At 62.3% G+C, this 43,638-nt stretch carries 34 protein-coding genes, 1 tRNA gene and 2 pseudogenes; 9 read left to right on the top strand and 28 right to left on the bottom strand.

All coding sequences use genetic code 11. The features are described from left to right. Positions 1–127: pseudogene (locus GR328_RS27735) on the top strand (ABC transporter substrate-binding protein); the annotation flags it as partial. 84 nt (positions 128–211) lie between these two features. On the opposite strand, the gene GR328_RS23120 reads toward GR328_RS27735, so the two are convergent. From GR328_RS23120 to GR328_RS23105, 4 genes are read right to left on the bottom strand one after another with little or no spacing between them, the layout of a single operon-like run. Next, the gene (locus tag GR328_RS23120; protein WP_160888030.1) at positions 212–1,255 is read right to left on the bottom strand and encodes a phosphotransferase family protein; all 1,044 of its coding nucleotides are present in this window, start codon (positions 1,253–1,255) and stop codon (positions 212–214) included. Positions 1,256–1,288: 33 nt separating this feature from the next. Continuing rightward, on the bottom strand, positions 1,289–2,896 hold the full coding sequence (locus GR328_RS23115; protein ID WP_160888029.1) for an AMP-binding protein: 1,608 nt from the start codon (positions 2,894–2,896) through the stop codon (positions 1,289–1,291). A 56-nt stretch (positions 2,897–2,952) separates the two neighbouring features. Beyond that, the gene (locus GR328_RS23110) at positions 2,953–4,182 is read right to left on the bottom strand and encodes an acyl-CoA dehydrogenase family protein (protein ID WP_160888028.1); all 1,230 of its coding nucleotides are present in this window, start codon (positions 4,180–4,182) and stop codon (positions 2,953–2,955) included. Between the two features lie 9 nt (positions 4,183–4,191). Beyond that, a complete protein-coding gene (locus GR328_RS23105; protein WP_160888027.1) occupies positions 4,192–4,956 on the bottom strand; it encodes a glucose 1-dehydrogenase in 765 nt (254 codons plus the stop codon). Between the two features lie 220 nt (positions 4,957–5,176). Here GR328_RS23105 and GR328_RS23100 point away from each other — a divergent pair, with 220 nt between their 5' ends. Both GR328_RS23100 and GR328_RS23095 read left to right on the top strand, forming a co-directional pair. Next, positions 5,177–5,926 carry a TetR/AcrR family transcriptional regulator gene (locus GR328_RS23100; protein WP_246216050.1) on the top strand — a complete coding sequence of 250 codons (750 nt, stop codon included), beginning with the start codon at positions 5,177–5,179 and terminating at the stop codon, positions 5,924–5,926. A gap of 218 nt (positions 5,927–6,144) precedes the next feature. Further along, positions 6,145–6,615: a MaoC family dehydratase gene (locus tag GR328_RS23095; RefSeq protein ID WP_160888025.1), complete on the top strand. Its 471-nt coding sequence runs from the start codon at positions 6,145–6,147 to the stop codon at positions 6,613–6,615. A gap of 99 nt (positions 6,616–6,714) precedes the next feature. On the opposite strand, the gene GR328_RS23090 is transcribed toward GR328_RS23095, so the two are convergent. From GR328_RS23090 to GR328_RS23040, 11 genes are all read right to left on the bottom strand, one after another. Beyond that, positions 6,715–7,980, bottom strand: coding sequence for an extracellular solute-binding protein (locus GR328_RS23090; protein ID WP_160888024.1), 1,266 nt, complete (start codon positions 7,978–7,980; stop codon positions 6,715–6,717). 51 nt (positions 7,981–8,031) lie between these two features. Next, positions 8,032–8,868: a carbohydrate ABC transporter permease gene (locus tag GR328_RS23085; protein ID WP_160888023.1), complete on the bottom strand. Its 837-nt coding sequence runs from the start codon at positions 8,866–8,868 to the stop codon at positions 8,032–8,034. Then, the gene (locus GR328_RS23080) at positions 8,865–9,788 is read right to left on the bottom strand and encodes a carbohydrate ABC transporter permease (RefSeq protein WP_160888022.1); all 924 of its coding nucleotides are present in this window, start codon (positions 9,786–9,788) and stop codon (positions 8,865–8,867) included. The genes GR328_RS23085 and GR328_RS23080 overlap by 4 nt, the downstream gene beginning before the upstream one ends. Then, positions 9,781–10,935 carry an ABC transporter ATP-binding protein gene (locus GR328_RS23075; RefSeq protein WP_160888021.1) on the bottom strand — a complete coding sequence of 385 codons (1,155 nt, stop codon included), beginning with the start codon at positions 10,933–10,935 and terminating at the stop codon, positions 9,781–9,783. Before GR328_RS23075 ends, GR328_RS23080 begins: the two co-directional genes overlap by 8 nt. Then, positions 10,932–11,759, bottom strand: coding sequence for a metallophosphoesterase (locus GR328_RS23070; protein ID WP_160888020.1), 828 nt, complete (start codon positions 11,757–11,759; stop codon positions 10,932–10,934). The genes GR328_RS23075 and GR328_RS23070 overlap by 4 nt, the downstream gene beginning before the upstream one ends. A gap of 583 nt (positions 11,760–12,342) precedes the next feature. Beyond that, the gene (locus tag GR328_RS23065) at positions 12,343–12,588 is read right to left on the bottom strand and encodes a hypothetical protein (RefSeq protein ID WP_160888019.1); all 246 of its coding nucleotides are present in this window, start codon (positions 12,586–12,588) and stop codon (positions 12,343–12,345) included. Between the two features lie 770 nt (positions 12,589–13,358). Beyond that, entirely contained in the window at positions 13,359–13,694 is a 336-nt protein-coding gene (locus tag GR328_RS23060; protein ID WP_160888018.1) for a cytochrome C oxidase subunit IV family protein, read from the bottom strand. 10 nt (positions 13,695–13,704) lie between these two features. Then, on the bottom strand, positions 13,705–14,427 hold the full coding sequence (locus tag GR328_RS23055; protein ID WP_160888017.1) for a heme-copper oxidase subunit III family protein: 723 nt from the start codon (positions 14,425–14,427) through the stop codon (positions 13,705–13,707). A gap of 14 nt (positions 14,428–14,441) precedes the next feature. Continuing rightward, positions 14,442–15,146 (bottom strand): cytochrome c oxidase subunit 3, encoded by a 705-nt coding sequence (locus GR328_RS23050; RefSeq protein ID WP_160888016.1) that lies wholly within the window; start codon positions 15,144–15,146, stop codon positions 14,442–14,444. Further along, the gene (gene ctaD, locus GR328_RS23045) at positions 15,139–16,917 is read right to left on the bottom strand and encodes a cytochrome c oxidase subunit I (protein WP_160888015.1); all 1,779 of its coding nucleotides are present in this window, start codon (positions 16,915–16,917) and stop codon (positions 15,139–15,141) included. Before ctaD ends, GR328_RS23050 begins: the two co-directional genes overlap by 8 nt. Positions 16,918–16,978: 61 nt before the next feature. Continuing rightward, a complete protein-coding gene (locus GR328_RS23040) occupies positions 16,979–17,785 on the bottom strand; it encodes a cytochrome c oxidase subunit II (protein WP_160888014.1) in 807 nt (268 codons plus the stop codon). A 625-nt stretch (positions 17,786–18,410) separates the two neighbouring features. Between GR328_RS23040 and GR328_RS23035 the strand changes: the two genes are divergently transcribed. Beyond that, a complete protein-coding gene (locus GR328_RS23035) occupies positions 18,411–20,828 on the top strand; it encodes a S8 family peptidase (protein ID WP_205790238.1) in 2,418 nt (805 codons plus the stop codon). A 1,260-nt stretch (positions 20,829–22,088) separates the two neighbouring features. Next, a complete protein-coding gene (locus tag GR328_RS23030; RefSeq protein ID WP_160888012.1) occupies positions 22,089–23,552 on the top strand; it encodes a sensor domain-containing diguanylate cyclase in 1,464 nt (487 codons plus the stop codon). A gap of 1,604 nt (positions 23,553–25,156) precedes the next feature. On the opposite strand, the gene GR328_RS23025 is transcribed toward GR328_RS23030, so the two are convergent. From GR328_RS23025 to fdhD, 3 genes are all read right to left on the bottom strand, one after another. Further along, complete coding sequence (locus GR328_RS23025) at positions 25,157–25,318, bottom strand: hypothetical protein (RefSeq protein ID WP_160888011.1); 162 nt, start codon at positions 25,316–25,318, stop codon at positions 25,157–25,159. Between the two features lie 419 nt (positions 25,319–25,737). Then, positions 25,738–28,035 carry an FdhF/YdeP family oxidoreductase gene (locus tag GR328_RS23020; RefSeq protein WP_160888010.1) on the bottom strand — a complete coding sequence of 766 codons (2,298 nt, stop codon included), beginning with the start codon at positions 28,033–28,035 and terminating at the stop codon, positions 25,738–25,740. Positions 28,036–28,185: 150 nt separating this feature from the next. Continuing rightward, positions 28,186–29,118 (bottom strand): formate dehydrogenase accessory sulfurtransferase FdhD, encoded by a 933-nt coding sequence (fdhD, locus tag GR328_RS23015; protein WP_160888009.1) that lies wholly within the window; start codon positions 29,116–29,118, stop codon positions 28,186–28,188. Positions 29,119–29,324: 206 nt separating this feature from the next. Here fdhD and selD point away from each other — a divergent pair, with 206 nt between their 5' ends. Next, positions 29,325–30,371: a selenide, water dikinase SelD gene (gene selD, locus GR328_RS23010; protein WP_160888008.1), complete on the top strand. Its 1,047-nt coding sequence runs from the start codon at positions 29,325–29,327 to the stop codon at positions 30,369–30,371. 67 nt (positions 30,372–30,438) lie between these two features. Next, positions 30,439–30,771 carry a hypothetical protein gene (locus GR328_RS23005; protein WP_160888007.1) on the top strand — a complete coding sequence of 111 codons (333 nt, stop codon included), beginning with the start codon at positions 30,439–30,441 and terminating at the stop codon, positions 30,769–30,771. Between the two features lie 3 nt (positions 30,772–30,774). Here the strand turns inward: GR328_RS23005 and GR328_RS23000 are convergent. The 10 genes and pseudogenes from GR328_RS23000 to GR328_RS22955 all read right to left on the bottom strand — a co-directional run bounded on the left by GR328_RS23000 (position 30,775) and on the right by GR328_RS22955 (position 41,706). Beyond that, positions 30,775–30,870: transfer RNA gene (locus GR328_RS23000), tRNA-Sec, on the bottom strand. Between the two features lie 114 nt (positions 30,871–30,984). Further along, positions 30,985–32,817: pseudogene (selB, locus tag GR328_RS22995) on the bottom strand (selenocysteine-specific translation elongation factor); the annotation flags it as partial. After that, positions 32,814–34,217, bottom strand: a complete 1,404-nt coding sequence (gene selA / locus GR328_RS22990) for an L-seryl-tRNA(Sec) selenium transferase (RefSeq protein ID WP_160888006.1) — start codon at positions 34,215–34,217, stop codon at positions 32,814–32,816. The gene selA and the pseudogene selB, both read right to left, overlap by 4 nt. Positions 34,218–34,219: 2 nt before the next feature. Continuing rightward, positions 34,220–35,137: a formate dehydrogenase accessory protein FdhE gene (fdhE, locus tag GR328_RS22985; RefSeq protein ID WP_160888005.1), complete on the bottom strand. Its 918-nt coding sequence runs from the start codon at positions 35,135–35,137 to the stop codon at positions 34,220–34,222. A gap of 38 nt (positions 35,138–35,175) precedes the next feature. After that, positions 35,176–35,871, bottom strand: coding sequence for a formate dehydrogenase subunit gamma (locus GR328_RS22980; RefSeq protein WP_160888004.1), 696 nt, complete (start codon positions 35,869–35,871; stop codon positions 35,176–35,178). Continuing rightward, positions 35,871–36,827 (bottom strand): formate dehydrogenase subunit beta, encoded by a 957-nt coding sequence (gene fdxH / locus GR328_RS22975; protein WP_246216049.1) that lies wholly within the window; start codon positions 36,825–36,827, stop codon positions 35,871–35,873. Before fdxH ends, GR328_RS22980 begins: the two co-directional genes overlap by 1 nt. An 11-nt stretch (positions 36,828–36,838) precedes the next feature. Next, a complete protein-coding gene (fdnG, locus tag GR328_RS22970; protein ID WP_160888003.1) occupies positions 36,839–39,922 on the bottom strand; it encodes a formate dehydrogenase-N subunit alpha in 3,084 nt (1,027 codons plus the stop codon). Positions 39,923–40,315: 393 nt separating this feature from the next. Beyond that, the gene (locus GR328_RS22965) at positions 40,316–40,861 is read right to left on the bottom strand and encodes a DUF2478 domain-containing protein (RefSeq protein ID WP_160888002.1); all 546 of its coding nucleotides are present in this window, start codon (positions 40,859–40,861) and stop codon (positions 40,316–40,318) included. 300 nt (positions 40,862–41,161) lie between these two features. Next, entirely contained in the window at positions 41,162–41,461 is a 300-nt protein-coding gene (locus tag GR328_RS22960; RefSeq protein WP_160888001.1) for a CcdB family protein, read from the bottom strand. Then, complete coding sequence (locus GR328_RS22955) at positions 41,461–41,706, bottom strand: type II toxin-antitoxin system CcdA family antitoxin (RefSeq protein ID WP_160888000.1); 246 nt, start codon at positions 41,704–41,706, stop codon at positions 41,461–41,463. Before GR328_RS22955 ends, GR328_RS22960 begins: the two co-directional genes overlap by 1 nt. Positions 41,707–42,130: 424 nt before the next feature. On the opposite strand from GR328_RS22955, the gene GR328_RS22950 reads away from it, so the two are divergent. Continuing rightward, positions 42,131–42,301 (top strand): hypothetical protein, encoded by a 171-nt coding sequence (locus tag GR328_RS22950; RefSeq protein WP_160887999.1) that lies wholly within the window; start codon positions 42,131–42,133, stop codon positions 42,299–42,301. A 317-nt stretch (positions 42,302–42,618) separates the two neighbouring features. Continuing rightward, positions 42,619–43,233, top strand: a complete 615-nt coding sequence (locus tag GR328_RS22945) for a Spy/CpxP family protein refolding chaperone (RefSeq protein WP_160887998.1) — start codon at positions 42,619–42,621, stop codon at positions 43,231–43,233. The last annotated feature ends 405 nt before the right edge of the window (positions 43,234–43,638 follow it).

Raw genomic sequence — 43,638 nt, 5'->3', positions numbered from 1 at the left:
CCGGGTCAAGGCGCCTCAGAATTCGAAAGGCGAATGGGACATGTATGAGCTTCTTGCAACCGTTCCGGGGGATCAGGCGTTCAGGCCGGAGACCGAGGGCAGCTGCCCCCTGGTGAAGAAGAGCTGACGACACCCTGTCGGGCGGGCGTCTGCCTGCCCGACCCTCTACAGGGCTCCACAGCAGACGATCATCGTTGCCGCTGCGCCGCGGCTATCGATCGCGGCTCAGAACATCGACAGCATGCTGTGCGAAGCTCGCCGCCAGAGGGCCGACGGCAGCGGCATTGGCATCGGCGGCATTTCCAGCCTTCGCCCGCGCAGCAATTCCCTCGAAGATGACGGCGAAGCGAAAGAGTGCAAAGGCCATGTGAAAGCGGGTCATCCGGAGCCCGTGATTCGCCGCCTCGTAATAGGCTTCCGTGAACTCGCCCTCACTCGGAATGCCGAGAGCGGCTAAGTCCAATCCTATCAATCCACCATATTCGTGCGGTGCAGAGTGCCATCCCATGCAGGCATGGGCCAGATCCGCCAGAGGGTGCCCGAGTGTCGAGAGCTCCCAATCGAGGATCGCGATGACACGCGGCTCCTGCGGGTGGAACATGACATTTCCGATACGGTAGTCGCCATGCGCCACGACAGTGGCATCGCCATCGGGAATGTTCTTTGGCAGCCAATCGATCAGCCGGTCGATATTGGAATCGGCGCGCGTCCGGGAGAGTTCCCACTGTCTGGTCCAACGTCCGACCTGACGGGCGAAATAGTTGCCGCTCTTTCCATAATCCGAGAGACCGACGCTTGCCGGATCGACGTTATGAAGAGCTGCCAAGGCTTGAGCATGCGAGCGGTACATAAGGCGGCGCTCGCCGCTCGACACGCCAGGGAGCGAGCCGTCATGGAAGACTCGGCCCTCGAGGCGATCCATGATGTAAAAGGGCGTTCCGATGACCTCTCTGTCATCGCAGTAGAGAACGACGGCCGGGACGGGAATACCGGCCTTCTCCAAAGCTCCCATAACGCGATACTCCCGGTCGATCGCATGAGCGGACGGGAGCAATTCACCGGGAGGCTGCTTGCGCAGGACGAGCTGCCTGGTTCCGTAGCTGACGAAGAAGGTCGGATTGGATTGCCCGCCGGCGATCCGTTCCAAGGTCATGGGCCCGCGAAGTCCCGGGATCGATGCACGCAAGAAGCGATCGAGCCTCCCCGCATCAAATTCCGGCGGATGAACGTGGGCGGTCGAAGGATTGTCGGCCATCGGCAGTCTCCGGGTCTGCACGAGAATGAGCTGTCAGGATCGATCCGCGTCTCGCAATTGCGCCCGCAGCTGGAACTTCTGAACCTTACCGGTCGCGGTCTTCGGAATTGGCTGGAACAGGAACATGCGTGGAATCTTGAATCCGGCCAATCGTGTTCGGCAGAAGGCCGTCAACTCCTCGGACGTCGCCGTCATCCCGTCCTTCAGCTCGACGACAGCACAGGGCGTCTCACCCCATTTCTCATCCGGGACGGCAATAACCGCAGCCAGCAGAACGGCCGGGTGCTGGTGCAAGACACTCTCGATCTCCAGGCTTGAGATGTTCTCACCGCCGGAGATGATAATGTCCTTCGCCCGGTCCTTGATCTCGATGTACCCGTCCGGGTGGCGAACCGCGAGATCCCCTGTATGGAACCCCCCTCCGGCGAAAGCGGATTTGGTGGCGCGTTCGTCACCGTAATAGCCCGCCATCAGGGTATTGCCGTTCAGAACGATCTCGCCAATAGCGTCCCCGTCACTCGGAACGTCGTTCCCCTGCTGGTCCACGATCCGGACGCGATTGGCCGTGAGATGACGGACGCCCTGACGCGCCAGCGCGCGAGCCTTGTCCTCGTCGCTCGTGAGATCCCAGTCGTCGCGCAACATGCAGAGCGTCGCAGGACCATAAGACTCCGTCAGACCATAGAGGTGGACGAGATCGAACCCGAGGGAGTCCAGTTGTCGGATCAATGCGCTCGTCGGGGATGCGCCGCCCGTTGCCAGGAGGACCCGCCGCGACGTGTTCCTCAGGTTCCTGTCCGGATGGTTCAAGAGCATGTAGAGCACAACCGGTGCGCAGCTGAGATGAGTGACCCCATGAGTCTCGATTGCCCGGAAGATCTGGGAGGGCTCGACCTCGTCGAGGCAGACATGCGTACCGCCCGCGGCCGTCACCGCCCATGTATGGCACCACCCGTTGCAGTGAAACATCGGCAAGGTCCAAAGATAGACTGAGCTCGTAGTCAGACCCAAGGAAAGAACGTTGCCCAACGCGTTCAGGTAGGCGCCGCGATGGTGATAAACGACGCCTTTGGGGCGCCCCGTCGTTCCCGAGGTGTAGTTGAGACAGATCGGTTGCCACTCATCCATCACGCCGGAGGTGCTGATGGGGTCTGCGTTCTCGCGCTCGACAAGATCATCAAAGCTTCCCTCGGCTTCCGAGCCGTTCCCGTCATCGAGAGGGACGAGAACGACGTCGAGACCGGCCGTCGCCCGCCTTGCCACGTCGACGCAGCTCGGGTCGACGAGGAAGACTTTGCTCTCCGAGCGCCCAAGAATGTAGCCGACGGTTTCGGCATCGAGTCGGGTATTGATCGTGCTGAGCACCGCTCCGAGCATGGGGACCGCATAATGCGCGGCCAGCATTTCCGGGCGGTTCGGCGCCATGATGGCGACGGCGTCTCCCGCCTCGATACCCTTCCGGCGAAGCATGGCTGCGAACCGCCCGACGAGGTTGCCGAACTCCCGGTAACTGTAGCGTCGGTCATGCCAGATCACGGCGGTTCTGTCGGGGTAGACGGATACCGTCCGCTCGAGGAAATCCAGCGGCGTCAGAGGGCGGAAATTGGCCTCGCGCGGGGCGAGGTGCTCTTCTTGTCTCATGTCGGCGGCTCCCGAGATCCAGGCACGTCCTAGGGTGAACCGAACGGACCCGGACCTCAAGCGGGGGTCGTATGCCCTCCGCCGTCGGCAACCGGCCAGGTCCAGAAATTCGAGCCGTCCGCAGTGAGGAAGCGGTTGAGCACCATGCGGTGCACCTCGTCGGCCCCATCCACCAGCCGGGCTTGGCGTGCATAGCGGTAGATCCATTCCAGGACGGTATCCTTGGAATAGCCGCGTGCTCCGTTGATCTGGATGCCGGTATCGGCCGCCTGATGCAGCAGATTGGCGACGTGGATCTTCGCCATGGACACTTCCTTGCGCGCGAAGCTGCCCTGGTCGAGCGCCCAGGCGGCCTTCATGACGAGCAGGCGGCCGATCTCGATCTTGAGGGCGAGATCGCCCAGCATCAGCTGGATGCTCTCCCGGTCGGCAAGGCGCTGGCCGAAACCGGTTCGTTCCGCCGCGTATGCCTGGGCGATCTCGACACAACGTTTGGAAAGGCCGAGCCAGCGCATGCAATGCGTCAGCCGTGCCGGGCCCAGACGGATCTGTGTGACCTTCAATCCCCGCCCCTCCCCGAGAAGCACGTTCTCTTCCGGGATCTCCAAGCCGTCGAACTCGATCTCACAATGACCGCCATGCTCCTCCGGCCCCATGATCGGGATCCGGCGCAGGATGCGCCAGCCGGGCTGGTCCTTATGGAACAGGAAGGCCGTAAGGCCATGACGGGGATCGTCCGAGGTGCGGGCGATGAGGATGAAGTGGCTAGCCTCTTCCGCGCCTGTAATGAACCACTTGCGCCCATGCACGACATAGGTGTCCCCGCGCTTCTCCGCACGGGTCTGGATCATGCTGGGATCGGATCCTCCGCCAGGATGCGGCTCGGTCATGGCGAAGGCGGAGCGCACATCGCCGCTGACGATCGGCTGGAGCCAGCGCTCCTTCTGCTCTGGGGTGCCGGCGGTTTCGAGGAGCATCATGTTGCCGTCGTCGGGGGCGGCGGAATTGAAGACGACCGGTCCGAAGATCGAGCGGTTCATGGCCTCGTAGCATACAGCCATGCCGACCTTTCCAAGACCGCCGCCGCCCGTCTCCGGCTTCAATTGCAGGCACCAGAGGCCCTCGGCCTTCGCCTTGGCCCTCGCTGTCTGGAGCGCACCGTGAGCGATGTTCTCGTGCTCGTCATAGGAGGAGGGGTCAGCCTCGAGGGGAAGGAGCTCGCGTTCGACGAACGTGGCGATGCGCGAGCGGTAATCTTCGATCTGCGGCGAGATATGGAAATCCATGGGAATGTCCTAGAGGCTGGAGACGAGATGTCCGCCATCGACGGCAAGGACAGAGCCCGTGATGTACGAGCCCGCATCGGAGCAGAGAAGCAGGAGGGCACCGTCGAGATCGGACGGTTGGCCGAGCCGGCGTTGCGGAATGCGTCGGATGAGCGCCTGGCCGGCCTCGCTCCCGAAGAAGTCCTGGTTCAGCTCCGTTTCGATATAGCCTGGGCAGAGCGCATTGACGCGAATGTTGTAGCGGGCGAGTTCGAGCGCCATGGCCTTCGTCAGATGAACGACACCGGCCTTGGAGGCCACGTAAGGAGAAACCTGACCGGCAACCCTCAAGCCGAGAATCGACGCGATATTGACGATCACACCGCCGCGTTCCCCGGCCTTCATAGTACGGGCGGACGCTTGTGCGACCAGAAAGTTTCCTTTCAGGTTGGTGTCGACGACGCGGTCCCACTCTTCCTCCGAAACGTCGAGGACCGGTTTCGCCACGGTCACGCCGGCATTGTTGATCAGGATATCGAGCCCGCCGGATGAAGCCGCAGCCTCGATCGCTTTCGCTATGGAGGCATGATCGTTCACGTCGAGCGACACGGCACGGGCGACGCCCCCCTGGCCGGAGATCTCAGTGCAGAGGTCCTGCAAGGCATCCATCCGCCGGGCGGCGACGACGACCTCCGCACCCGCCCGGGCGAGGACCCTCGCAAAGTGCCGACCGAGCCCACTGGATGCCCCCGTAACCAGTGCGGAGCGTCCGCTCAGATCGACGCCAAAGACCATTGCATTCTCTCCACAGGCAAAAACTGAGCGAGCGTTCGCTTTTTTAATGCGAAACATCCCACTGCGCAACAACGGTCTGCCGTTGATTCGAGGACCACCGTCGATTAATCCTGCAACCATGAAACGGACCCAATCTCACCAGAAGGCGGATACTCCGTCCGTCGGAACTGTGTCGGGCAGCGATCAATCCAGGCCCCAATGGCGGCCTCAGCGGCGCAGCTTGAAGTCTTTTCAGGCCGAATTCGACTTTTCCCTCGAAGCAATCTGCACGCGCATGCTGGAGCGGCACCGCGACACCATTCGCACACAAAAGCCGCAGGTGGCTGTAGCCAAACTGATGCGGATCATTCAAACGACCTTGACCCTGGCGAACCGAAAGGGGTTCCACTCGATGAGTCTGCGAGATCTGGCGGCCGAGTCGGGTCTGAGCATGGGAGCGCTCTACACCTACTTCGACACCAAGGATACGCTCCTGATGATGATCCTTGGCGAGGTCTCCTCGGCTGTGTCGGAAGCCCTCGGGTCGCCGCCCGGACACCTGGCGGATGATCCGGCCAAACGTCTGCATTGGCTGCTGGAGACGCATGTCTACCTCACGGAGGTCATGCAGCCGTGGTTCGTCTTCGCCTATATGGAAGCAAAGGCTTTCCCCAAGGAAGGACGCGAGAAGGCCACGAGGAGCGAGCTTTCGACGGAGAAGATGATTGCGGATGCTCTGGCCGACGGCACGGACAGGGGACTCTTTTCTATCGCGAACGTGGAACTGACGGCGTCTTTGATCAAGCCGCTTCTGCAGGATTGGTACGTGAAGCGCAGCAAGTACCGCCGACGCGGCATCTCACCGGAGCAGTATGTACAAGCGGTTAGCGAATTCGTCGGAACCGCCATTCAATCCCGATCCGTGCCCAAGGCTCCAAGACGCCGCAGGTCCGATCAGAGGAGCGAAATTGCCGCAGCAGAGCCTTTCTGATCCCATGGCTACACACTCGAACTGCGAAGTGGGGTCGGACAGGGTTGCGAGAATCCCTGGATGTCTCCGGCTCTGCCCTCGGTACGGAAGTCGCCTGGCATGCCGGCTTCCATTCCAGATCGCGTGCCGCATGTCTCCACCATGGCGTTTTCCCATCCTGTCCGAATGACGGCCACGAAGAAGGCGGGGTGCGCCGCAACCGCGAAGAGAGCCACCGAATGAGCGTGATCCAAGTACAAGTACTCCATCCTGACAGACTCCCGGCATTGATCGGTCAGGAAATCGGAGTATCTCCCTGGCGCAGCATAAGCCAAGAGCAGATCGACCGTTTCGCGGAGGCGACGGATGACCACCAGTTCATCCATGTCGATCCTGAGAGAGCGAGAAACACCATATTCGGCGGCACGATCGCCCATGGGTTCCTTACCCTGTCGCTCCTGCCATCCCTCGCCGAGGACGCCCTGCCGGATCTCGAAGGCAAGACAATCGGTGTGAATTACGGCCTAGACAAGGTGCGTTTCATCTCCCCGGTCCACAATGGCGCCCGCATCCGCGGCCGTTTCGTTCTCGATGAAGTCTCCCGGCGCGCCGGTAACGAGATCCGCCTGCGCCATACGGTGACTGTCGATATCGAAGACAATGACAAACCTGCCCTGGTTGCCCAATGGATTACATTGTCCATCTTCTGACCGGGTCGCGAACGTGTCACGCTGCGGCCAGCATCACGAATGTTTCGCGCGCCTGACCCGCACAGGATCAGGCGCGCAATCGCGGAGATCCGGATCGCTCTACTTGCGAGGCAGAAGACGCTGGACTTCCCGTGCTGCGTCGGCCAGCGTTTCCTCCGGAGTCGCTTTCTGCTCAACCACGCGCGAGAGGTTGTCCACGATCGTCTGGGTGACCTTCACACCGTTGGAGCCCGGGAAGGCATACCAAGGAATCATCTTCGGCATCTGCTCAAGGCCGGCCTTGAAGAGAGGGTTCTTCTGGTAGAATTCACCGAGATACTCGGAGGACTTTGCAGCAAGCTCGTTATTGGGCACATAGCCGGTCCCGGGCACGACGACGGATGCGCCATAAGGGCCGGCGGCGAACTTGATGAACGTCCAGGCCGCTTCCTGCTTTGCGGGATCCTTGGTCAGCATGACGGCGGCATTCCCACCCGTGGGCAAGCGACCCTTCTCGGGCGAGAGCAGCGGTATCGGGGCCGTGCGCAGGTCGAACTTCTCGCCTACGTTGTTGATCACGTTGCGCAGCGCGCCGGTGGTCTGGAAGGCAAAGCCAATCTTGCCCGCGACGAAGGCCTGCTCGCCGTTGCTCTTGGTGAGGACGGGCATCCCGCCCTCCTTGACCATGCGATCGAGGAGCCGGATGGCTGCGAGGCCTTCGGGGCCATCGAAGGCGACCTTCTTCTCGTCGGGAGTGAGCATGGTCCCCCCTGCCCCGAAAAGAAGCGCGCTGAACATCCAGTCGTCACCCTGCCAGCGGAAGTCGATGCTCTGGATGCCGTCCCCGAGATCTTTGATCTTCGAGGCAATGGCGATCACCTCGTCCCAGGTCTTCGGTGGTGCGTCGGGATCGGCGCCGACGCGGCGGAACAGATCCGCGTTGTAGTACATGATCGGGTTAGAGGTCGCGAAGGCCAGCCCGGCCTGCTGGTCGCCGAACTGTGCGAGCTTCAGGATGTTTTCGCTGAAGCCCTGCTCGACCATGTCCCCGTCCTTCGCGATGAACGGGTTCAGGTCGACCGAAATCTTACGTTCCGCCACGACCCGGAGGCGGTTGAGGCCGATGAAGGTTACGTCGGGCATCTCGACGGTTCCCGCCTGTCGGAGGATCAGTTGCAGACCCTCCTCATAGGTGGGCGACGGGCTGACGAAGTTGATCTTGATCTCGGGATGCTCCTCCATGAACTTCTTCGAGATCCTGTCCATCACATCCTTGAAGAAGCCCGGCATCGGGTAATGGACGTTGAGGGTCGTCTCGGCCAGAGCGCCGCTGGCGAGCGAGGCGGCCAAAGCCAGCCCGGCGAGGATCGTCTTTGTCCTGGTCACGTCTTGTCTCCTTGTGCGTGGTCGTAAGTTGCCTGGTCGGAACTCGAGGCGTCAGCCCTTCAGCCCGGTAAGGGTTATGCCCTCGATGAAGCGCCGCTGAGCGAGCAGGAAGGCCGCGAGCAGTGGCATCGTGACGACCACAGTGGCGGCCATCAGCGCGCCGTAGTCGTCACCGGCCTCGGCGGCACGGAAGAAGATCAGGCCGAGCGGTGGGGGTGCCATCGCAGTCTCGGTCACCACGATCTGCGGCCAGAAGAGGTCGTTCCAATGCGCCACGACGGAGAAGATCGAGAAGGCGGTGATGGCTGGCCATGCATTCGGGACGATGACGCGTAGCACGATTCCGAATTCCGACATGCCGTCGAGGCGCGCCGCGTTGATCAGATCGTCCGGCATCGCGCGGAAGAATTGCAAGAACAGGAAGATCGCGAAGACGGAGATCAGGAATGGTGCCGCCAGCGCGAAATAAGTGTTCAGAACCCCTGCCCCACTCAGCGCCACATAGATCGGCAACGCGGTCGCATGGATCGGCACGAGCAGTCCGAGCATGATCCCTGAGATCATCAGGCGGGCACCCGGGAAGCGCAGCTTCGCGAGCGCATAGGCGCATGGCAGCGCGACCAGGACCTGCACGACGAGGATGACAGCGCAGACAATTGCGCCGTTCATCAGGAGCTGCAGCATCGGTACCCGGGTGAAAACCTTCGAGAAATTCTCCACGGCAGCCCAGCGGTCCGGAATCAGGGCCAGGGACGAGGAGAAGATCTCCTCGCGGGGCTTCATCGCGGTCGACACCATCCAGACATAGGGTCCGAGGAAAATCAGGGCGCCGGACGACAGGGTCGCCAGGCGAAGGACGCGGGCGAGGTTCCAGGATCGTGTGGTCATGTGTAGTGAATCCGCCGATCGAGTGCGCGGTACTGAAGCACCATGAGGACCATGAGTATTGCCAGGAAGACGACAGTCATCGCGGACGCATAGCCGACGCGGAGGTACACGAAACCTTCCTGGTAGATCGTCCAGAGGAGCACTTCCGACGCGCGGTTAGGACCGCCCTGCGTCATCGTCGAGACGGTTTCGAATACTTTCACGGCATTGATCACGCTGATGGTCACCACGAAGAGAGTTGTGGGGCCGAGCATCGGCCACGTGACGAGCCAGAACCTGTCCCAGGCCGTAGCCGCGCGATCGACCTCCGCTGCCGCATAGAGCTCCCGCGGGATCGCGGTGAGCCCCGCCAGGAACAGCACCATGTTGAAGCCGACTGCTTGCCAGACGCCGATGAGCGCGAGACTCATAAGAACGGTGTCGCTGCCTCCGAGCCAGTTGGGCCCGTCGATCCCGACGAGGCGCAGGAGTGCGTTCACCGGTCCGATGGTGGGATGGAGCAGGTACTGCCAGACGGTCGCCATCGCCACGAGCAGTGACACTACGGGCAAGAAATAGATCGCGCGGAACAGCGCGCGCCCGCGGACTTCCGCTTCGATGAGAAGCGCCGCGCCCAAGCCAAGAAACACCGACAGCGGCGTCACGATAAGTGTGTATGTCAGCGTGTTGGCGAGCGAGATCAGGAACGTGCGGTCCTCCAGCAGCTCGAGATAGTTGTCGAGGCCGACGAATCGGACGCCGTCGTATCCCAGCTCGAAATCCGTCAGACTCAACGCGACCACGCCGAGAGTGGGCAGAAGGATGAGCATGGACAGGAGGGCGACGGCGGGTCCAGCCAACCGCCACCCGGCCAAGGCTTCCGAGCGGCGGGCGAGCGCTCCGGCGCTGGATGTCCCTGCGGGAAGCGCAATGCTATCCATTGGCGGCCATCCTCATGGCGGGAGCAACCGGCAGGCGCGAGCCGTCTGAGCCGAAGACGAGCACTTCTCCGGAAGCAACCGCGATCGTGACTGCTTGACCCGGGTTGAGAACGGTTGCTTCGGCGGGCGCGAGCTTCGCGACCAACGATCCCCCTCCTCCAGCGAGTTCGAGGAAGACGAGAGTCTCGGAGCCGAGAAACTCGATGCGCTTCACGGAGGCGCCGAGACCCGCCTGGCTGGAGCCGCCCAGCTTGATCGCCTCGGGGCGGAAGCCGATCGTCACGCGTGTGCCAGGCGTCGCGCCGACCCCTTCGACGAAGAGCCTGCCCCCGATGCGAATACCGTGGGCCGCATCCACCTCTCCCGCGAGGAGGTTGATCTGCGGGCTGCCGATGAACCGGGCCACCTCGATATGGGCCGGGTTGCCATAGATCGCCTCGGGAGTGTCGAACTGGAGCAGGCGGCCCCCCATCATGACTGCTACGCGATCGGCCATGCTCAGGGCCTCCGCCTGATCATGAGTGACATAAAGTGTCGTGACCCCCGCCCGGCGGTGCAGTTCGACGATCTCCGAGCGGGTGTGAACCCGCAGGCTGGCGTCGAGATTCGAGAGCGGCTCGTCCATGAGGAATGCGGCCGGGCTCCGGACGAGAGCCCGCCCGAGCGCGACGCGCTGCCGTTGCCCGCCCGACATCTGCGCGGGCTTGCGATCCAGCAGGTGATCGATCTTGAGGCTGCGGGCTGTCTCGAACACGCACCTCTGGATTTCGGCGCGAGTTTCACGCTGGCCCGGCAGGAGACTTCCGATCCAGGGAAGACGTTGCCAAACCGTGAGGTTGCGCATTGCGAGCGGAACGGCGATGTTCTGTCCGGCCGTCAGGTGCGGGTACAGTGCATAGGATTGAAACACCATGGCGATGTCCCGCCCGGACGGTCGCATGGCCGTCATGTCGCGCTCGCCCAGCCAGACGCTTCCCCGGTCGGGATGATCCAGTCCGGCGGCGATCCGCAGGAGGGTCGTCTTCCCGCAGCCCGAGGGACCGACAAGGGCGACGAACTCCCCTGGCTTCGCCTCGATGGTCACGTCGCGCAGAATGTGGTTGCCACCGTAGGCCTTGGAGATTCCGCGCAAAGCCAGCCCGCTCATGACAGCGTCTCCTCCGCGGGAGACGGCGGGTAGACTTCGTGGATCACGTCGTCGAGGACGATGGGGCTCAGCACGTCCAAGGGAACGATGCGGCTCTCGATACCGGAGCCGAGAATGTGCACGGCGGCTCCCACGATGGCATCACCATAAGGCATGTGCACCATCGGGCCGACGACGAAGCCTGAGGATGGTCCCCAGACGCGGCGGAAGGGAGCGCCGTCAACGATCCGGGCACGGTGGAGATGGCCGCTCGCAACGAGCTCGACCCCATTCTCCGTAAGCAACTCGAGCAGAATGCGGCGCGGCTCAGGACGCATCCCCCAGTATCCGGTTTCGCCCTCTTCCGGGTCTTCGACGAAGAGCGGCTTGTGCTTGAAGACGAGGACCCGCCGTCCTTCGCGTGTGTGGAGAGTGTCGGTGAGCCACGCGAGCTGTTCGTCTGCCTCGGAGGACCCCGATCCGATGATCATGCTGTTCAGGCCGATCAACCGCCATTCACCAAGATCATGCGTCCAGCGATCCGGGCCGATGATCCGACGCCAGCGGGACAGGCGCTCCCCGTCGACGGGCTGACGTGTACCCGGCAAGTCTCCGATGTCGTGGTTGCCCGGCACGCACAGTGTCGGGTACCGGAGATCACGCAGCATCTCGCGACCGTGAACGAGATCCTCCTCGAAATCGGCGCCGTCAACGGTGAGATCGCCCGTGTGGACGACCAGGTCCGGCTCCATCGAGTTGATCCACTCCACCAAGGGCTTCCAGTTCGCCTGGAACTGGGGCTTCAAGAAACTCAGATGTGTGTCGGTGATCTGGATGATCTTCACGTTCGCCTGCCTCCGGGCACCATGCTTCGCGCTTGGATGAAGGTGGCTTAGGAGGCCTTCGTGACGCTCACTCTACGGTTCTATGACGTTTGCATGTCGCTTGATGGTCGCGACAATGGCCTCGAAGAAAGCCATCGGGTCGGTCACGTCCTTCCCGTAGGCCCTGGATCCGCCGCCGCTTGTGCGATTATGACGTTCTGCGCCGGATCGATGGAGACATACGGCCCGTGAATGCCGACCGCGGAGAACGCATTGTCCTTCTTAGAGGCATCGGCCCGGCCCTCCGGCAGCACCTGCGTCTCACTGATCCTTCCTCCATCGAGGAAGAACAGGCCGAACCGCGCATCGTCCCTTAAGGTCGCGCTGACGCCGCTTCCGCCGGCTGTTCCAGGATGCTCCCGCTCACGAGAGCATTGAGGGCGCCATGAAGCAGATCGACAAGGTGCTGCTTCCGAAGATCGGCGGAACGGGACCACAACGACCACAGATCAATCCGGGGCGAGCGGGCGGGAGAGACGCAACTCGCTCCCCGAGGACATGCCGGCGATGACCCGTGGCGACCTTCCGCCTCCGGAAGCCAGGGTTAGAATGCCGTCTCCGTCAAGATGAGGATACCGCCGACGAGGATGAGGACGAAGGCCGGCCAATGAGTCCTGAAGCTGAAGGATCTGGGACTCTGCTGTGGCTCCAGAGTCGTCTTCCGGCCGGTTGATCGGCTCAGCCTCGCGTCGCTGAGCCGCCCTCTCCAGAGGACCTGGCCTGCGCCGTAGAGCACGCCGCCGATGATGAGCAAGGCGCCGATCCAAATGAGGACAAGACCCGAATCCATGGGGCACTCCCTGCGTGCAAGAAAGCCCATCATATCATGAATGCCGTTTTCTTGGGATGGGACGAGGCAGGGCACGAGGGGTCCCGGCACCACGGCCGGATTCCTCATTTCCACGCGACCCAGGTCGTGTTTGGGAATATGAACAAACCTTGGGTCGTGGTTGCGCGTGGCCAACGAACATGACGCGCTCCGCAACCGCGCCCTGGCTGCCAAGGTTCCTCCCGGGAGGCGCCGATATGGCCCATTCTCATATCGTCGCTGGTGCAAACGATATCCCGGCTCGTCCGGTTGTCCGGAAAATCCAACCTGCAGATCTGAGAGAGGCACTGGCAAGAGGCTTCGATGATTTCTGGACCGCGCCGTTCCATCTGATGTTTCTCGGATTGATCTGCCTCGTTGTCGGCGTCTGCCTGGCAGCGCGCACGTTCACGAACATCGCTCTGCCGCTGATGATCTTGGCAACGTTCTCGGCTTCGTCTTCGCTCTCGTGGTGCTGAGCATCAGCATCATCTCATGGCCACTCCTCCTGGACCGCGAGGCCGGCGTGACCATGGCAATCTGGGGCTTGATCGTAGCGGCCGCCCTTCTCGTCGAATCCATCCCGCTCTTCGCTGGGCTTGCGGTCATCGTGCCGGTCCTCCGGCACGCGACATGTCATCCCTACCGCCCGTCATGGAGCCGCCGGCCGTCGAGAAAGCACGGATGCCGCCGGATCCTCCCTGCGCGGCGGCGACATGACTTGGCCGTGCCGGCCCGGTGCAAGCGACGGCTCAGAGCTCCGGCGCGAAGAACGTGAGGCGGGACAACAGTGTATAGTCGGATTCGAGCGCCATGATCGCGACGAAAACCAGAATGGCGCTCATGGGGACCAGGATCGCGTAGACGAGGGAAAGACGCTCCCAGGCCATGTGCATGAACACGGCGATGATGAGACCGGCCTTCAGCATCATGAACAGGAGGATGAGGGCATACCTGAGGATGCCTTCGATCTGGTAGTAATCGACGAGGTAGGAGCAGGCGCTCAGAATGAAGAGCCAAGTCCAGACCACGAGGTAGAGCCTGATGGGATGCTGCTGTCCCTGCGGATGCGACGCGGCCTGTGCCATGATCGGTCTCCTACCAAAGATAGAAGAAGGCGAAGATGAAGACCCACACCAGGTCGACGAAGTGCCAGTACAGGCCCATGATCTCCACAGCCTCGTAACTCCCCTTCCGGCTGGTGAAGAAGCCTCTTCGCTCCTGATCGAAATCGCCACGCCAGACCTTTCTGGCAACGATCAGAAGGAAGATCACGCCGAAGGTCACATGCGTGCCGTGGAAGCCGGTGATCATGAAGAATGTCGAGCCGAACTGAGCCGCCCCCCAGGGGTTGCCCCAGGGCCTCACGCCTTCATGAATCAGCTTGGTCCATTCGAAAGCCTGCATCCCGACGAAGGTGGCACCAAGGAGCGCCGTCAAGAGCATCAGGGCAGCCGTCTTCCTGCGATCGCGGCGGTAGGCGAAATTGACGGCCATGGCCATGGTGCCGCTGCTGCTGATCAGGACGAAGGTCATGATGGCGATCAGGATGAGGGGCAGCGTGACCCCTCCGATGGTCAGCGCAAAAACCTCGCTCGCATTGGGCCACGGCACCGTCGTCGACATTCTGGCGGTCATGTAGGCGATCAGGAAGCTGCTGAAGACGAAGGTGTCGCTGAGCAGAAAGATCCACATCATCGCCTTGCCCCAGGACACGTTCCTGAAGGCGGTCCTGTCGGAGGAGAAGTCGGCGGCGACGCTGCGCAGCCCCGAAGGATCGGCCGGGGTCGTCTCGATCGGGGAGAAGGCTTGCTCTGCCATGGCCCGGGATCCTCTTAGCTCAGCGCTTGCCGGCAGATGTCGATGAAAGTGCCGGCCCACCCGGTCAGGATGCTCAGGAGGAGGAGCCAGACAAACAGCAGGAAGTGCCAATATGTGGCGCACAGCCCCACGCTCACCCGCAGCCGTTCGGGCGGAACGCCGCGCCACGTCCTGGCGATGGTTCTGCCCAGGGCCACCAGGCCGCCGATCACATGCAGGCCGTGGGCTCCCGTCAGCACGTAGAAGAAGGCATTGGCCGAATTCGAGGTCAGGAGATAACCGTCCGCCGTCAACTGCCGCCAGGCGAGGATCTGTCCGGACAGAAAGGCCAGAGCCGTCGCACCTGCTGCGAGGAGGCCGAGCTTCAATACCTCCTCCTCTCCCCGGCGAGCCGATTTTCCTGCCTCGTGCAGCGCAATGCTGCTCAGAACGAGCATTCCCGTATTCAGCCACAGGACGTTGGGAAGCGGAACATCACGCCAGTCCGGCATTTGCATCCGGATCGCGTAGGCACTGATGAAAAGCGCGAAAAGGGAGCCTACCACGGCGAGGAACACTCTGAGCCCTGTCCTCGCCACCGCTGGAGGATTGCTCCTCGTCGGAACATAAGTTGCTGCAATACCCTGTTCCAGCCAAGGCTTCGTCATTATTCCCTGGCGCGCGAGCCACCACATCCCGATGGCCAAGAGAGCGCCCATGAAAATGAGGATGCTACCCATGAGATGTTCCTGGGGCGGGATGAGCGCTCGGCTGATTCTGAGGCAGAAAGTCTTCGGCTGCACCAGGAACGCTGTAGTCATAGGCCCAACGGTAGACGACTGGCATCTGCTTGCCCCAGTTGCCGTGCGGTGGTGGCGTTTCAGGCGTCTGCCATTCCAATGTGGTCGCCCGCCAGGGATTGCCGCCCGCAGGCCTTCCGGAGCGCAGGCTCCAAACGAGATTGAACACGAAGATCAGCTGGGCCGCGCCGACGATCAGCGCGACGACGCTGATGAAGGCGTTGAGGGTGTGGGCCGATGCGGGAACGAAGGCCATATCGCCGATCTCGTGGTACCGGCGCGGAACTCCCATGAGGCCGAGATAGTGCATGGGAAAGAAGATCGCGTAGGATCCAAGAAACGTCACCCAGAAGTGGAGTTTTCCGAGCGCATCGTTCAACATGCGTCCTGTCATCTTTGGGTACCAATGGTAGATGGCGCCGAAGATAACCAGGATCGGGGCCACGCCCATGACCATGTGGAAATGAGCCACCACGAACATCGTGTCGGAAAGCGGAACATCCACGACCACATTGCCGAGAAACAGGCCGGTAAGACCTCCGTTCACGAAGGTGACGATGAACGCGAGCGCGAACAGCATCGGCACGTTCAGGTGAATGTCCCCACGCCACAAGGTCAAAATCCAGTTGTACACCTTGATTGCCGTTGGAATGGCGATGATAAGCGTGGTGGTGGCAAAGAAGAACCCGAAATAAGGATTCATTCCGCTCACATACATATGGTGTGCCCAGACGACGAAGCTGAGAGCGCCGATCGCCAGAAGCGCCCAGACCATCATGCGGTAGCCGAAAATGTTGCGTCGGGCGTGAGTGCTGATCAGGTCGGAGACGATTCCGAACGCCGGCAAGGCGACGATGTAGACCTCAGGATGGCCGAAGAACCAAAACAGGTGCTGAAAGAGGAGCGGGCTCCCGCCGCTGCGTTCGAGAACCTGGCCCATCTCGACGATGGACGGCATGAAGAAGCTGGTGCCTAGCGCTCTGTCGAACAGCATCATCACGGCCCCTACGAACAGAGCAGGGAATGCCAGAAGGGCCATGAAGCTAGCGGTGAAGATCCCCCACACCGTGAGCGGCATGCGCATCAGGGTCATCCCGCGCGCCCGCGCCTGCAGCACGGTGACCACGTAGTTCAATCCTCCCATGGTAAAACCGATGATGAAGACCATCAGCGAGACGAGCATGAGGATGATTCCCCAATCCTGCCCTCCCGGCGTACCGGATAGGATGGCTTGCGGGGGATATAGCGTCCAGCCGGCGCCACTCGGACCGCCCGGTGCGAAGAAGCTTGCGACGAGAATGAGCACGGCGAGCAGATATGTCCAGAAGCTCAGCATGTTGACATAGGGGAACACCATGTCGCGCGCCCCGATCATGAGGGGAATAAGGTAGTTGCCAAAACCTCCGAGGAAGAGCGCCGTCAGCACGTAGACCACCATCATCATCCCATGCATGGTGATGAGCTGGTAATAGGCGTTCGCATCGATGAACGAGAACACGCCGGGAAAGCCGAGCTGCAGGCGCATCAGCCACGAGAGAATGAGGGCAATCAACCCGACCGCCAGCGCGGTGATGGAATACTGGATGGCAATGATCTTCGCGTCCTGGCTGAAGACGTACTTCGTCACCCAGCTGTGCGGGTGATAGAGCTCGACGTCGCCGACATCGGATTCCGGTGCCGTTCCGACGTGACCGAATGGGACATCAACCATCAGGAGTGCTCCCTGATCGCCTTTCTTGCCCCTCTCTTGCCAGCCTTTGTGGATGGCGTGCCTATTGGGCTGCTGGGGCCAGACGCGCGAAGCTACGCGCCTGCTGATCCTGCAACCATGCCTGGTAGTCGCTCTGCTCCTGCACAACCACCGTTCCCCGCATATGCGAGTGACCGACACCGCAGAGTTCGGCGCACAGGATCTCGAAGGTTCCGGTTCGCGTCGGCGTGAACCAGATGTAGGACACCTGGCCTGGCACCAGGTCCATCTTCGCGCGCATCTCCGGAACGTAGAAATTATGGATGACGTCGACGGAGCGCAGCAGCGCCTTGATTGGCTTTCCTACGGGCAGGCGCAGTTCGCCGCCCTCGACGATCACGTCGTCTTGAGCCTTCGGATCCTCGCGGCTCAGCCCCAGGGGGTTATCGGGGCTGACGAGCCGGGTGTCAGTGAGGCCGAGCTGACCGTCCGGGCCCGGCAGCCTGAAGCTCCATTGCCATTGCTGACCGAGGATCTCGATGTCGGTGGCATCCTCGGGAACGGTGATGAACTGCCCCCAGACGAACAGACCCGGGGTCAGCATGGCCGCGACGCCAACGCCCGTGACGATGGTGAGCCACATTTCCAGGCGTTTGCTTTCAGGTTCGTAATGGGCTTGCCGACCCGGCTGATGGCGGAAGCGGTAGACACAATAGGCGGTGAAGAGCACGATGGCGACGAAGACCGCTCCCGTGATCCAGAACGTGATGATGATCGTCGAATCGATGTAGCCCCAGTTCGAGGCAATGGGCGTCCACCACCAGGGGCTCACCAGATGAAAGGCCACAGAGCCGGCGGCGATCAGAACCAGTATGAGCGCTACAGCCATCCCGTTCATCCTTGCCGCAGAGGTCTTCGGCACGAAACAGAAGGCAACACCTTCTCATCTAAAGCGTATGACTGCTTTAGATAACAAAAGCCGCGGTATCAGGACGATCCTCGCGTCTTCATTGGCTGCAAAGATCACCTGCCAAGCACGAAAAAAGTATACCTAAAAGCTGAGCTGGTCAACGATCCTCAGGATGGGTGTTCAAGGCGTCAGGAGTCTGCCCTGCTCCGGTCCCGCTCATCCTCATCCGTACCCGCTTCGCGGCGAGCGCGGGCTGTTCATGAGCCAGGATCTCCTGGCAGCGCGCTCCATTTAGCCTCTCGCAGATGTGCTGCGGATCGTTTCATGATGCAAAGCTCCGACGCCATCGGAGCCATTTCGGAGGATTTCTCGCAGCCAAGGTTGGTGATACTCTTCGTCGATATTCGAAGCCGGTTCCTCCCGGGCAGCCATGCGAGTTGCGCGGATTCAGCAATCGGAACGACCACGACTCCATCCACTGGTCCTGCCCCTGCAATCAGCCGGGAGCCGCAAGGAGAGTGAAATGGCCAAGCGCTCTGCTCCGGCGAAGAGCAAAACCCGCTCCCAAACTCCGCGAGCATCGTCGGGCCCAAGAACCAAGCCGATGCCCCTGCCTGCAGCTGCGCCCCCAGCCGCTTTCCGCGTGCCCGATCTCGGAGCGAAGGCTGCAGCACCAAGGGCGCCCGGCGCAAAGGGGGCCAACACCATCGTCTACGTTCACGGAATCAACAACAAGCCGCCGGCATCCGTCCTCAAGTGCCAGTGGGATACAGCCCTGTTCGGAACCCAGCTCGGCGACCGCAGCCGAATGGCCTATTGGGTCAATCGGGAGTACTACCCGAAGCCGCTCAATGAGAGCTGCGCCTCCGGCGATCTGATCAGCATCGACGACGACGAGGCCACCACGCGCGCCATCATGGCCCTCGCACGTGGAGAACGGGGCAACGAGGAGCAGGCGATCGCAAGTGAAATCGCCGCCCTGAGCGACGATCCCGTTCGTCAGGCGTTTCTGGTCAAGGTAGCGGGCAAGATGCTTGCGGGAAGCCGTGTCAGCGAGGCCGAGCTTTCTGTGAGCTCCGTACGGTCCAAGCTTCTGCCCCTGCCCGAGTTCCTGCGTCGGCTGATCGTCCAGAAGATCACGCGCGCGTTCCTGCGGGACGTGAACGACTTTCTCTTCGTCAAGGAACGTCGCGATGCGATGGAGCAGAGTTTCCTGGATCGGCTGGCTGCCGGCGGCGGGCCCTTCGTGGTCATTGCTCACAGCCAGGGCTCGATGGTCGCCTATGACGTTCTGAGGCGGCTCGATCGCTCCCGGTTCCATGTGCCGCTGTTCGTCACAATAGGGTCTCCGCTCGGCATGCAGGAGGTGCAGGACATGCTCCGCCAATGGACGGGCGGCACCCTCCCCTTTCCATCCTGTGTGGATCGGTGGCTGAATGTAGCCGACCGGCTGGATCCGGTGGCCTTCGATGTGGATCTGTCCGACGACTTCGAAGGCCGGATCGAGAATATCCCGCGACCCGGAGAGTTGGGTATCGGCATCAATCCCGACTCGCCTCAGCATCCCCATTCCGGAACCGGCTATCTCAGGACCCGATACGTGCGTGAGGCCGTACGCGAGACGGTGGGTACTGCTTTCCAGCAGGCCATTGCCCCCTTTGCCATCGCCAAGGATCTTGCGGCCGATCTGGAAAATGCGCACCGCAGCGAGCGCCACGAGGTTCTGATCCAGCTCGCAGAGGACCAGCCCGGGCATCCGGCGCAACGCAAGCGCCTCGACGAACTGGCAGGCGCGGTCGAAACCAGGATCCGGCAGATGGTGGAAGCCGGAGACAGTCAGGCAGCTGACCCCGAGGTGGAGCGGCTCAGGCACTTCGTGAGTGCGAAGCTCACACGACTTGAGATCGAGACCCTGCGCTCGCTGTTTGCCGATCTGCGCATTGACGGGATCTGGCGCAATTATGCCAAGCGGGCTCTGGTGACCTCGTCGACCCATACGGTGCAGGCTCGTCCAGCCAACCTCGGCTACGGCGCGGATGGAAAGAACATCTGCTGGGCTGTTCTCGACACCGGCATCCGGGCGGATCACCCTCATTTCCGGAAGCACGGGAACGTGCTCGAGCAATGGGACTGCACCCGCCGGGGGGAGCCACGGCAGCTGAGCCGCGGCACTCCCGATTTCGACACGCTGGACGGCCACGGCCACGGCACCCATGTTGCGGGCATCATCGCCGGTGAGCATACCGTGCCGGCTGAGGCGGGGATGGATGTCACCTTCGCCGGCATGGCACCGCGCTGCTCCCTTTTTGGTTTCAAGGTTCTGGACGATCAGGGCGGCGGCCGGGACAGCTGGATCATCAAGGCCCTCGACAAGATCGCTGAAATCAACGACAGCGCCGGACAGCTAGTCATCCACGGGGTGAACCTGAGTCTGGGCGGGAACTTCGACCCGAGTGTCTTCGGCACCGGGCACACTCCTTTGTGTCAGGAACTGAGGCGGCTCTGGCGACAGGGGGCTCTTGTCTGTTTGGCGGCGGGGAACGAAGGGTACGTCGTTCTGTCCGGTTCGGAGGGCGAAATTCAGGCCAACCTCGACCTGTCGATAGGTGATCCGGCAAACTTGGAGGAGGCCATCGCTGTGGGATCGGTTCACAAGACCAATCCGCACACCTATGGCGTATCGTACTTCTCATCCCGGGGACCCACGGCAGACGGACGGCGAAAGCCGGACGTGGTTGCGCCCGGCGAGAAGATCCTGTCGGCCCGCCACGACTGGACAGCGCCGCCTGCTGGCGGAGCATCGACTCTTGAGGACCTTTATGTGCAGATGAGCGGAACCAGCATGGCAACGCCGCATGTCTCGGGCATCCTTGCAGCGTTTCTATCGCTGCGGCGGGAATTCATAGGCTATCCGGACCGGGCGAAGGAAATCCTGCTGAGTAGCTGTGTCGACCTGCGCCGGGATTTGTACGCACAAGGAGCAGGGTTGCCAAACCTGATCAAGATGCTGGCCCTGAATTGAGAGGCTCGCGATCGATGATCGCGATGAAGGGACGGATCGCACGCATGGCGGATTTAGCGAACGATCGAAATGGCGGACACAGTGGAGGCGAGTATGGCGCCGATGATAGCTGCCGCACTGGTGCTGCTCCCCTCCAGCGCGAGCCTGCAACCGATGCCGGTTGCGACAACCAGGAACTGCCACGAAGTCAGGGACCTGGTTCAGTCTCAGGGAGGAGTGATCCAGAGAACTGGAACATACTCCCTTGATCGATTTGTCAGCCATGGCGGCTTCTGTGCCCTGGGTCAGACGACAGAGTCGGCATGGCTGCGAACTCTTGATGCCGCACAATGCCTCGTCGGTGATCGATGCGTAGACGCGGATCGGTGGCGGGAGCGGTGGGCCCCTCGCACGGCCGCTCATCACGATGCGGAGAACGAGCAGCGGGGGCCGGGCCGAACGAGAACAGCCCGCCGCAGGATTCTGCCAACGGCTCTTGATTGTGCATGTTCCGATCCTGGTTCTTCACGGGCCCGCGCAAAGGAGTGAAGTGCCAAGCGCATCAGGGCAAAGAGGCCGCCCGGCAGATGCTTTTCGCTACACGGTGGCCGGCACACCCTGTCGGATGTCGAGTCCGCCGGGTGAGTGCAACTGGACCGGTTCCATCGCAATTGAAAGCTCAGGCTGCGCCATGTTGGTGAAAGCAACTCGCCTTTCGATCTCTCATGGATGGTATCGTCCACATGGATACTCAGCCCTGCTCCAGCGTACCGTCAGTGGGAGCAATCCTGATGGGAGAAGGACCTTCCCGATCGCGTCCTGTTTCAAGCTGGTACGAGGAGCTTGACTCCGTGGGGCAGATCATGTCGGGACAGTTCTTCGGATCGGTGCTGCCCCTTCTCCACGGCGGCGATATGCGGGATCGCGCATCGCCGTTGCAATTGAAAGTCTCGACGCTCTCCGCCTGTAATCGCGATCGGCAATACTGTTGATTCAGAGATTATCGGCTGTCTGCTCATCGTAGAACTTTAGGCACTGTTGACATCCGTTTGCGCGGGTACCAAGAATCCAAAATTCATCCAGAGTGCACAACATTCGCTGAGTTGGCGACGCCTTATACTAACGATACGCATCTTCCCGATATGCTGACGGCTTGCGCCAACTCTACGGCCCATGTAGACTAAATTCGATTGTTGCCGTGACCTGCGCACCCGATTTTATACCCTGAAGGCTTGTCACTATTTCAAAGCGAACAGAACTTAAAAGCAATAAGCGCTGCGGATGAGAAGCCTGATTTCAAAAATTCATCTACACATTGCCGCGAGCATAGTTACTCTCGGCATCATTGGAGTCTCAGGCCACATTTTGTGGACGGATTATCTCGATACATGGCAAGACGCTGAAAACGCCTCTCGAAATGTACTCACGGTCATCGCGCGCAATCTCAGCAATAACGTTGAACTTTTGGACCTGTCACTGCGGGGAGCGGCGGAGGGATTACGCCAGGTGGGGTTTCACCAACTTCCGGCCGACTTCCAGTATCGAATGCTGTTTGATCGCTCAACCGTCGCACCATTCATGGGTTCGCTGATCGTGGTGGCTGAGAACGGCAACCTTATTGCGGATGCAGGCCCGGTCATTCTGCCTCGCGACATCAGTGTTGCCGATGCTCCTTATTTTACTGTCCATAAACAGAATCCGAACCTCGGACTGTATGTCAGCCGCCCCTATCGGAGCAAAGTAAGACCTGGAGATTTCAGTATCGCCTTCAGTCGAGGCCTTTCTCATCCAGACGGACGCTTTGCAGGCGTTGTCATGGGATCAATGCCTCTTTCGAGCATTGACAGCCTCCTGAAGGAACTCATCCTCGGCCAACGTAGTGCGATCAATCTCTTCCGCGGCGACGGCATTCTGCTCACCCGCTACCCATTTGACGAAAGTCAGATCAATCAGGATTTTCGAGAGTCTTCCCACGTCCAGCGCCTGCTGCAACATAAATCCGGCACCTTCGCTTCCATATCCCCTATCGATGGCGTTCACCGCATTCTGTCATTCCAAAGGCTGGAAAAATACCCTCTGGTCGTCACTGTCGCTCTTGCGACGGATGAGGTGCTTGCCAGCTGGGAGAAAAAGGCTTTCGTCCTGAGCACCATGACCGGAGCCCTCTGCTTCGCAGTGATCGGCCTCGCAACGATGTTCCAGCGGGAGTTGAAGCGCCGCACCAGAGCCGAGACGAAGCTCCGACGGATTGCCAGAACCGATGACCTCACAGGATTGCCGAACCGCCGGGGATTCCGGGAAACCTTCGAACGCGAATGGCGGCAAGCGATCCGCTCGGGATCGCCGCTCTCCCTGCTCTACATCGACGTCGATTACTTCAAGAACTTCAATGATCGGTATGGGCATGGGGACGGCGATGAGGTGCTTCGATCCATTGCCCGTGCGCTGGAAAGCAACATCCGGCGCCCGCGCGACATTGCTGCACGCCACGGGGGGGAAGAGTTCGCCGTTGTGCTGCCGGAGACTGACGCGGGTGGTGCTCAGATCATTGCCGAAAACATCCGCCAGGCGATCGCGGCAATCGGAATTGTTCATGGCGGCAGCCCTTACCAGATCCTGACGGTCAGCATTGGCGCTGCCACGGCCCAGCCACTCCGTGGAACGGAAAGCACAATCCTCTTAGAAGCAGCCGACGCAGCGCTCTACAGAGCTAAAAGAGCGGGCCGGAATGCCATCCATCAATGAGGAGCCGGCGCACTTGCGGCCCGTCACATACCAACGGAGCACATGAGGATCCTGGGTCGATCCAAAGAGCGGCGCTACCGTTGCAGCTGTTGTCAATCCTGGCGGACGGGAGGCGCTGCGCCTGCCGAATCGATGCGAGATCTGTCACATAGCTCTTGGATTGCCGTGCCACGCGATGTCCAGTGCTGTTTCCACCTGCGTGGAAGCACCTCATTTCCTTGTTTCGCCGAAGGCTCTAGCCTGCGGCCCATGATTCCTGTGTCCAATCAGCTTGATGGATGCGCATCTCGGAATATGCCTTGAGCCGTTCCATGACTGCACGCGCGAGGTCTGACAGGCCGCGCGCCTCGAGAGGCCGTACAAGCTCTCGGTAATGGGCCGCCTGCAACGCGTTTGAGATCTCAATCGTCGCCGCCTGTTCCGGAGCAACTGAGGTCGAGCCGAAGGCCGGTGCCTCCGTGCAGCCTACGGCCGACAGCGCGATCTTCGTTCGGAGGCACTTCTCGCAGACTCCGCAGTTGAGCACGGGCCCATGAGCGTCAGCGCAAACGCGCAGGTTCTCAAGAGCCTCTGGCCACTCGATCAGGTCTCGAATCTTCTGCAGCCTCGTGAAGCGCGCGCCCTCATGGACAATCCTCAGTCTTTGACTTGAATACAGCGGATCAGTCATCGGATGCGAGCCGAGCGGGGTCAGATGCGCAATGTCACTTGTTGCGGCGATGAAAAGCATACCGCTGTGAGGAAGAGCCGCATGCGCCGCTGCGGCGAGAGCGGCTCCATTGTAGCGGTGAAGCCAGAATCCTGCTGGGAGTGGCCGATGCCGCAAGTTCGTGTAGCAGATCACAAGCTCCAGCCGGACGGATTCCGCCAACGCACGTAAGCGTGCTTCAGCGACGGCAAACCTGTCCTCTTGCAGATCACGCGGTCTTCGGCCGATGTCGAAGCCATGGATGAAGATTGCCTGCCGTATATAGGCGGCGTCCCCGGGACGATACACGCGGCGATTATGCAACAGCATGTGAAGGCTATCCACGCCTCCGGACAAACAGGCCATGCCGCGTTCCGGGGCAGAAGTCTGCTGGCGATCAGGCGTCCGTCTCTCGGTCGCAACCTCCGGAAGGGACAGCGGCCGGTCCGCCCATGAGCTCCACCAGGCGTGCACAGTCGCCAATCCTTCCATCAACATTGGGCAGCCTGCAGCCTCAAGCACAAGGCGTCGTTCTTGACCGAAGACTGCAAGAGGAAAGCATGCGGCGAGAAAGGCGTTACCCCAGTCTCGCTCTGGAAGCCTTTGATCGGCCGCCGATGCGCGAAACTCGATATGGTCTGATGTTCTCTCTGTATCCTCCCAGGCGACGGCGCCTGACAAGACGCTGAAGTCTCCGCGCTTCCTCACATCGATATCCCGTACCCGCATGATCGGCTCCGCATCACATCACGAGGAAGTCCGTGTGCTCGATGATCGCTCCTGCGTTCAGCTGCCCGAATGTGGTTGCAGCGGTAGTTGCTATCCCGTCACGTCATAGGAGAAGCGGCCCCGTGTCTTGCTGCAGACAATCCGGTGGCCCGTACCGTCGATTGTTATGGATCATCACCGCTTCCACTCAACCGTATCTGGTGCCGAAAATGAATGCCGCGACAGTATCGTCACCCGCACCTGCGCAGACCTCAAAATCGGGGCCTTCAGGCGAACTCAGGAGATCGTCGCTATCGAAGAGACTGTGCTGCGCTTCAATAGCAACGGTGCCAATGTCATTGCCGTTCATCCATGCCCTCATGCAAGCTCTCCATGATGAGATGAGTGGCGGACCTGCCTCGAGCTGGTAGACGGCGATCTGTCCCCGCTTTCGAGAGCCCCTTTTCCGCAAACGCTAGGTGAGGCATTGACGATTCCCAGGAGTCCCGCCCCAGGGCTGAAGCACCAAGCCTTCACGGCCGCAGATGCCTTCGGGGGTTCACGCCTCGCCGAAGCTCTCGAACCCCCAGGGCATTTGCACACGACCTGCGAGCAGCAGGGAACCGTCGCGTTGCGCAACGGGCGGGCTCCGCGGCGGCTTCCTGCTCGTGTCGCGTCACGCAGTGCCTCACCTGCCGCGCCCCGAAACGCCAATGGATAGAACTTCAGCGGCATGTCGACCTCCGCCGGGAGTCGGTCGGTTTCGATAGGCCTCCTCCAGCGCCTCCGTCATGCGCCTGCCTCGTCGGTGCGGATGCGGACGGGCACGCCCTTGTAGGCAGGGGTCTTGGACAGTTCGTCGCGATAACTCACGGGGATCAGGGGATTGGCCTCGGGGTAGTAGGCCGCGACGCAGGCGTCCGGCAGATCGTACGGCACGACTCTCAATCCCCGCACCACCCGCTCGGCGCCGTCGTCCACCGCGCATTCGAGCGTCACCACCTGCCCCTCCGAGAGGCCCCGCCGCTCCATCTCCTCCGGGTTGATGAGGAGGATGTCACGCGGCCCCGACAACCCCCGCAGCCGGTCGGAGAAGCTGTAGATCGTGGTGTTGAACTGATCGTTCGAGCGCAACGTAATGAGCGTGATCTCCTGTCCCTCGGGCGGGGCACCCAGGGCGGTCAGCGCCTCGGGCGCGGTGAACTGGGCCCTCCCGCTCTCGGTCTTCCACTCGCGCTCGCGCGCCGCATTGCCCCGGTGGAACCCGCCCGGCGTGAACAGCCGCCCGTTGAAGTCCTTGAACTTGTCGGGATAGGTGGCCTCGATCAGGTCGCGGATCAGTCCGTAATCGCCTGTCCACTCATCCCACTTCACCCTAGGGTTGGGCGGCAGCGTCGCCTTGGCGATCCCCGCCACGATGGCGACCTCGGACCTCAGATGCGGCGAGGCGGGCTGGCGCCGGCCCAGCGAGCCGTGGATCATGCTCAGGCTGTCCTCCATCGTCACCGCCTGCGGACCGGTCGCCTGCATGTCCTCCTCGGCCCGGACGAGGCAGGGCAGCAGCCAGGTGGCCCGTCCGGGCAGCAGGTGTGAGCGGTTGAGCTTGGTCGCGATCTGCACGTTGAGTTCGAGACCTCGCCAGGCCCCCTCGGCGCGGGCCCGGTCGGGGATGGCGCGGGCGAGATTGCCGCCCATGGAGACGAGCCCTCGTACGGAGCCGTCGAGCAGCCCCTCGACGAGATCGACGGTGGAGCGCCCCTCCTCCTGCGGGGGCTCGAAGCCGAAAAGCTCCCTGAGCTTGTCATTGGGCACGTTCTCGGGCTTCTCGGTGATCCCCACGGTGCGCTGGCCCTGCACGTTGGAATGCCCGCGCACGGGCGAGATGCCGGCTCCCTCCCGCCCGATGTTGCCGCGCAGCAGCAGCAGGTTCACGAGCATGGCGAGATTGAGCCAGCCCCTGACGTGCTGGGTCAGGCCCATCCCATAGATGCCGATGACATTTTTCGAGGTGGCATAGATCCCCGCCACTTCGTTGAGCTCGTCGCGGCGCAGGCCGGATTCCCTCTCGATCTCCTCCCAGGATACCTCGCGCAGCCGCGCCTCCAGTTCATCGAGCCCCGTCGTGTGTTCCGCGATGAAGGCCCGGTCGAGGATCGTACTTCCCCTCTCGGCGTCGAGCTCCAGCACGCGCTTGCACAGCCCGGCCAGTACCGCGATGTCGCCCCCGGGGCGGACCTGGAGGTAGATGTCCGAAATCCGGGTAGCGGGCCTCACCGTCATCTGGGCGGGGTTCTGGGGATCGGCAAACTCGACGAGGCCTCTCTCGCGGATCGGGTTGAAGGTGACGATCTTGCAGCCACGCTCCTTGGCGGCCTTGAGCGTGTGGAGGAAGCGTGGCGAGTTGGTCCCGGTATTCTGCCCGAAGAAGAGGATCAGGTCGCAATGATCGAAATCCGACAGCACGCAGGTGCCCACGCTGACCCCGATCACCCTTTTAAGCCCCACGCTCGTGGTCTCGTGGCACATATTGGAGCTGTCGGGCAGATTGTTGTGTCCGTAAAGCCGCGCGAAGAGCGCATAGAGATAGGCGGTCTCCAGGCTGGCCTTGCCCGACATGTAGAAGACGGTCGCTCCGGGATCGAGCTCTTTGAGCTTCGCCCCGATCCCCTCGAAGGCCTCTTCCCAGGTCGTCTCGACATAGCGATCCGAAGTCGCGTCGTAGCGCATCGGATGAGTGAGCCGCCCCGTCTTCTCCAACTCGTGGTCCGACAGGCCGCGCAGCTCGGTCAGGCTATGCTCGGCGAAGAAGTCGGGCGTGCAGCGCTCGCGCGTGAGGTCCCAGATCGTCGCCTTGGCGCCGTTCTCGCAGAACTCGAACAGGTGCGGCTGCGCGGGCTTGGTCCAGGCGCAGGAGGTGCACATGTGTCCGCCCGGCTTGTTCTGCCGCATCAGCGTGCGGAAAGCACCGAAGGTCGGCTTCTGGTCGGCAAGGATGCGGCTGACCCCCTTGAGCGACCCCCATCCGCCGGTGGCGTTCTCATAATGAGGCGTATCGGGGCGCTGACTGGCCTCCTCGGACTTGCTCATCTCGTCCTCCCTGTCCGGCGGCGGTCATGCCAATGAACCGGCGCGGCTTGTCTCGGAACAAGCCTGAGAGTCGGAAGTTCCATCCGTCTGGAGCGCCCGTTCCTGCCAGCGGAGCAGCCGCACTCGCCTCTCCAGTGAAGGCGGTCCGGGTCACGGACCCCTCTTGCCGCTGATCCGGTCGAGGCCGTGAAAGACCGAAATCGAGTCCCGGCGAGCAATACCGATGAGCGTGATGTCGTGGAGCCGGGCGCGCTCGAGGGCTAGTGAGGTCGGAGCCGAGATCGCGACGAGAGTCCTTGCGCCGAAGACCGCGACCTTCTCCACCAGCTCGAAGGAACACCGGCTCGTGACGACGACGAAGCCGCTGTCCGGCCTCGTGCCTGCGCGCGCAATCGATCCGATGAGCTTGTCGAGTGCATTGTGACGGCCGACGTCCTCGCGGACGCAGCCGATCGTACCATCGAGATCGGACCAGGCAGCCGCATGGACAGCATGCGTCAGCCTGTTGAGAGCCTGCTGCCGGTCCAGGCCGAGCAGAGCCGATTGAATGGCGGACAAGGCAAGGTTCGGTGCATTCCCTTGCGGCTGACGCGCCTGGGGCAAAGCCTTGAGGTCATCGATGCCGCACAGGCCGCAGCCTGTCCGACCCGAAAGGGCGCGCTTTCGCGCCAGATGCTCGTGCAGTCTGTTGGGCGTCAGCTCGATGGCGAGCCTGAGGCCCCTCTCGTCAGGCTCGATACACATGCCGCGGATGTCGTCCGGATGCTGGATTACGCCCTCGGTCAGGCTGAAGCCGACGGCGAAATCTTCAAGATCCGAAGGCGTCGTCATCATGACGGCAAAGGGAATGCCGCCATAGATCACATTCACCGGCACCTCGGAGGGAAGCGCTCTTGCTCCTGGAAGAACGTCGGAATCGTCGAAGGGGATCACCGCAAGCGGTGCCTCCACTGCCGTACGGGGGACCCGCAAGCCGTCACCCGCTTCGCCCGGAAGGAACGGGCTTCCGTCGCGAGATGTCTGCGCCGTACCGTGGCACGACGTGCCGGTGACGTCCTTCAGCCCAGTGTCGGCACCCGGCATGACAGACTCCTCTTCGACCGCTCTCGACGAATGCGCTCATGGAAATGCGCCTCGCGCCCCCTGCATTAGGGCCATTTCGAGCATCGGAATGCAAGGTCCTCGCCACAGCGCCCGACGAACCTGGCCGAGCGCGGTCGACGGAGTGGCCGTTGGTTTGCATTCTCCGCCAGGGTCTGGAACCATGGATACCGAACGGAGGATTATTCATGGACACGCAGAATATTCGGCTCAGCCATCTGTCCCATGGCGGCGGCTGCGGCTGCAAACTGGCGCCGGCCGTGCTCCAGCAACTCCTTTCCGAGCAGCCGGCCGCGGGGCCGTTCCACAACCTCCTCGTCGGCACCGAAACGGCCGACGATGCTGCCGTCTGGCAGCTGAATGACGAAACCTGCATCATTGCGACCACGGACTTCTTCATGCCCATGGTCGACGATCCGTTCGATTTCGGGCGCATTGCCGCCACCAATGCTATCTCCGATGTCTATGCGATGGGGGGCCGGCCGATCATGGCGCTCGCGATTCTCGGCATGCCATTGGGCAAGATTGCACCTGCGACCGTTCGCGAGATCCTCGGGGGCGGCGCATCGATCTGCGCCGAGGCCGGCATCCCGGTGGCGGGCGGACACTCCATCGACTGCCCCGAACCGGTCTATGGCCTCGCGGTGATCGGGACGGCGAAGCCGAACGAGATCCGCCGCAACAGCGGTGCCAAGGCAGGGGATGCGCTGATCCTGACGAAGGCCCTCGGCGTTGGCATCTATTCGGCGGCGTTCAGAAAGGATGCGCTCTCTGCCGATGCCTATGCGGAGATGATGGGCTCGGCCACCCTCCTGAACAGGATCGGCGCCGAGCTCGCCCAGGATCCTGATGTCCATGCCATCACCGACGTGACCGGCTTCGGCATTCTCGGACACGCCCTCGAAATGGCGCGCGGGTCCAAACTGACCCTGACCATCGATCGCGCCCGCCTGCCCCTGTTCCGGGAAGCGGCGCCGCTGGCCCAGAAAGGCTACGTGACGGGCGCCTCCACCCGGAACTGGGACAGCTACGGGGACAGCATCGTGCTGCCGGAGGGGCTCGAACTCTGGCAGAGACAGCTTCTCACGGATCCGCAGACATCGGGCGGCCTCCTCGTCGCCTGTGCGCCGGAGCGGGCAGAACAGGTTCTCGGGCACCTCATCGAGGCGGGCTATCCGCTCGCCCGGATCGTGGGCCATGCCGAGGCGGGTCCTTCGCAGATCAGAGTGACCTGACGGCCTTCGGAACCCGCCGCGCTTCGCAACGTTGCTCCGAGAGCTTAGCCTAGAGGAGCCGGACGCTATGCGTGCCCCCATGATTCTTGCCGTGGCAGCCATCGGCCTGTCGGTGCCCTGCTGGGCGCAAACGGCAGCACGGAGCCCTTGCCCGGAGGAGCCTGGGACGACGGCCGCCACGGCGCCCGATCCGAACAGTCAGGCCTCCGGCACCTCGCCGGGAACCGCAGGATCGTCCGGCTGGACGGGAGGGCTTGGCGGCTCCTATATCGGCACGGCTCCGAAAGGGCCGACCCCGCAATCGCCATCCGAGCATCCTGCCACGGCGAGCGGTGTTGATCCGATGAAAAGCACTGCCGCTCCATCCGCTTCATCCCGTGACTGCGGGCCGTCCCGGTGACAATGGCGGAAGAGAGTGGGAGTCGAACCCACCTAGGACCGGCTCGCGGCCCCACCCGGATTTGAAGTCCGGACGCCCCACCGGGGACGCTTCTCCTCCATGGTCCCTGTCGAGCGGCTGAGATGCGCGGAAGAGATCCAGCCGATGCGGATTGATGCGACGAAGATCGCCGCGACGCAAGGTTACGCCGTGCCGGTCGAAGAACTCGAGGATCTGAATCGCCACCTTCCGCCCGTTCAGGACGTGATCGCGGAACTGCGCCGCCGTGAATTGCCTGTGGGGGGCTTGCCGGCACAGATCCTGGACGATGCCCACCATCTCGGCGACGGTGTCGCGCAGGAAGAAGTGATCGTGGGCGACCTCGTCCAGCTGCCCGAGACGGCTCAGAAGCTTGCAGAGACGACGGATCTCGTCCTCATCCGCACCGAGCAGACCGGCGATGTCGCGCACGCGTGGAGGACGGAATCGCTCCTCGCCTCCCAGAAGTGGTCTGATCGCCTGCCATAGGAGATCCTCACCCTCGTCCAGGCGTACCTCATGCTCCGGGAGCCGAACCCACGCCCCGTCGATCTTCACCCGACCCGCATCGACAAGCGACTGCAGCGCGGCCCGGAAGGCGGGTGCGGGCAGGCGCGGTTCGCATTGGAGCCGCAGGCGCTCGAAGCCCATGCCCTGGAGATCCGGATTGTTCTTGTGGAACGCGTCGAGAAGGCCGATCAGGCCGGCTTCGAAGGTCTGCCAATGCTCCTTCGCCAGCGCAAGAGGTGTCCGGCCGGCGGAAAGACGCACCAAACCAAGGCCGTCGGCAATATCCACCGCGCCGGCAAGCGGCATGGCCCTGTCGCGGGCAAAGGCGGCCAGATCGAAGGAAAACGGCCGCACCGCGGCGAGGTCCCTCATGGCATCGGCCGGATCGGCCTGCGCCAGAGCCGAGATCTGCGCCCGGCGCTCCTTCCCGCGCCTGTGGCGCGCCGGGGCGCGCAGATCGATGAAGAATCCGCCTCCGATCGTCCGCTGGGCGGACGTATCCCGCACAACAAAGGTATCGTGGGCTGCGGCGGCGATGGGACGGTCGAGGACGATTTGAACCACCTTTCTCTCCCCCGGCTGAAGCGGATCGTCTTCCAGCAGAACGATCCGCGCCCCAACCTCCGCGGCTGCATGATGCAGCCGGACGGGAAACCACTGGCCCACGGGCTTCTTCTCGCTCGAAAGAATGCGCAGGCTCGCGTCGATCCGGTCGGTCGGTGCGTGAAGCTCGGGAGCGAGCACCATGTCGCCGCGGACGACACTGTCCTTCGAGATCCCCTCGCCTGCCAGATTGAGGGCGCAGCGTTGCCCCGAGACGCCACGCTCCGCGGCGCGGTTCTGAGCGTGGATCGAGCGCACCCGGGCCGTGCGTCCGGAGGGGCTGACGACGACCTGATCGCCAATGGCGACCGTTCCGGACAACACGGTGCCCGTCACCACGGTGCCTGCACCGGGAAGAACGAAACTGCGGTCGACCGACAGGCGGAACAATCCGGTGGCGTTCCGCTCCCGCTGGGCGGCGGCCGCCGTCCGCAAGAGCTGCTTCAGCGCCTCGATCCCCTCGCCTGTGATGGAGGAAACGGGAATGATCGGGCACTCCGCCAATGTCGTATCGGCCAGAACATCGCGGATCTGCGCCGATGCCGCAGCGCGGCCCTCCTCATCCGCGAGATCGGCCTTGCTGAGCACGACCACGCCTCGATCGATTCCGAGGATGTCGATGATCGCGAGATGTTCGAGGGTTTGCGGCTTCACCGCATCGTCGACCGCCACCACGAGCATGACGAAGTCGACGCCGCTTGCGCCCGCGACCATGGTGTGGACGAAACGCTCATGACCGGGCACGTCCACGAACCCGATCACGTCGCCATCGTCCTGAGGCCAATAGGCGAAGCCGAGATCGATGGTGATGCCGCGCGCCTTCTCCTCCTTGAGGCGATCCGCATCGATGCCGGTCAGCGCTTTGACGAGCGCCGTCTTGCCATGATCGATATGGCCGGCGGTACCGACGATCATCGAGCCCCTCCCGGCCGGTAAAACGACAGGTTTTGCCGAAACAGAGCTTCGTCCTCCAGACACCTGAGATCGAGGATGAGCGCCCCCTCGGCCACGCGTCCGATCACGGGCCGCGGCAGTCCTCGGAAAGCGGCGCTCAACTCCTCGACTGCGCGTCCTCCTCCCTTGGGCTTCAAGGACAGCCCGAAGCTGGGGATCGTATCGAGGGGAAGCGCTCCCGAGCCGATCTGGCTCTGACACGCCACGATTTCGACGGCGGCGCCAGGCCCCAGAGCATCGACCAGGGCGGGCATGAGGCGCTCCGCCTGTCGCCGGACCTCCTCCGCAGGCCGCGCCAGGAGGCGCATGGTGGGAAGTTTCTCCGCAAGCCGGTCAGGATCGCGGTAGAGCTTCAAGGTCGCCTCGCACGCGGCGATCCGCACCTTGTCCACCCGCAGGGCGCGCTTCATGGGGTTGCGGTTGATCGCGGCGATCAGATCCTTCCGGCCGACGATGAAGCCCGCCTGCGGGCCGCCGAGGAGCTTGTCTCCGGAGAAGGTGACGAGATCCGCGCCCTCCTCCGCCGCCTCCCGGACCGTAGGCTCCTTCCTCAAGCCGAACCGGGAGAGATCGACGAGGGTTCCCGAGCCGAGATCGTTGACCAGAGGCACATCGTGCTGGCGGGCGATCTTAGCGAGATCGCGGGCGCGGACCTCGGCCGCGAACCCTTCGATCCGGTAGTTCGACGTATGAACCTTCAGGATCACCCCGGTCTCAGGCCCCAACGCATCGGCGTAGTCACGCGCATGGGTGCGGTTCGTGGTTCCGATTTCGCGCAGACGCGCCCCTGCCCTCGCCATGATCTCCGGCATGCGGAACGCACCGCCGATCTCGATCAGCTCTCCGCGGGAGACGACGGCCTCCCGGCCCTGGGAGAGCGTATTCAGGACGAGGAGCACAGCCGCCGCATTGTTGTTGACGAGGGTCGCATCCTCCGCCCCGGTCAGCTCGCAGACCAGGGCTCGGACATGATCGTCGCGCTCGCCTCGTTTTCCGTTGGCCAGATCGAACTCCAGGGATACGGCCTGCCGCATGGCGGCCGTTGCAGCCTCGACGGCCTCCTCGGCGAGGATCGCACGGCCGAGATTGGTGTGCAGCACCGTGCCGGTCAGGTTGAAGAGTGGTTGCAATCGCGTGTTCGCACGCACAGCCAGGCGAAACAGAACGGAGGCGACGATCATATCCTCGTCGAAATCGGCTCCGGACCGCAGCTCCTCGCGCAGAGCCGCAAGAGTCTCCCGAATTGCCTGCGTCGTCTCCAGACGGCCGTGTTTCTCCGCAAGAACCGCGATGTCCGGGCGGTGCAGCATTCGATCGACGGAGGGAAGATTGCGCAGGCGCGACAGGGCCGCTTCGGCCATGCTCAGACCCCGAGCAGGAAAGGATTGAGACTGCCCCGGCGGTACTCACCGTCCTTCAGGAGAAGATCCAGCCCGAGGCTGGCGATGTCGTCCGCGACCGGGTCGAGCGCCGCATCCTTCTGCTGGTAGAAGATTTTGACGTAGCCCCGGCAGCTATCGCAGCATTCCGCCTTGATCGTACCGGGTCCACCGTCGATCTCCTGATAACCGATACCCTTTCCCGAACCGCACAGCACGCATTTCACGCGCACCACATTCCATAGAGTGCCGCACAGGGCGCAGGAGCAGTAGCGGGTCCCTTCCGCTTCCATCCACCCGACGACGAGGGACGAAACCGGAGGCCCTCCGCAGCAGGGACAGGCGCCGTCGCCAATCTTGGCGAGCCTGCTCCTGTCGAGCTTTGCCGCGAGCCGGGTGAAATGAACCTGCAGCCCTGCCGCTCCATAGACATGCTCGGCAAGGGCATCGGCCGGAATGGCATCGGCGAGAACACCCTGGACGATGGAGCGCATCTCATCGGGCGTCGCTGCCCTCACCCGCTCCAGCGCCGCCTCCGCTTCGGCGGGCTTCGTCACCGGGGCGACGGCATCGAACAGGCGGCTCAGGGTTTCGCTCAGGACATCGTCCAGTCCGGCGCGGTTCCGGTCGAGCGGCGGCATGCCGAATTCCCGTGCGCGGTCGAGGGCATCGTCGGGCGGAAGATCAGGCTCGGGCAATCCCTCCTGAATGCTGCTCTGGGCTGCCGCTATGCCCGCGATGAACCGCAGATAGGGAGCAAGCTCGCTCGTCTGCGCCAGGAACTCGAGCCGCTCGCGGCGGGCCTCGAAGAGCCTGCTCGGGTCCGGCAGACGAACGAAGGGGGGAGCCTGGACGCGGCCGACAGCGGCGGGATTGGGCTCGATGGAACTTGAATGTGACATGCAACCTCACGAACCACACGGGCCACGTGTGAGAGCCTCTACTCGGCGGGTGCCGCCGGCTTCTTGAATCTATGGTGCTCCGCCAGTTCCTTCAACCAGCGGCGATGGTGCCGCCAGGCCCAGCCCCCCGTCACCGAACCGCGCGTCATGGCGCGAAGCGTGCCCCGGGCCCAGATCACCGCATAGACGTGGACGATCCAGATGCAGATGAGGAGGACGGCTGAGAGCGAATGAACAAGGACCGCAACCCGCTTCTGCGGAATGGTGGTCCATCCGTAGAAGTACTGATCCCAGATCGCGAGACCCGTGAGGATCAGGGCGATGATCAGGAGCGACATGGCCCAGAAGTTGAACTTCTGGATCGGGTTGTACCGCCCGGCCTCGGGCAGCTTTTCTTCGTTTCCGGCGATGACGTCATTGGCATGAGCGAGCCATTCCCTGTCGGACTTCTCCGGCAGATTGGCCCGCCAGAAGCGGATGAACAATCCGGCGAAACTGAAGAACAGGACGACGCCGATCCAGGGATGGAAGGCACGCGCCTCCTGTCCGCCCCCGAACAGGCCCGTGAGGAAGAACAGGGATGGATGGAAGAAGGCGAGTCCGGACAGCGCAAGAAGAATGAGGGATATTGCCGTGACCCAGTGGTTGATGCGCGCACCCAGGTTATAACGGTCGACGACGACCGGCCTACCCGGATGGATTGCGTCTTCCTTCTCGATGCTCGTCGTTGCCATCAGATCTTCTCCTTCACGAGATCTTCGGCTTTCTCCTCATCCTCCCGCGTGACACGATTGGGACCGGCGAACGCCGAATGGAGGACGCTGGCTGCGGCCGCAAGCCCCATGGCGGCGAAGCCGACATATTTCGCCATTCCCTTCCAGGCATTCACGACGGGGCTGACCTTCGGATCCTTCGGCAGGCCCGAATAGATCTCCGGCTGGTCGTTGTGATGCAGAACGTACATCACGTGCGTTCCGCCGACCCCTGGCGGGTCATACAGTCCGGCGTTCTCGTAGCCGCGAGACTTGAGATCCTCGATGCGGCTGTCGGCCAGCCTCTTCATGTCCTCCTTGGTGCCGAAGGTGATCGCGTGTGTCGGGCAGGCCTTCGCGCAGGCCGGGCCCTGCCCCACCGCGACGCGGTCGGAGCAGAGGGTGCACTTATAAGCCGTGTGATCCACCTTCGAGATGCGCGGGATATTGAACGGACAGCCCTTGATGCAATAGCCGCAGCCGATGCAGTTCTCATGGACGAAATCCACGATCCCGTTGGAATACTGCACGATGGCTCCGGGCGCCGGACAGGCCTTCAGGCAGCCCGGATCCTCGCAATGCATGCAGCCGTCCTTGCGGATCAGCCACTCGAGATTTCCCGTCTGCGGATTCTCCCACTCGGAGAACCGCATCAGGGTGAACATGTCGGGGGTCAGATCGTGCGGGTTCTCGTAGATGCCCGTATTGGTTTCCAGCGCCGGTTTGGTGTCGTTCCACTCGACGCAGGCCGACTGACAGGCCTTGCAGCCGATGCACTTCGACACGTCGATGAGCTTCGCCACAGGCTCCAGCTGCCTCGCGGGCGGCGGCACCGTCGAGGCGGAGCGGCGAACGAGGTCACGCTCCCCCAGGTTCGCGGCTGTGGCTGCGGTGGCGACCGGAGGATTGCTCGTTGCGGTACGGGGACTTGGTTCCATTCCACTTCTCCTCAGACCGTCGCCGGAGCCGTGGTGGGCTCGATATTGACCAGGAACGCCTTGTATTCAGGCGTCTCGATGTTGGCGTCACCCACGAAAGGCGTGAGGGAATTCGGCCCCCAGCCCTTCCGCGCCTTGCCCGTGAAGCCCCAGTGCAGCGGAATGCCGATCACGTGGACGGGCTTGCCATCGCACATGAGAGGCTTGATGCGCTTGGTCACGACGGCTTTCGCCTTCACCTCGCCGCGCTTCGACCACACCCGCACCCAGGACCCTTGCGCAATCCCCTTCTCTGCTGCGAGCTGTTCGGAGATCTCCACGAAGAATTCCGGCTGAAGCGTCGCGTTCACGACGTTGTGCTTCGTCCAGTAGTGGAAATGCTCCGTGAGCCGGTAAGAAGTCGCCGCATAGGGGAACTCCTCTGACGTTGCGAACTGGGCCACGTCGTTCTGGAAGATCCGCGCCACCGGATTGCCCCGGATGTTCGGCGCAACCACGTTGGCGATCGGAGCCTCGAACGGCTCGTAATGCACAGGGAACGGCCCCTCCCGCATGAGACCGCGTGCGAAGAGGCGCGACACGCCCTCCTGGTTCATGATGAACGGACCCACGACATCGGGCGGGGCGTTCGGCGCGATGTCCGGCACATCGTAGCCCGACCATTTCGTGCCGTCCCAGGCGATCAGCTTGCGCGAGGGATCCCATGGTTGTCCCTGAAGGTCCGCGGAGGCGCGATTGTACAGAATGCGCCGGTTGAGCGGCCAGGAGAATGCCCAGTTGGGATAGGCGCCCGTATCGTCCGGATCGGCGTTGTCCCGGCGCGCCATGTTGTTGCCGGCCTCGTTGAAGCAGCCGGAATAGATCCAGCAGCCGCAGGCGGTCGCGCCGTCGTCGCGCAGGGCCGAGAAATTGACGACCTGCTTGCCTTTCTCCAGCACGGCCTTGGTCGGATCCGCCGGATCGTAGACAGTTTCGACGACATAGCCGTTGAGTTCCTTGGCGAGTTCCTCCGGCGTCGGCTCGTTCCTGTCCTGGTAGTTCCAGGTGAGATCGAGGATCGGATCCGGAAAGGCGCCGCCCTCCTTTTCGTAGAGCGCACGCAGACGCAGATGGATCTGTGCCATGATCCAGGTATCGTGCTTCGCCTCGCCCGGAGGGCTGCCGCCCGCCCAGTGCCATTGCAGCCAGCGGCCCGAGTTGACGAGCGCGCCCTCATCCTCCGCGAAGCAGGTGCTGGGAAGCTGGATCACCTCGGTCTGGATCGAGGCCGGGTCGACGTTGTTGTACTCGCCATGGTTCTCCCAGAACCTCGCTGTCTCCGTCTCCAGCGGATCCATCGTCACCAGCCATTTCAGCTTCGACAGCGACTCCGTGATCTTCTGGCGGTTCGGGAAGGCGAGCAGCGGATTGAAGCCCTGGCAGAAGTAGCCGGTCACCTTGCCCTGGTGCATCATCTCGAAGTAACGCAGCACATCGTAAGCCGGCACGTCGAGCTTGGGCAGGTATTGATAGGCGAACTCGTTCTGCGGGGTTGCCGCATCGCCCCACATCACCTTCTGGAAGCTGACGAAGAACTTCCTGTAGTTCTGCCAGTAGCTGGTCTGGTTCGGCCGCAGCGGCTTGAACGTACGGCTCGACATGTAGGTCGTGAAGTCGGTCTCCCGTTCCACCGGAATGTTTAGGTAGCCCGGGATGAGGTTCGACATCAGGCCGATATCGGTGAGTCCCTGAATGTTCGAGTGCCCGCGAAGGGCATTCATGCCGCCTCCACGCACGCCGATATTGCCGAGGATGAGCTGCAGCATCGCCATGGAGCGGATGTTCTGCGATCCCTTGGAATGCTGCGTCCAGCCAAGCGCGTACATGGACGTCATGGTCTTGGTGGGCGACGAGCATTCAGCGATCATCTCTGCCACCTTCAGGAACTTGTCCTTCGGCGTGCCGCAGATGCGTTCGACCATTTCCGGCGTGTAGGTCGCGACATGGGCCTTGAGCAGGTTCCAGACGCAGCGCGGATTCTGCAGCGTCTCGTCAACGACTGCAAAGCCGTCGGGCCCGATCTCGTACTCCCAGGACGAGCGGTCGTAGTCCCGCTTGTTCTCGTCATAGCCCGTGAACAGGCCGTCTTGATAGGCGAAACCCTCCCGCACCACATAGCTGGCATTGGTGAAGGCCTTCACATATTCCCACTGGACCTTGTCGTTCTGGATGCAGTAATTGATCACACCGAGCAGGAACGCGATGTCAGTGCCCTGCCGGATGGGGGCATAGAAGTCGGCAACCGATGCCGAGCGCGTGAAGCGCGGATCGACAACGATCAGCTTGGCGCCGCGATTGGCCTTCGCCTCCGTCACCCATTTGAAGCCGCACGGGTGCGCCTCAGCGGCGTTGCCGCCCATGATGATGACGAGATCCGTGTTCCGGATATCTGTCCAAGAGTTGGTCATCGCGCCACGACCGAAAGTTGGGCCCAGACTGGACACCGTGGGGCCGTGTCAAACACGCGCCTGATTATCGAATGCGACGATTCCTGTGCTGCGAACGACCTTGTAGGTCAGCCAAGCGGTTTCGTTAGTGGTCGCCGAGGCGGCCAGGAAGCCGACCGTCGTCCAGCGGTTGACGGGAACACCGGCCGCGTTGGTGGCGATGAAGTTCGCATCACGATCGTCCTTCATCAGCCTGGCGATGCGGTCGAGTGCCAGATCCCACGATACCCGCTCGAACTTGTCCGATCCGGGCTTGCGGATCATCGGGTACTTCAGGCGGGTCTCGGCCTTCACGAAATCCTTCAGCGCCGCGCCCTTCGGGCAGAGCGTTCCGCGGTTCGTCGGATGGTCCGCGTCGCCTTCGATATGGATGATCTCTGCCGTCTCGCCCTTCCGAAGGTCTCCCTTCGAATACATGATGATGCCGCAGGCAACCGAGCAGTATGGGCAGGTGTTGCGCGTCTCCATCGTGTTCGCGAGCTTGAAGGGCCTGACAGCCGCAGCCTGCGCCGCCTCAAGCTCTGAGAACCCGAAGGCTCCCAACGTGGTACCGGCAACGCCCACGCCGGCGGCTTTGAGGAAGCCGCGTCGTGAGAGCTCCATGTTCATGGTAACCCTCCCTATGGTTTCGCACTGCAGCAACGTCTTCTTGGGCAAGTAGAGTAGTTTCGAACATTTCTAATGTCAAACCGTGGTATTCCGAAACGGAAGTCCAATTGATATACTTGCGTGCCAGGATTTCGGGTTAACGCGAACGGAATTGAAACCACAACTCTCCCCTCTCGTACGCTCGCCCTCGCGGGCATGAAAGGCCTTGCCGTGGGCTTCCCGGCATATCCGAAGGTCGGAACAGCGGCTGCCCGGCCCGATTGTCTCCAGCCGGAAATGGCAACGTATTCCTTGACGGCACCTGGTGACGTTGCCTCGCGCATCGCGCGAACAAGGGGACCCGGTTTTCGCTTCGAACGATGTGCTCTCCACAGAGTGGAGCATCGATTTCGGTTACGAAGATACGTCCTCGGAAGCGGAGAAAACCCGTTCCGCATGGGCAAGACACCAGGTTGCAATCCGCTCCGGATCTACAGGGAGCCGAACGAATTCCGGGCCTGCGAAGGCGTGCCATTCCGGCATGAGGTCCTTGCCGACGGCGATCACGACGGGAAGACCCGTTGCGATGGCAGCAGCAATTTCGTCCCGCAGCCCTCGTCCGGCTGCCTCCTGCCGGCCGAAGCGGTTGACGAACAGGATATCGGGCTTCCCTTCGATGGCAGCGCGCAGCCATCCTCCGGCTTCGGCCAGGCTGGAGGAGTTGAGGCGGCATCCTCGCGTGCCGCTCCCCCGCATTTCGAAAGCCTGGATCCTGCGCCCCGTGCCGATATCCTCCAGAAGCAGTGTTCCGCAGCCGACGGCGTCGCCGGATAGCCCCTCCTGAAGAAGGCCGCCCACGCGCAAGTTCAGGGACTTCAGATGTTGGGCGACCTGACGCAGAACCGCATCAGGGCGACTTTCCCGATCGTAGACAACGACACCGATCCGGTTCTCAGTCAAAGGCAATCTCCAACAAGAGGATTCGACCGCCGCTGAGGATCGAAGGGAAATCGGCAGAACTCAATCTCAATGAGGCCAGAAAGACAATGTCGGTGTCGCGCATTGAGCCTTGGGCCGAACCAGCCAAGCGATCCTCACCGAGATTTGTGAGGCCTGCCGTTCGAACGCTCCGCAAGGACATACCGCGGATGGTGCTGTCGCACCCCCGTCTTTCCTTGCCGGTTCTGCCTGCGGATTCTGAGGCCAGAAATCTTCGAGCATGTTGGGAGGCAGGGGATTGGGTAGCCTTCTGCGAAGCAGTCAAAAGCCAAGGAACAGGATATCGAGGGCCCGCTTGATCGCGTCCTGATCGGAGGCCAGGGAGCCGATCGGGCGCTGCAACTCACGCGCCGGCACAGATGCCAACTGATAGGTCAACAGAAGGAACTCGTCTCCCTTGAACCGGACCAGAGGCGTCAGACCGGAAATGATCGCCGCGTTGTCGCTGGGGATCATAGGCGCAACGACACGGGCTGCCAGCCGATCCAGGAGGCCCGACTGCAAATCCACCACATATCCCTTGGTGCGACCAATCCCGGCATAAACATCGAACTGCGCCATCAGAACTGCCTGAACTCATCCAGGAGCAGGCCTTCGTGCTCGATCATCGCATTGTGGGCATCAATGGCTTCCTTGTTTTCCTCCAGCCAGCGGGCCCGCCGGGCTTCCGCCACCGAACGGGCCAGCCCACTTTCGCAGGCTTGGGAAACATTGACCTGCAAAGCTTTCGCCTCGGCCACAAGTTCAACTGGTAGAGTGACATTGGTTGGGCGCCGGACTCTCACGTCTCCAGCGGGTCTGGGCATCGCGCTACTCCTTGAATGCATGCGCATAATATATGTGCATGCAAGATGTGAGTAAAGCCAACGCTCGAGCGGCAGCAATCTTCAACGCAGTCGCGGCGGCATCGCCCTGGAAGCAGGAACAGAAAAGGGGCGAGATCTCGAGGCAAGCGCCCTCCAGCACCGTTGCAGGCAGATCCATCGCCACAAGCGGTTCTTTATCCCCCGGAGGTACCCACACGGAGCATGGTCGACTACCTCGGAAGTTCAAGCCTCGCCGATTGCCGCCCGAACTGACGAACCGATACTCTTCGTCTAAGAATCAGAATATCAGCAGGGCCTCATGTCAACCGAAAGATCTTCCCTCGCGCAAAGGCATCCCGTCAAATCGTCTTCGGATAGAATGATTACTGAACACGATCTGAAGATTCTGTGGATATCCCGCACATTGACGAACATCGACTTTCAGTATGGCGAGGAGATTCTTAACCTCGAACGCAGTAATCTTGAAATCGAGCAGAAAAACTACATCAAGACACAATTACTTCTGAAGTACCGGGAGCGGCGCGAGCCTTATCAGAAACTCCTGGCGAGCCTCAAAGAGCAACAACTCCATTGAGAAGCCCAGAGCATTGGACGATCATGTGGCTGAGCAGGGGGCCGCAGGGATGACTGACAGCGGCTTGACGCAGCAGCGGTAGCGCTCGCAGCCGTCAGGCTTACCGGCAAGGCCGTCTTCTTCGCACAACGAGGCTTTTTGTTTCAGCCGGACTGGCTCCAAGGAAGCCTGCCCGATAATCGGAGATCACACGGCAAGCTCCGCCCAGGAAGGCAGGGGCGATATGCGTCGGGCCGCTCGTTGTCGCCTGTGAAACGAAATGCGCCCCATCGACATTTCTGAGTGCAACGGACCGGGTCCACCCAGGAGAACCCGCCATGAAGACACCGATGCTCGCTGCCGTTCTGATCACCTTCACCGCACCGGCGCTGGCCCAGTCCACGGGCCCTGCTCAGCCCCAGGCGCCCACCCCGTCTGCCTCCCAGATGCCGATGGGGCAGATGATGCAGGGCCGAGAGATGATGGGGCATGGCATGGCGATGGGCCACGGCATGAAAGGTCAGGGCCGAGGCATGATGGGCCGCTTCTCGCGCGAGGACATGAGCGCCTTCGCGGATGCTCACATCGCGGCGATGAAGACAGGTCTGAGGCTAACCGTCGAGCAGGAGAGATTGTGGCCGCCCGTCGAGGACGCGCTGCGCAATCTCGCGAACCTGCACCTCTCGCACAGACAGGCGATGCGCCAGGTCCGGGGTATGATGACGAGCGATCCGGTCGGACTGCTCCGCAGGATGGCGGACCACATGAGCCAGGGAGCGGACGCCATGGGCAAGCTCGCCGACGCCGCGGCCCCACTCTACGCGACCCTGGACGAGGCTCAGAAGCGGCGGCTTCAGGTTCTCGTCCGCATGGGATCCCGCGGTATGATGGGCTTCGGCGGCGGAGGAATGATGGGCGGCTGGTCCGACAACGACGATGGTGACGGCGATTAGGGCCGCCGTGGAGGCGCGAAGCCGCGCAGGAGCCACGGCGCTGTGAAGCCCCTGTGTCCGGCTGAAGCCGGTGTGTCGGACGAAGCGGCCGGGAGCTCCAAGGTGCGGCGGCCTCGACAACCCTACGTCGCTCACATCGGGCAAAAGAGCTCGTTCCGCTCTTCCGGAGCGGGGAGCGGCTTCCTCTCCTCCATGGGGCCGCTCGCCTCGCTCTTCTTCTCGCTCGGGGCGCCGGCTGCCACTAGGCATGGGCGTCCCGTCAGTTTGGTTCTCCATGCGAACCTCCCCGGCGGTTTCGGGTTGACGGCGTAGCGCCACCGTCCGGGGAACAGAGATGCCCGCCTCCAAAGTGCTCGTCGTCGCCACCTCGCATGACCAGATGGGATCCACCGGCCACCGCACCGG

This window comes from Microvirga makkahensis, assembly GCF_009830105.1.
GTDB lineage: Bacteria > Pseudomonadota > Alphaproteobacteria > Rhizobiales > Beijerinckiaceae > Microvirga > Microvirga makkahensis.
This window is presented reverse-complemented; position numbering and strand designations above follow the sequence as displayed.

Excerpts from the sequence above, each read along its gene's own strand:
- GR328_RS23120 (WP_160888030.1), bottom strand. The coding sequence starts at position 1,255 with ATGGCCGACAATCCTTCGACCGCCCACGTTCATCCGCCGGAATTTGAT.
- GR328_RS23115 (WP_160888029.1), bottom strand. The coding sequence starts at position 2,896 with ATGAGACAAGAAGAGCACCTCGCCCCGCGCGAGGCCAATTTCCGCCCT.
- GR328_RS23110 (WP_160888028.1), bottom strand. The coding sequence starts at position 4,182 with ATGGATTTCCATATCTCGCCGCAGATCGAAGATTACCGCTCGCGCATC.
- GR328_RS23105 (WP_160888027.1), bottom strand. The coding sequence starts at position 4,956 with ATGGTCTTTGGCGTCGATCTGAGCGGACGCTCCGCACTGGTTACGGGG.
- GR328_RS23095 (WP_160888025.1), top strand. The coding sequence starts at position 6,145 with ATGAGCGTGATCCAAGTACAAGTACTCCATCCTGACAGACTCCCGGCA.
- GR328_RS23085 (WP_160888023.1), bottom strand. The coding sequence starts at position 8,868 with ATGACCACACGATCCTGGAACCTCGCCCGCGTCCTTCGCCTGGCGACC.
- GR328_RS23080 (WP_160888022.1), bottom strand. The coding sequence starts at position 9,788 with ATGGATAGCATTGCGCTTCCCGCAGGGACATCCAGCGCCGGAGCGCTC.
- GR328_RS23075 (WP_160888021.1), bottom strand. The coding sequence starts at position 10,935 with ATGAGCGGGCTGGCTTTGCGCGGAATCTCCAAGGCCTACGGTGGCAAC.
- GR328_RS23065 (WP_160888019.1), bottom strand. The coding sequence starts at position 12,588 with ATGGATTCGGGTCTTGTCCTCATTTGGATCGGCGCCTTGCTCATCATC.
- GR328_RS23060 (WP_160888018.1), bottom strand. The coding sequence starts at position 13,694 with ATGGCACAGGCCGCGTCGCATCCGCAGGGACAGCAGCATCCCATCAGG.
- GR328_RS23055 (WP_160888017.1), bottom strand. The coding sequence starts at position 14,427 with ATGGCAGAGCAAGCCTTCTCCCCGATCGAGACGACCCCGGCCGATCCT.
- GR328_RS23050 (WP_160888016.1), bottom strand. The coding sequence starts at position 15,146 with ATGGGTAGCATCCTCATTTTCATGGGCGCTCTCTTGGCCATCGGGATG.
- ctaD (WP_160888015.1), bottom strand. The coding sequence starts at position 16,917 with ATGGTTGATGTCCCATTCGGTCACGTCGGAACGGCACCGGAATCCGAT.
- GR328_RS23040 (WP_160888014.1), bottom strand. The coding sequence starts at position 17,785 with ATGGCTGTAGCGCTCATACTGGTTCTGATCGCCGCCGGCTCTGTGGCC.
- GR328_RS23035 (WP_205790238.1), top strand. The coding sequence starts at position 18,411 with ATGCCCCTGCCTGCAGCTGCGCCCCCAGCCGCTTTCCGCGTGCCCGAT.
- GR328_RS23030 (WP_160888012.1), top strand. The coding sequence starts at position 22,089 with ATGAGAAGCCTGATTTCAAAAATTCATCTACACATTGCCGCGAGCATA.
- GR328_RS23025 (WP_160888011.1), bottom strand. The coding sequence starts at position 25,318 with ATGAACGGCAATGACATTGGCACCGTTGCTATTGAAGCGCAGCACAGT.
- GR328_RS23020 (WP_160888010.1), bottom strand. The coding sequence starts at position 28,035 with ATGAGCAAGTCCGAGGAGGCCAGTCAGCGCCCCGATACGCCTCATTAT.
- fdhD (WP_160888009.1), bottom strand. The coding sequence starts at position 29,118 with ATGCCGGGTGCCGACACTGGGCTGAAGGACGTCACCGGCACGTCGTGC.
- selD (WP_160888008.1), top strand. The coding sequence starts at position 29,325 with ATGGACACGCAGAATATTCGGCTCAGCCATCTGTCCCATGGCGGCGGC.
- GR328_RS23005 (WP_160888007.1), top strand. The coding sequence starts at position 30,439 with ATGCGTGCCCCCATGATTCTTGCCGTGGCAGCCATCGGCCTGTCGGTG.
- selA (WP_160888006.1), bottom strand. The coding sequence starts at position 34,217 with ATGGCCGAAGCGGCCCTGTCGCGCCTGCGCAATCTTCCCTCCGTCGAT.
- fdhE (WP_160888005.1), bottom strand. The coding sequence starts at position 35,137 with ATGTCACATTCAAGTTCCATCGAGCCCAATCCCGCCGCTGTCGGCCGC.
- GR328_RS22980 (WP_160888004.1), bottom strand. The coding sequence starts at position 35,871 with ATGGCAACGACGAGCATCGAGAAGGAAGACGCAATCCATCCGGGTAGG.
- fdxH (WP_246216049.1), bottom strand. The coding sequence starts at position 36,827 with ATGGAACCAAGTCCCCGTACCGCAACGAGCAATCCTCCGGTCGCCACC.
- GR328_RS22960 (WP_160888001.1), bottom strand. The coding sequence starts at position 41,461 with ATGGCGCAGTTCGATGTTTATGCCGGGATTGGTCGCACCAAGGGATAT.
- GR328_RS22955 (WP_160888000.1), bottom strand. The coding sequence starts at position 41,706 with ATGCCCAGACCCGCTGGAGACGTGAGAGTCCGGCGCCCAACCAATGTC.
- GR328_RS22945 (WP_160887998.1), top strand. The coding sequence starts at position 42,619 with ATGAAGACACCGATGCTCGCTGCCGTTCTGATCACCTTCACCGCACCG.